Source organism: Enterobacter cloacae complex sp. SHL018 (assembly GCF_049237905.1).
Taxonomy (GTDB): Bacteria; Pseudomonadota; Gammaproteobacteria; order Enterobacterales; family Enterobacteriaceae; genus Enterobacter; species Enterobacter hormaechei_C.
On the sequence record NZ_JBMKJE010000006.1, the window covers coordinates 110,959 to 166,737 of the forward strand.

At 57.2% G+C, this 55,779-nt stretch carries 59 protein-coding genes (2 of these 59 cut by a window edge); 22 read left to right on the forward strand and 37 right to left on the reverse strand.

Annotated elements, in window-relative coordinates; genetic code table 11:
• The 5 genes from glgA to asd all read right to left on the reverse strand — a co-directional run.
• Positions 1–916, reverse strand: the 5' portion of a protein-coding gene (glgA, locus tag ACOTY5_RS19930; RefSeq protein ID WP_017384140.1) for a glycogen synthase GlgA. It extends 518 nt beyond the left edge of the window; the window shows 916 of its 1,434 coding nt (coding positions 1–916); its start codon is at positions 914–916; its stop codon lies beyond the left edge, outside the window.
• Positions 916–2,211 (reverse strand): glucose-1-phosphate adenylyltransferase, encoded by a 1,296-nt coding sequence (gene glgC, locus ACOTY5_RS19935; RefSeq protein ID WP_023295538.1) that lies wholly within the window; start codon positions 2,209–2,211, stop codon positions 916–918. The genes glgA and glgC overlap by 1 nt, the downstream gene beginning before the upstream one ends.
• A 17-nt stretch (positions 2,212–2,228) precedes the next feature.
• On the reverse strand, positions 2,229–4,202 hold the full coding sequence (glgX, locus tag ACOTY5_RS19940) for a glycogen debranching protein GlgX (protein WP_017693854.1): 1,974 nt from the start codon (positions 4,200–4,202) through the stop codon (positions 2,229–2,231).
• The gene (gene glgB / locus ACOTY5_RS19945) at positions 4,199–6,385 is read right to left on the reverse strand and encodes a 1,4-alpha-glucan branching enzyme (protein WP_017693853.1); all 2,187 of its coding nucleotides are present in this window, start codon (positions 6,383–6,385) and stop codon (positions 4,199–4,201) included. The genes glgX and glgB overlap by 4 nt, the downstream gene beginning before the upstream one ends.
• Positions 6,386–6,625: 240 nt before the next feature.
• Complete coding sequence (asd, locus tag ACOTY5_RS19950; RefSeq protein WP_045142187.1) at positions 6,626–7,729, reverse strand: aspartate-semialdehyde dehydrogenase; 1,104 nt, start codon at positions 7,727–7,729, stop codon at positions 6,626–6,628.
• 178 nt (positions 7,730–7,907) lie between these two features.
• Here asd and yhgN point away from each other — a divergent pair, with 178 nt between their 5' ends.
• Positions 7,908–8,501 (forward strand): NAAT family transporter YhgN, encoded by a 594-nt coding sequence (gene yhgN, locus ACOTY5_RS19955; protein WP_003861574.1) that lies wholly within the window; start codon positions 7,908–7,910, stop codon positions 8,499–8,501.
• 365 nt (positions 8,502–8,866) lie between these two features.
• Complete coding sequence (locus ACOTY5_RS19960) at positions 8,867–9,313, forward strand: hypothetical protein (RefSeq protein ID WP_045142186.1); 447 nt, start codon at positions 8,867–8,869, stop codon at positions 9,311–9,313.
• Between the two features lie 153 nt (positions 9,314–9,466).
• Here the strand turns inward: ACOTY5_RS19960 and gntU are convergent, their stop codons facing one another.
• The 5 genes from gntU to ACOTY5_RS19985 all read right to left on the reverse strand — a co-directional run bounded on the left by gntU (position 9,467) and on the right by ACOTY5_RS19985 (position 14,408).
• Positions 9,467–10,807, reverse strand: coding sequence for a gluconate transporter (gene gntU, locus ACOTY5_RS19965; protein WP_017693851.1), 1,341 nt, complete (start codon positions 10,805–10,807; stop codon positions 9,467–9,469).
• A gap of 3 nt (positions 10,808–10,810) precedes the next feature.
• Entirely contained in the window at positions 10,811–11,338 is a 528-nt protein-coding gene (gene gntK, locus ACOTY5_RS19970) for a gluconokinase (RefSeq protein WP_003861569.1), read from the reverse strand.
• A 126-nt stretch (positions 11,339–11,464) separates the two neighbouring features.
• Complete coding sequence (gene gntR, locus ACOTY5_RS19975; RefSeq protein WP_003861567.1) at positions 11,465–12,460, reverse strand: gluconate operon transcriptional repressor GntR; 996 nt, start codon at positions 12,458–12,460, stop codon at positions 11,465–11,467.
• Between the two features lie 91 nt (positions 12,461–12,551).
• On the reverse strand, positions 12,552–13,247 hold the full coding sequence (locus tag ACOTY5_RS19980; protein ID WP_003861565.1) for a pirin family protein: 696 nt from the start codon (positions 13,245–13,247) through the stop codon (positions 12,552–12,554).
• A gap of 123 nt (positions 13,248–13,370) precedes the next feature.
• On the reverse strand, positions 13,371–14,408 hold the full coding sequence (locus ACOTY5_RS19985) for an oxidoreductase (RefSeq protein WP_017693850.1): 1,038 nt from the start codon (positions 14,406–14,408) through the stop codon (positions 13,371–13,373).
• A 311-nt stretch (positions 14,409–14,719) separates the two neighbouring features.
• Between ACOTY5_RS19985 and yhhY the strand changes: the two genes are divergently transcribed.
• On the forward strand, positions 14,720–15,208 hold the full coding sequence (gene yhhY, locus ACOTY5_RS19990) for an N-acetyltransferase (RefSeq protein ID WP_015571463.1): 489 nt from the start codon (positions 14,720–14,722) through the stop codon (positions 15,206–15,208).
• 87 nt (positions 15,209–15,295) lie between these two features.
• Here yhhY and ggt read toward each other — a convergent pair whose 3' ends face one another.
• A complete protein-coding gene (ggt, locus tag ACOTY5_RS19995) occupies positions 15,296–17,041 on the reverse strand; it encodes a gamma-glutamyltransferase (RefSeq protein WP_015571464.1) in 1,746 nt (581 codons plus the stop codon).
• A gap of 122 nt (positions 17,042–17,163) precedes the next feature.
• On the opposite strand from ggt, the gene ACOTY5_RS20000 reads away from it, so the two are divergent.
• Positions 17,164–17,535, forward strand: a complete 372-nt coding sequence (locus ACOTY5_RS20000; RefSeq protein WP_017384131.1) for a DUF2756 family protein — start codon at positions 17,164–17,166, stop codon at positions 17,533–17,535.
• Here the strand turns inward: ACOTY5_RS20000 and ugpQ are convergent.
• From ugpQ to livK, 10 genes are all read right to left on the reverse strand, one after another.
• Positions 17,525–18,265 (reverse strand): glycerophosphodiester phosphodiesterase, encoded by a 741-nt coding sequence (ugpQ, locus tag ACOTY5_RS20005; RefSeq protein ID WP_017693848.1) that lies wholly within the window; start codon positions 18,263–18,265, stop codon positions 17,525–17,527. The genes ACOTY5_RS20000 and ugpQ overlap by 11 nt on opposite strands.
• Complete coding sequence (locus ACOTY5_RS20010) at positions 18,262–19,332, reverse strand: sn-glycerol-3-phosphate import ATP-binding protein UgpC (protein WP_015571467.1); 1,071 nt, start codon at positions 19,330–19,332, stop codon at positions 18,262–18,264. The genes ugpQ and ACOTY5_RS20010 overlap by 4 nt, the downstream gene beginning before the upstream one ends.
• A 1-nt stretch (position 19,333) precedes the next feature.
• Positions 19,334–20,179 (reverse strand): sn-glycerol-3-phosphate ABC transporter permease UgpE, encoded by an 846-nt coding sequence (gene ugpE, locus ACOTY5_RS20015; RefSeq protein WP_015571468.1) that lies wholly within the window; start codon positions 20,177–20,179, stop codon positions 19,334–19,336.
• Positions 20,176–21,063: a sn-glycerol-3-phosphate ABC transporter permease UgpA gene (gene ugpA, locus ACOTY5_RS20020; RefSeq protein ID WP_003861551.1), complete on the reverse strand. Its 888-nt coding sequence runs from the start codon at positions 21,061–21,063 to the stop codon at positions 20,176–20,178. Before ugpA ends, ugpE begins: the two co-directional genes overlap by 4 nt.
• A gap of 102 nt (positions 21,064–21,165) precedes the next feature.
• Entirely contained in the window at positions 21,166–22,482 is a 1,317-nt protein-coding gene (gene ugpB / locus ACOTY5_RS20025; protein WP_017384128.1) for a sn-glycerol-3-phosphate ABC transporter substrate-binding protein UgpB, read from the reverse strand.
• 247 nt (positions 22,483–22,729) lie between these two features.
• On the reverse strand, positions 22,730–23,443 hold the full coding sequence (livF, locus tag ACOTY5_RS20030; RefSeq protein WP_015571469.1) for a high-affinity branched-chain amino acid ABC transporter ATP-binding protein LivF: 714 nt from the start codon (positions 23,441–23,443) through the stop codon (positions 22,730–22,732).
• Position 23,444: 1 nt separating this feature from the next.
• Positions 23,445–24,209, reverse strand: coding sequence for a high-affinity branched-chain amino acid ABC transporter ATP-binding protein LivG (gene livG, locus ACOTY5_RS20035; protein WP_003861544.1), 765 nt, complete (start codon positions 24,207–24,209; stop codon positions 23,445–23,447).
• Positions 24,206–25,483: a high-affinity branched-chain amino acid ABC transporter permease LivM gene (locus ACOTY5_RS20040; protein ID WP_003861542.1), complete on the reverse strand. Its 1,278-nt coding sequence runs from the start codon at positions 25,481–25,483 to the stop codon at positions 24,206–24,208. The genes livG and ACOTY5_RS20040 overlap by 4 nt, the downstream gene beginning before the upstream one ends.
• Complete coding sequence (livH, locus tag ACOTY5_RS20045; RefSeq protein ID WP_003861540.1) at positions 25,480–26,406, reverse strand: high-affinity branched-chain amino acid ABC transporter permease LivH; 927 nt, start codon at positions 26,404–26,406, stop codon at positions 25,480–25,482. The genes ACOTY5_RS20040 and livH overlap by 4 nt, the downstream gene beginning before the upstream one ends.
• Before the next feature lie 46 nt (positions 26,407–26,452).
• Positions 26,453–27,562, reverse strand: a complete 1,110-nt coding sequence (livK, locus tag ACOTY5_RS20050) for a high-affinity branched-chain amino acid ABC transporter substrate-binding protein LivK (RefSeq protein WP_023295547.1) — start codon at positions 27,560–27,562, stop codon at positions 26,453–26,455.
• Positions 27,563–27,986: 424 nt separating this feature from the next.
• On the opposite strand from livK, the gene panM reads away from it, so the two are divergent.
• Entirely contained in the window at positions 27,987–28,370 is a 384-nt protein-coding gene (gene panM, locus ACOTY5_RS20055) for an aspartate 1-decarboxylase autocleavage activator PanM (protein ID WP_015571473.1), read from the forward strand.
• A gap of 162 nt (positions 28,371–28,532) precedes the next feature.
• Here panM and livJ read toward each other — a convergent pair whose 3' ends face one another.
• From livJ to ftsY, 6 genes are all read right to left on the reverse strand, one after another.
• Complete coding sequence (livJ, locus tag ACOTY5_RS20060; protein WP_074132685.1) at positions 28,533–29,633, reverse strand: branched chain amino acid ABC transporter substrate-binding protein LivJ; 1,101 nt, start codon at positions 29,631–29,633, stop codon at positions 28,533–28,535.
• A 197-nt stretch (positions 29,634–29,830) separates the two neighbouring features.
• Positions 29,831–31,096, reverse strand: a complete 1,266-nt coding sequence (locus ACOTY5_RS20065) for a 4-aminobutyrate--2-oxoglutarate transaminase (RefSeq protein ID WP_032655388.1) — start codon at positions 31,094–31,096, stop codon at positions 29,831–29,833.
• Positions 31,097–31,232: 136 nt separating this feature from the next.
• On the reverse strand, positions 31,233–32,090 hold the full coding sequence (gene rpoH, locus ACOTY5_RS20070) for an RNA polymerase sigma factor RpoH (protein ID WP_000159624.1): 858 nt from the start codon (positions 32,088–32,090) through the stop codon (positions 31,233–31,235).
• Positions 32,091–32,340: 250 nt separating this feature from the next.
• Entirely contained in the window at positions 32,341–33,396 is a 1,056-nt protein-coding gene (gene ftsX / locus ACOTY5_RS20075; RefSeq protein WP_017384126.1) for a permease-like cell division protein FtsX, read from the reverse strand.
• Positions 33,389–34,054 carry a cell division ATP-binding protein FtsE gene (gene ftsE, locus ACOTY5_RS20080; RefSeq protein WP_006812284.1) on the reverse strand — a complete coding sequence of 222 codons (666 nt, stop codon included), beginning with the start codon at positions 34,052–34,054 and terminating at the stop codon, positions 33,389–33,391. The genes ftsX and ftsE overlap by 8 nt, the downstream gene beginning before the upstream one ends.
• A 2-nt stretch (positions 34,055–34,056) precedes the next feature.
• On the reverse strand, positions 34,057–35,517 hold the full coding sequence (gene ftsY, locus ACOTY5_RS20085) for a signal recognition particle-docking protein FtsY (RefSeq protein WP_045142184.1): 1,461 nt from the start codon (positions 35,515–35,517) through the stop codon (positions 34,057–34,059).
• Positions 35,518–35,644: 127 nt separating this feature from the next.
• On the opposite strand from ftsY, the gene rsmD reads away from it, so the two are divergent.
• Positions 35,645–36,247 carry a 16S rRNA (guanine(966)-N(2))-methyltransferase gene (gene rsmD / locus ACOTY5_RS20090; protein ID WP_015571477.1) on the forward strand — a complete coding sequence of 201 codons (603 nt, stop codon included), beginning with the start codon at positions 35,645–35,647 and terminating at the stop codon, positions 36,245–36,247.
• On the forward strand, positions 36,231–36,512 hold the full coding sequence (locus ACOTY5_RS20095; protein WP_015571478.1) for a DUF1145 family protein: 282 nt from the start codon (positions 36,231–36,233) through the stop codon (positions 36,510–36,512). Before rsmD ends, ACOTY5_RS20095 begins: the two co-directional genes overlap by 17 nt.
• A 50-nt stretch (positions 36,513–36,562) precedes the next feature.
• Here the strand turns inward: ACOTY5_RS20095 and ACOTY5_RS20100 are convergent, their stop codons facing one another.
• From ACOTY5_RS20100 to ACOTY5_RS20125, 6 genes are all read right to left on the reverse strand, one after another.
• On the reverse strand, positions 36,563–36,985 hold the full coding sequence (locus tag ACOTY5_RS20100) for a DUF1240 domain-containing protein (RefSeq protein ID WP_045142183.1): 423 nt from the start codon (positions 36,983–36,985) through the stop codon (positions 36,563–36,565).
• Between the two features lie 84 nt (positions 36,986–37,069).
• Entirely contained in the window at positions 37,070–37,306 is a 237-nt protein-coding gene (locus ACOTY5_RS20105; protein ID WP_126497466.1) for a hypothetical protein, read from the reverse strand.
• 14 nt (positions 37,307–37,320) lie between these two features.
• Positions 37,321–37,827 (reverse strand): DUF1240 domain-containing protein, encoded by a 507-nt coding sequence (locus tag ACOTY5_RS20110; protein ID WP_045142182.1) that lies wholly within the window; start codon positions 37,825–37,827, stop codon positions 37,321–37,323.
• A gap of 1 nt (position 37,828) precedes the next feature.
• The gene (locus tag ACOTY5_RS20115; protein WP_227789233.1) at positions 37,829–38,710 is read right to left on the reverse strand and encodes a hypothetical protein; all 882 of its coding nucleotides are present in this window, start codon (positions 38,708–38,710) and stop codon (positions 37,829–37,831) included.
• Positions 38,711–38,716: 6 nt separating this feature from the next.
• Positions 38,717–39,196: an Hcp family type VI secretion system effector gene (locus tag ACOTY5_RS20120; protein ID WP_045142180.1), complete on the reverse strand. Its 480-nt coding sequence runs from the start codon at positions 39,194–39,196 to the stop codon at positions 38,717–38,719.
• A 238-nt stretch (positions 39,197–39,434) separates the two neighbouring features.
• A complete protein-coding gene (locus tag ACOTY5_RS20125; protein WP_045142179.1) occupies positions 39,435–39,794 on the reverse strand; it encodes a DUF2500 domain-containing protein in 360 nt (119 codons plus the stop codon).
• A 129-nt stretch (positions 39,795–39,923) separates the two neighbouring features.
• Here ACOTY5_RS20125 and ACOTY5_RS20130 point away from each other — a divergent pair, with 129 nt between their 5' ends.
• Complete coding sequence (locus ACOTY5_RS20130; protein ID WP_003861515.1) at positions 39,924–40,550, forward strand: lysoplasmalogenase; 627 nt, start codon at positions 39,924–39,926, stop codon at positions 40,548–40,550.
• 76 nt (positions 40,551–40,626) lie between these two features.
• Positions 40,627–42,798, forward strand: coding sequence for a Zn(II)/Cd(II)/Pb(II) translocating P-type ATPase ZntA (gene zntA / locus ACOTY5_RS20135; protein WP_045142178.1), 2,172 nt, complete (start codon positions 40,627–40,629; stop codon positions 42,796–42,798).
• A 99-nt stretch (positions 42,799–42,897) separates the two neighbouring features.
• Here the strand turns inward: zntA and ACOTY5_RS20140 are convergent, their stop codons facing one another.
• The 4 genes from ACOTY5_RS20140 to tusA form a co-directional block, all read right to left on the reverse strand.
• Positions 42,898–44,184, reverse strand: a complete 1,287-nt coding sequence (locus ACOTY5_RS20140) for a TRAP transporter large permease (RefSeq protein WP_015571481.1) — start codon at positions 44,182–44,184, stop codon at positions 42,898–42,900.
• Between the two features lie 10 nt (positions 44,185–44,194).
• A complete protein-coding gene (locus tag ACOTY5_RS20145) occupies positions 44,195–44,704 on the reverse strand; it encodes a TRAP transporter small permease (protein WP_045142177.1) in 510 nt (169 codons plus the stop codon).
• Positions 44,705–44,716: 12 nt separating this feature from the next.
• Entirely contained in the window at positions 44,717–45,688 is a 972-nt protein-coding gene (locus ACOTY5_RS20150; RefSeq protein ID WP_015571483.1) for a TRAP transporter substrate-binding protein, read from the reverse strand.
• Positions 45,689–45,921: 233 nt separating this feature from the next.
• Positions 45,922–46,164 (reverse strand): sulfurtransferase TusA, encoded by a 243-nt coding sequence (tusA, locus tag ACOTY5_RS20155; protein ID WP_000130627.1) that lies wholly within the window; start codon positions 46,162–46,164, stop codon positions 45,922–45,924.
• 169 nt (positions 46,165–46,333) lie between these two features.
• Here tusA and ACOTY5_RS20160 point away from each other — a divergent pair, with 169 nt between their 5' ends.
• The 13 genes from ACOTY5_RS20160 to ACOTY5_RS20220 form a co-directional block, all read left to right on the forward strand.
• Positions 46,334–46,999: a 7-cyano-7-deazaguanine/7-aminomethyl-7-deazaguanine transporter gene (locus ACOTY5_RS20160; protein WP_003861274.1), complete on the forward strand. Its 666-nt coding sequence runs from the start codon at positions 46,334–46,336 to the stop codon at positions 46,997–46,999.
• A gap of 72 nt (positions 47,000–47,071) precedes the next feature.
• Entirely contained in the window at positions 47,072–47,629 is a 558-nt protein-coding gene (locus ACOTY5_RS20165; protein WP_003861272.1) for a DcrB family lipoprotein, read from the forward strand.
• A 135-nt stretch (positions 47,630–47,764) separates the two neighbouring features.
• Positions 47,765–48,814: an AI-2E family transporter gene (locus ACOTY5_RS20170; RefSeq protein WP_003861270.1), complete on the forward strand. Its 1,050-nt coding sequence runs from the start codon at positions 47,765–47,767 to the stop codon at positions 48,812–48,814.
• 125 nt (positions 48,815–48,939) lie between these two features.
• Positions 48,940–49,662, forward strand: a complete 723-nt coding sequence (locus ACOTY5_RS20175) for a beta-ketoacyl synthase chain length factor (RefSeq protein WP_039269576.1) — start codon at positions 48,940–48,942, stop codon at positions 49,660–49,662.
• Positions 49,659–50,474, forward strand: coding sequence for a lysophospholipid acyltransferase family protein (locus ACOTY5_RS20180; RefSeq protein WP_017384118.1), 816 nt, complete (start codon positions 49,659–49,661; stop codon positions 50,472–50,474). Before ACOTY5_RS20175 ends, ACOTY5_RS20180 begins: the two co-directional genes overlap by 4 nt.
• Positions 50,455–50,712, forward strand: a complete 258-nt coding sequence (locus tag ACOTY5_RS20185; protein WP_003861263.1) for a phosphopantetheine-binding protein — start codon at positions 50,455–50,457, stop codon at positions 50,710–50,712. The genes ACOTY5_RS20180 and ACOTY5_RS20185 overlap by 20 nt, the downstream gene beginning before the upstream one ends.
• An 11-nt stretch (positions 50,713–50,723) precedes the next feature.
• A complete protein-coding gene (locus ACOTY5_RS20190) occupies positions 50,724–50,975 on the forward strand; it encodes an acyl carrier protein (protein ID WP_003861262.1) in 252 nt (83 codons plus the stop codon).
• Positions 50,947–51,546: a hypothetical protein gene (locus ACOTY5_RS20195; RefSeq protein WP_045142176.1), complete on the forward strand. Its 600-nt coding sequence runs from the start codon at positions 50,947–50,949 to the stop codon at positions 51,544–51,546. The genes ACOTY5_RS20190 and ACOTY5_RS20195 overlap by 29 nt, the downstream gene beginning before the upstream one ends.
• Complete coding sequence (locus tag ACOTY5_RS20200; RefSeq protein WP_045142175.1) at positions 51,539–52,885, forward strand: AMP-binding protein; 1,347 nt, start codon at positions 51,539–51,541, stop codon at positions 52,883–52,885. Before ACOTY5_RS20195 ends, ACOTY5_RS20200 begins: the two co-directional genes overlap by 8 nt.
• Positions 52,872–53,222: a hydroxymyristoyl-ACP dehydratase gene (locus ACOTY5_RS20205; protein WP_017693835.1), complete on the forward strand. Its 351-nt coding sequence runs from the start codon at positions 52,872–52,874 to the stop codon at positions 53,220–53,222. The genes ACOTY5_RS20200 and ACOTY5_RS20205 overlap by 14 nt, the downstream gene beginning before the upstream one ends.
• On the forward strand, positions 53,213–54,904 hold the full coding sequence (locus ACOTY5_RS20210; RefSeq protein ID WP_032655414.1) for a glycosyltransferase family 2 protein: 1,692 nt from the start codon (positions 53,213–53,215) through the stop codon (positions 54,902–54,904). Before ACOTY5_RS20205 ends, ACOTY5_RS20210 begins: the two co-directional genes overlap by 10 nt.
• A gap of 3 nt (positions 54,905–54,907) precedes the next feature.
• Positions 54,908–55,330 (forward strand): acyl-CoA thioesterase, encoded by a 423-nt coding sequence (locus ACOTY5_RS20215; protein WP_006812302.1) that lies wholly within the window; start codon positions 54,908–54,910, stop codon positions 55,328–55,330.
• Positions 55,327–55,779: the 5' portion of an outer membrane lipoprotein carrier protein LolA gene (locus ACOTY5_RS20220; RefSeq protein WP_023295558.1), read on the forward strand. Its footprint extends 153 nt past the window's final position; the window shows 453 of its 606 coding nt (coding positions 1–453); the start codon lies at positions 55,327–55,329; its stop codon lies off the right edge, out of view. Before ACOTY5_RS20215 ends, ACOTY5_RS20220 begins: the two co-directional genes overlap by 4 nt.

Genomic DNA, 55,779 nt, shown 5'->3' on the forward strand with positions numbered 1-55,779 from the left:
CTTTCTGGCTGGTCAGGCGGCTGACCACCGCAAACAGCGGCACCTTGTCGTTGACCTTCAGCCCCATCGCAATCTGTAGCTGGCGCTTGTTCTCCGCTTTGTCCTCCACGGAGTCGCGACCATAGCGCGCCGCCAGCAGGAGGTCCGTTTCCGGATTCCAGATCTGTTCATCCACGCCGTTCAGAATGCCCGACAGGCGACCTTCACGGTGGCGCTGTTGCAGCAGCCCTTCCATACCGTAACCGAACTCCGGCTGGGTAATTTCCCGCGCGTAGGTTGGGCTGACCGCCGTGATGTGGTCGGCGTAGTACAGACCCGCCTTCAGGAACGAAATCTGTCCGTTAAACTCCAGTCCGTGCATGTTAAAGAACGACCATGGCAGATCGATGTCATTCATATGATGCGCGTAATACATGCCCTGATACGCCAGGTTGTGCACCGTAAACACCGATTTGGCCGGGTGCCCCTTAGCCGCCAGATACGCAGGAGCCAGCCCCGCATGCCAGTCATGCGCGTGCACCACGTTCGGACGCCAGAACGGATCCAGTCCGACGGCCATTTCCGCCCCCACCCAGCCGAGCAGGGCAAAGCGCATCACGTTATCGGTATAGGCGTACAGGTTGGTATCGTGATACGGGCTGCCGGGTCGATCGTATAAATGCGGGGCATCAATCAGGTAAATCCCTACGCCATTGTAATGTCCAAACAGCAGGGTGATACGTCCCGCGAAGGTCTCGCGACGGGTAACAACCTTTGCATCGGGAATACCGCGCCGGATATCCGGAAAAGCGGGCAACAACACGCGGGTATCCACCCCTCCGGCGATTTGCGCCGCTGGTAATGCACCAAGAACATCCGCCAGGCCGCCCGTTTTTAACAACGGGAACATCTCAGAACATACGTGTAAAACCTGCATCATCGCTCCTGTTTGATTTGCAGCTTCCGCAACATTTCCCGTGTTACTAACACGATCCCCTCTTCCGAACGGTAGAAACGACGCGCATCTTCTTCCGCGTTTTCCCCAATCACCATCCCTTCGGGAATGATGCAGGCACGATCGATAACGCAGCGACGCAGACGACATGAGCGTCCTACCCAGACATCCGGCAGCAGAACTGCCGAATCGATATTACAGAATGAGTTTATACGCACGCGCGGGAACAGCACGGACTGCACCACCACCGAACCGGAAATAATGCAACCGCCAGAGACCAGCGAGTTGAGCGTCATGCCGTGGCTGCCGGAGCGATCCTGAACGAACTTCGCCGGCGGCAACGATTCCATATGCGTGCGAATCGGCCAGTTCTGGTCGTACATATCCAGCTCAGGCGTGACGGACGCCAGATCGAGGTTGGCTTTCCAGTACGCTTCCAGCGTTCCCACATCGCGCCAGTAAGGCTCCGCATTCGGATCGGACTGCACGCAGGACAGCGGGAAGGGATGCGCATACGCCATGCCAGCTTTGGTGATTTTCGGGATGATGTCTTTACCGAAGTCGTGGCTGGAGTTTTCGTCTTTGTCGTCCTCTTCCAGCAGTTCATAAAGGTAATCGGCATCAAAGACATAGATCCCCATGCTGGCGAGCGATTTGGTGTCGTCGCCCGGCATGGTTGGCGGGTTCGCCGGTTTTTCGACAAAGTCGATAATCTTGTCGTCGCCATCTACATGCATCACGCCAAACGCGGTTGCTTCCGCAACAGGCACCGGCAGACACGCCACGGTGCAGCGCGCCCCTTTTTCGACGTGGTCGATTAGCATGTGGGAGTAATCTTGCTTGTAGATGTGGTCCCCGGCGAGGATAACGATGTATTCCGCGTTGTAGCGACGAATGATGTCGAGGTTCTGGGTCACGGCATCCGCCGTGCCGCGGTACCAGTTCTCCCCATGAACGCGCTGCTGCGCCGGGAGCAGATCGACAAATTCGTTCATCTCTTCGCTGAAGAATGACCAGCCGCGCTGAATGTGCTGCACCAGCGTGTGCGACTGATACTGGGTAATGACGCCAATACGGCGAATGCCTGAGTTCAGGCAGTTGGAAAGTGCAAAATCGATAATACGGAACTTACCACCAAAGTGAACGGCCGGTTTGGCGCGCTTGATGGTCAAATCTTTCAGACGGGTACCACGCCCGCCCGCGAGTATCAGGGCAACTGTTTTTAATGGTAGCTGGCGCGCCAACATTAACGGATCGTTCTTCTCTAATCTAACCATGACTAACTCCTTTTTTATCATCTTTGGAATACGCACACTCCGTGCGCAGGCCCGTGCCAGACAGCCATAACAACCGGATTATCCGCTCCGGCAAAGGGAGGAATGGCTCGCCATTCCCCGTCAGGTAAAACAATCTCTGCGACGTCATCCGTCGCGTTCAGCGTCACCAGCCACGCATCCGAAAGCAGGATTTGCAGACAGGGTATGCCGTGTTGCCACTCTTGCGCGCTTAACGGTTGCGCGTCTTTATTCAGCCAGCGAACGTTTCCGTCGCCCTCTTCCCACCAGCGGTCGGCGGTGAGCGCGGGGATGCGCTGGCGAAGATGGATCAGCGCCGCGGTGAAATGGGTCAGCCCGCTATTCGCTTCTCCCCAGTCGAGCCAGGTCAGGGTGTTGTCCTGGCAATAGGCGTTGTTGTTGCCGTGCTGGCTGTGGCCGTGCTCATCGCCCGCCAGCAGCATCGGCGTGCCCTGCGACAACAAAAGCGTCGTCAGCAGCGCATGAACGCTGGCGCGTCGCCGCTCGATCACATCCAGACTTCCGCCTAACCCTTCTATACCATGGTTGAAGCTATGGTTATTGTTAGTCCCATCGCGATTCTCCTCGCCGTTTGCCTCATTGTGTTTCTGATTGAAACAAACGCAGTCGCGCAGCGTAAAACCGTCGTGTGCCGTCAGCAGGTTAATGGTGGCCGACGGACGTTTGCCGTCACGCTTGAAGAGATCGCTGGAGCCGGCAAAGCGACCGGCAAACTCCCCCAGCGACAGATCGCGCGTCAGCCAGAAGCGGCGGATGGCATCGCGGAAGTGGTCGTTCCACTCGGCAAACAGCGGCGGGAAATTCCCCACCTGATAACCGCCCTCTCCGATGTCCCAGGGCTCCGCGATCAGCTTAACCTTTGAGAGCACCGGGCAGTTTTTGATGGCCTCAAACAGCGGCGCCTGCTGGCTGAACGCCGGGGTGCGCCCCATCACCGGCGCCAGGTCGAAGCGAAAACCGTCCACGTGGAACGTCTCAACCCAGTATTTCAGGCACTCGTACGCGTAATGCGTAACGGCCGGATGACTGAGGTTGAGGGTGTTACCGCACCCGGTCCAGTTCTCGTAATCGCCGTCGTCCCTGATCCAATAATAGCTACGGTTATCGATTCCGCGCTGTGAGAGCGTCGGGCCGTCAAGATCGCTTTCCGCACTGTGGTTCAGCACCACGTCCAGAATGACCTCGATACCCGCCGCGTGAAGCGCCTTCACCGCATCGCGAAACTCATCCCGTGCCTTCTCCGGCTGCACCGCGTAGCGCGGGTCGAGGGCGAACATCGCCAGCGGGTTGTAGCCCCAGTAGTTGCTTAACCCAAGACGCTGTAGCCGCGGCTCGCTGGCGAAATGCGCCACGGGCAACAGCTCCAGCGCGGTGATCCCTAAGTGCTTCAGGTACGCGACCATCGTCGGATGCCCAAGCGCTTTGTAGGTGCCGCGCATCTCTTTAGGGATTGACGGGTGCAGATATGTCAGCCCTTTAACGTGGGCTTCATAAATAACGGTGTTGCCCCACGGCGTGCGCGGCGGGGCATCGTCTTCCCAGTCGTAGAGATCGTGCACCACCACGCTTTTGGGCGCGACGGGCGCGCTGTCGCGGTGGTCAGGTTCGCCGTAGCCAACGTGGAACAGCGAGTCATCTTTAAACTCACCGTCCACGCGGTGCGCGCACGGGTCAATCAGCAGCTTCGCCGGGTTAAACCAGTGCCCCTGAGAGGGCTCCCAGGGGCCGTGTACGCGAAAACCGTAGTGCATCCCCGGCCGTCCTCCGGCCAGGTAGCCATGCCAGGTATCCCCCGTGCGCGCCGGTAAATCGTAACGATGCTCGTTACCTTCCCCGTCAAACACACAGAGTTCCACCCGCTCCGCATGGGCAGAAAAGAGCGTGAAGTTCACCCCCTTTCCGTCAAAACTCGCCCCGAGCGGTTCGGGTTTACCTGCCGAGAGCTGCGTCATTCGCCCTCCCGCACCAGCCAGATGGTGCTCAGCGGCGGCAGCGTCAGGCTCAGGGAGTTCGGACGACCGTGGCTTTCAATCGCATCGCTCTGCACCAGGCCACCGTTACCCGCGTTGCTGCCGTGGTAGTGCATGGAGTCGGTATTGAGAATTTCGCGCCATTTGCCCGGCTGGTTAATGCCGAAGCGATAGTGTTCGCGCGGCACCGGCGTGAAGTTGCTGGCGACAATGATCTCGTTACCCGCCTTGTCGCGGCGCACAAAGACAAACACCGAGCGCTCGTGGTCGTCCACCACCAGCCACTCAAAGCCGTACGGATCGAAGTCCAGCTCGTGCAGCGCTTTGTGGTGGCGATAGGTCAGGTTCAGGTCACGGACCAGACGCTGTACGCCGTGGTGCCAGTTGTCCGCGCCTTCCAGCAGATGCCAGTCAAGGCTGGTATCGTGGTTCCATTCGCGCCCCTGCGCAAATTCGTTGCCCATAAACAGCAGTTTTTTGCCCGGGAAAGCAAACAGCCAGCCGTAGTAAGCGCGCAGGTTGGCAAACTTCTGCCACGCGTCCCCCGGCATGCGGTCGAGAATGGATTTCTTGCCGTGCACCACTTCATCGTGCGACAGCGGCAGCATGAAGTTTTCGGTGTAGTTGTAGAGCAGCCCGAAGGTGAGCTTATCGTGGTGATACTGACGATAAACCGGGTCGAGCTTCATGTAGTCGAGCGTGTCGTGCATCCAGCCGAGGTTCCACTTGTACCAGAAGCCCAGGCCGCCCATTGCCGGTGGACGGGAAACGCCCGGGAAGTCGGTGGACTCTTCCGCCATGGTCACGGCGCCTTCCACCTGCTCGCCGATAATGCGGTTGGTGTTGCGCAGAAACTCAATCGCTTCCAGGTTTTCACGGCCGCCATACTCGTTCGGGATCCACTCCCCCTCTTTGCGGCTGTAGTCGCGGTAGATCATCGACGCCACCGCATCCACGCGCAGGGCATCAATGCCGAAACGTTCGATCCAGTACAGCGCGTTCCCGACCAGGTAGTTCGATACTTCACGGCGACCGTAGTTATAGATCAGCGTATTCCAGTCCTGGTGATAGCCTTCGCGCGGGTCGCTGTGCTCGTACAGCTTTGTGCCGTCGAACTCTGCCAGCGCAAAATCATCCGACGGGAAGTGGCCCGGCACCCAGTCGAGGATCACGTTCAGCCCGGCGGCGTGCGCGGCATCGATGAAATAGCGGAAGTCATCGCGCGTGCCGAAGCGGCGCGTGGGCGCATACAACCCGGTTGGCTGATAGCCCCAGCTGCCGTCAAATGGGTGTTCGTTGATCGGCAGCAGCTCCAGATGGGTAAAGCCCATCCATTTGGCGTACGGCACCAGCTGGTCCGCCAGCTCGCGATAGCTCAGCCAGAAGTTGTTATCGGTGTGGCGACGCCACGAGCCGAGATGCACTTCATAGACGGAGATTGGCGCATCAAAGCGGTTGGCCTGCTTGCGCTCCTCACTCTGGACAACCTTCTCCGGCAGGCCGCAAATCAGCGAGGCGGTATTCGGGCGTAGTTCTGCCTCAAAGGCGTACGGGTCGGATTTAATGCGCAGCTTGCCGTTGGCATCGATCATCTCGAATTTGTAGAGCTGACCGTTGTGCGCGCCGGGGATAAACAGCTCCCAGATGCCGGTTTCCCGGCGCAGACGCATGGGGTGACGACGACCGTCCCAGTAGTTGAACTGCCCGACGACGGAGACGCGCTGGGCGTTTGGCGCCCATACGGCAAAACGCGTGCCGGTGATACCGTCCATGGTATCCGCATGGGCACCCAGCGTTTCGTAGGGGCGTAAATGGGTCCCTTCGGACAGCAGCCAGGCGTCCATCTCTTTTAAGAGCGGGCCGAAGCTATAGGGATCGTCAATGAGGTTTTGCTGACCGTGCCAGATAACGGCAAGCTGATAACGAAAAGGATTTTTACGGCGGGGCATGACGCCCGAGAAGAAGCCACGCGAGTCGAGGCATTCCAGATTACCCACCTTGCGGCCGGTTTTGGGTTCGATAACCCACACTTCTGTTGCATCCGGTAACAGCGCCCGAACTTCCAGTCCGGCCTCTGTACGGTGCATCCCTAGCACAGAAAAGGGGTCGGCAAAGTGACCCGCAATAAGCGCATTAATCACGTCTCTCGAAATACGATCGGACATGGTGTTCATCCTGTTTTTTTATGTCGCCCTTTTTACGCGCTCCGGGACGACTTTTAATGTGACCTAAACGGTGCAGTTAATCCTCTCTGCTCCGCCCTACCCTCAGGTGAGAAATAAATCTTCCTTAAAGCATAGCCAACGTCGTGGGTCCTCCTGATAAAAAATAAGACATCTGCGTTTTACTCCATGTAGTACGCAAAAAAAGGGGGGTGACAATCACCCCCCGTGTTTAACAAATTATTACGCCAGCTGGCGCAGCATGCGGCGCAGCGGCTCGGCTGCACCCCACAGCAGCTGATCGCCAACGGTGAACGCGGAGAGGTACTCCGGCCCCATGTTCAGCTTGCGCAGACGACCAACCGGGGTGGTCAGCGTGCCGGTAACGGCTGCCGGGGTCAGTTCGCGCATGGTGATATCGCGATCGTTTGGCACCACTTTCGCCCACGGGTTGTGTGCGGCCAGCAGCTCTTCCACGGTCGGAATAGACACATCTTTTTTCAGTTTAATGGTAAAGGCCTGGCTGTGGCAGCGCAGCGCGCCGATACGCACGCACAGACCGTCAACCGGAATGGTGTTCGCGGTGCCGAGGATTTTGTTGGTCTCAGCCTGGCCCTTCCACTCTTCGCGGGTCTGGCCGTTATCCAGCTGTTTGTCGATCCACGGGATCAGGCCACCGGCCAGCGGTACGCCAAAGTTATCCACCGGCAGCTCGCCGCTGCGGGTGAGCTGAGTGACTTTACGCTCGATGTCGAGGATGGCGGACGCCGGGTCTGCCAGCTCGGCAGCGACGCTCTGGTGCAGCTGGCCCATCTGGGTCAGCAGCTCGCGCATATGACGCGCGCCGCCGCCGGAGGCCGCCTGGTAGGTCGCCACGGAGACCCACTCCACCAGATCCTGTGCGAACAGGCCGCCGAGGGACATCAGCATCAGGCTGACGGTGCAGTTACCTCCAACAAAGGTTTTCACGCCGTTGTTCAGGCCGTCAGTGATGACGCCCTGGTTAACCGGGTCAAGAATAATGATGGCATCGTCTTTCATGCGAAGCGAAGAGGCCGCATCAATCCAGTAGCCCTGCCAGCCGCTTTCACGCAGCTTCGGATAGATTTCGTTGGTATAATCGCCGCCCTGGCAGGTCACAATAATGTCGAGTGCCTTCAGCGCTTCCAGATCGTAAGCATCCTGCAACGTGCCTGTGGTACCCCCAAAGGACGGTGCAGCCTGGCCGAGCTGGGAAGTGGAGAAGAAGACCGGGCAGATGGCGTCGAAATCGCGCTCTTCAACCATGCGTTGCATGAGTACAGAGCCGACCATACCGCGCCAGCCGATAAAACCAACGTTTTTCATAGCATTTTTTTCCTGCAAGGGGTGTGTGCTGATTGTGCAAGCCAGTATTGAACTGGGATATGCTTCACATTACAAAATGCTGCCAAAGTCGCAAGCGAAATTAATCGATGATTGCCCGGCAATCAGAAAAAGTGCTAATCATCGCAATGACCACAATAAGTATCAGGGATAATTTAAGATGAGTGAAATCATTTCCGCAGCGGTTTTATTGATCCTGATTATGGATCCGCTCGGTAATCTGCCGATCTTCATGTCGGTGCTGAAGCATACCGAGCCGAAGCGCCGCCGGGCGATCATGATCCGCGAGCTGCTCATCGCCCTGCTGGTGATGTTTATCTTCCTGTTCGCCGGTGAAAAAATCCTCGCTTTCCTGAACTTACGCGCCGAAACGGTCTCCATTTCCGGCGGGATCATTTTGTTCCTGATTGCTATTAAGATGATTTTCCCGAGCGCGGAGGGCAGCAGCAGCGGCCTGCCTGCGGGTGAAGAGCCGTTTATCGTGCCGCTGGCAATTCCGCTGGTCGCCGGGCCAACGATTCTGGCGACGCTGATGCTGCTGTCGCATCAGTATCCGAATCAGATGAGCCATCTGGTGATTGCCCTGCTGATCGCCTGGGGCGGGACGTTTATTATCCTGTTGCAGTCGTCGCTGTTCCTGCGCCTGCTGGGTGAGAAAGGGGTAAACGCGCTGGAGCGCCTGATGGGGCTGATTCTGGTGATGATGGCAACGCAGATGTTCCTGGACGGGATCCGGGCGTGGATGAAAGGGTGAAGATGTAAAAAAGCCGGGTGGCGCTTGCGCTTACCCGGCCTACGGGACCTGATGCCTCTACCATCAAAAATATTCATTCGTTTTGCGAGCCGCCTTCCAGAGCCTCTCTTGCCACTCCGCCCCCAACGCAGTATCTTCTTGCCGCGCCTGCAAAATCAGGCGTCAGGGTTGGTCCCCTGTTATCCTCATCCGCGATGAAACTCTTTTTATCGCGCAGTCAGTTACACTTCAATGGTGGGCTGGACGGTGGCGCCGCAAGGCGCGCCGGTAGCTGATGAGGCCGGTAGGACCAACTCCGTTCAGTCCATCACCAGTGAGGTTGGTCCCTCCAAAGATGGTCAACTCAACTCATTAGAGGCTGTCTTATGACTACTCCCCCTAACTTTTCTCACACTTTATTTACTACCCCGTTCGATCACACTACCGATTTCACCGAACTGGCAGACAACTGCGAGCGATTCGTAGACGTGCTGGTTGAATGTGACGATCCAGCACAAAAGATGGCGCTATGCGGACGGCTTTCCGCCTGCCTCGCCCTGCTCCAGCCCACGCTGCTTGAACCTGTTCCGGAATGTCTAAAAGCCAGCCTGACGGTGGATGACCTGCCGCTGGACGTGCCGGTCTTCGAGCCGGAAGTGGATCAGTTAGGACGGTATTGCCAGTTGCTAACGCAAATGCTGTTGGCTCGAACGCTCTCGGCGAGCGATGAAAGAGTCGCAGGAGATTTGTTGCAGGATTTAGTGGGGTTTTACAGTGATACGCTGAAAGCGCCGCGCTGGTTGCGCACAAAGGAAGGCATCGTGCCGCTGTAAAAAAGCCGGGTGGCGCTTGCGCTTACCCGGCCTACGGGACCTGAGGTTTTTGTAGGTCGGGTAAGGCGAAGCCGCCACCCGACAAAATACGCCCTCTGCGGCCTGATGCCCTCACCCCAGCCCTCTCCCACGGGGAGAGGGAGAAAACCGGGATTAGCTCAGCAGCGTAAACGCAATCATCCCGACAACCGCACCCGTCGTGCCGAGGATGGTTTCCATCAGCGTCCAGGTTTTCAGGGTTTGCGCTTCGGTTGCGCCGGTAAATTTACCGAACAGCCAGAAGCCCGCGTCGTTAACGTGAGAAACCACAATCGAGCCACCCGCGATACAGATAGAGAGCGCCGCCATCTGCGCACCGGAGTAGTTCAGCTGTTCAATCACCGGCATTACCAGACCCACGGCGGTTAAGCACGCTACGGTCGCGGAGCCCTGAATGATACGTACCGCCGCGGCCAGCACGAAACAGGTGACTGCAATCGGCAGCCCCATCCCGGTCAGCGCTTCACCCAGCGCCGGGCCAACGCCGGAATCCACCAGCACCTGCTTAAACACGCCGCCCGCCCCGATCACCAGCAGGATAATCCCCGCCGGTTGCAGCGCGGCACCACAGATCTCCATCACGCGGTCTTTCGGCATACCCTGACGCATCGCCAGGCCGTAAATTGCTACCAGACACGCCACCAGGATCGCGGTGAACGGATGACCAATAAATTCGAACCATTCGTAAGCGGTTGACCCCACCGGCACAAAGCGCGCAGCGATGGTTTTCAGGCCCACCAGCACCAGCGGCAGCAGGATCAGCGACAGGCTGAAGCCGAAGGACGGCATTTTGCCCTCGCCCAGGTGCGGCTCGGAGATGTCATCCGGAATGTGCAGCTCAACGTAACGGCTGATGAAGTTGCCCCACAGCGGACCAGCGATAATCATCCCCGGAATTGCCGCGCACAGGCCAATCAGGATCATCCAGCCAAAGTCAGCATGCATCTGGGAGGCCAGCAGCATCGGCGCAGGCCCCGGCAGCAGGAACGCCGCCGCCGCCGCCACGCCCGCAAACAGCGGAATGACCAGCTTCACGAGGTTGGTACCAGTATGCCGCGCCATGGAGAACGCCACGCTAATCAGCAGCACAACGGCCACTTCAAAGAACAGCGGCAGCGCGCAAATCAGACCGGCCAGACCAATCGCGTAGTGCGCACGGCTGTGCCCGAAGGATTTCAGCATCTTGACCGCAATCTGATCGACCGCGCCCGTCTCGTGCAAAATCTTGCCAAACATCGCGCCCAGCGCCACCACAATGGCCAGGAAGCCGAGCGTGCCGCCCATCCCTTTTTCCATCGTCGCCGCGATTTTGTCGAGCGGCATGCCGGAAAAGAGACCGGCACCAATAGAAACCACCATCAAAGCCACAAAGGCGTGCATACGCGCCTTCATCACTAAAAACAGCAGCAGCAATACGGAACCCACTGCTGTCAAAACTAGCGTTAATGTACTCAAAACTTACTGCCTTTTATTAATAACCTCGATGGTGCTGGCAACAACACCTTCCAGCGGCTGATCGATATCAACCACTAAGACATCCTGTTCGTCAGCTCCCGGCTCCTGCAACGCTTCGAACTGCGTTACCAGCATTTGGGTTTTGAAGAAGTGGCCTTTACGCGCCTTCAGGCGGCTTTCAATCACCCCGAAATCACCTTTCAGGTAGATGAAAGAGAGGTTCGGGTTGCCGTCGCGCAGCAGGTCGCGATAGGTTTTTTTCAGTGCGGAACAGACGATCAGGGAGACTTTATTGGTGCGCTGCATCGCGAACGCGGCGTCATTCAGCGCCTGCAACCATGGTTTGCGGTCGTCGTCGTTCAGCGGCTCGCCGGAAGCCATTTTCATGATGTTGCTGCGCGGATGGAGGAAGTCACCATCAAGAAACGCAGCCTGGAGTTGATGCGCCACTTCGCTCGCCACGGCAGATTTACCGCTACCGGACACGCCCATCAGGACGTAAACGTGGTGATCGTGATTAGTCGTGCTCAAAGGGTGTCCCTCAGTCAATTGTTACGGGTAACAGTTATCGGTAACATTGTCCTGCCGGGGCATATGAGAAGCAATATCCAAACGTGCGCGAAGTGAATAAGTGTGAGCTACTTCAAATTTGTCGGATTAAATAGATCCACCCGGTGACAAGGTGAAACCTAAATCTAACATTTTCGGGGTAACTGCCTCACCACGAATGCGCGCCAGCAGGCGTTCTGCGCCAATGCGGCCCATGCGTTCACGCGGGGTCAGGACGCTCGCCAGACGCGGCTCCATCACCTGGCCAATGTCGTGGCCGTGGAAGCCGGCAATCGCCATATCATCCGGGATTTTTAAACCCAGACGCTGGCACTCAAACGCGGCGCCGACCGCAAGGTCATCGTTGGTGCAGAAAATACCGTCCAGTTGCGGATACTCGCGTCGCGCCTGACGCATCAGCTCAATACCCGACGTGTAAGAAGAAGATTGCTCCACCATCACGCTGTACGGGGTTAAACCGGCGTCGAGCATCGCCTGCTCGTATCCCTTCTGTTTGATGATAGTACGTTCATCCAGACGCGCACCCAGATAGGCCACATGGCGATGACCGCGGGCGATGATCGCCGCCGTCATCTGACGCGCCGCTTCAAAGTTATCGAACCCCACGGCGATGTCGAGGCACGGCGACTGGCTGTCCATCAGTTCCACCACCGGAATGCCTGCCACTTCAATCATTTTCAGCGTGCGCGGGGTGTGAGTACGTTCCGTTAAAATCAGGCCGTCGATGTTCCAGGAAAGCATCGATTCAAGACGTTCCTCTTCCAGTTCCGGCTTGTACCCGTAGTGGGCGAGCATGGTCTGATAGCCAAACGCATCGGTGACGCTTTCAATGCCACGCAGCACTTCGGCGAATACCTGGTTGGTTAAGGAAGGAAGCAGGACGCCCACCGCACGGCTGGTCGCATTGGAGAGAATATCGGGCGCGCGGTTGGGGATATAACCCAGTTCATCAAGGGCGGCGGCAATCTTGCCACGCAACGCCACGGAAACCTGTTCCGGGTTACGTAAAAAACGGCTGACCGTCATTTTGGTCACACCGACGCGATCGGCGACATCCTGAAGTACGGGGCGTTTCTTTTTCATCGTCCTGAGAAATCTTGAAGTGAGAGATTTGCTCAGTTTATCACGGACAAAGCTCAACCTTCCCCGTTTAAAGGGAAGGTTGAGAAATTATTTAGACCGGCGGCAGGTCAAACAGCAGAATTTCACTTTCGCTGTCGGCATGCACGGAGAGCGCCTGCTCATCCCAGACTGCCAGGCCATCGGCGGTTGTCGCTTTGGTGCCGTTGATGGACACTTCACCTTTCACCACCTGGATCCACACGCGGCGGTTAGCGGCAATCTGGTGTACAGACTGTTCATCTTTCGCCAGCGCCCAGCGGTACAGCTCCATATCCTGATGCACTTTCAGGGAACCTTCACGCGCATCCGGGGACAGCACCAGCTGTTTGCCCTGTTTCGCGTCGAAGCGGCGCTGCTCGTAGCGTGGCGTGATGCCGGTCTCTTCTGGAATGATCCAGATTTGATACAGGTGCAGTTTTTCCGTTTTGCTCGGGTTGTACTCAGAGTGACGCACCCCGGTACCCGCGCTCATAATCTGGAACTCGCCCGCCGGAACCTGCTCTTTGTTGCCCATGCTGTCCTGGTGCTCAACCGCCCCTTCCAGCACATAGGTCAGGATTTCCATGTCTTTGTGCGGGTGGGTACCGAAGCCCTGGCCTGCATCAATCACGTCGTCGTTAATCACGCGCAGTGCGGAGAAGCCCATAAAGTTCGGGTCGTAGTAGTCGGCAAACGAGAATGAATGCCATGAGTCCAGCCAGCCATGATTCGCGTGACCACGTTCGTTTGCTTTGCGTAAGTAGATCATTGTTTTCACCCTCAGTTCGTTTCGATGGAGTAAGTGTGGACGCAAACGCCCTGGGATCATAGAGGGTGAAAATTGACTCCTCTGTTCAAAAATTTAGAACAAGCGCAGAGGAGCCGTTTTTGCTTATCTGGCGAGGGTTACCGTGGCAGGAGAAGCCTGTTCAAAGGCCCGCTCAAGGATTTCCAGATTGGTCAGAACGTCAGATTCCTTGACATAATTCGGCGCGCCGGTGGTGAGGGTGTCATACAGCGCATCGTAGACGCGTCCATAGTCGCCCGTTTCCGGCTTCAGCTCTTCCCTGACCGCCAGGCCCTCGTCGTTCACGTACTCCAGCACGCCCACGGAATCATCTGCCGCAAAGCCCGGTTCACCCGGCATGATATTGGCCTTCAGGCTGGTCTCCTGTTGGTCAATACCGTACTTGATAAAGGAGCCTTTCTTGCCGTGAACGATAAATTTCGGGTAGTCGATTTTCACCAGATGGCTGGTTTTTACGATGGCTTTCAGGTCGCCGTAGAACAGCTGCGCTTCAAAGGTATCGTCCGGGTTGGCCTTATTGCGCAGGCTGCGGATGTCATACGCCACGTGGTCCGGGCGGCCAAACAAGGAGATGATCTGGTCCATGGTGTGCACACCGAGACCGTAGAAAGATCCGTCCTGCGGCAGTCCGGGCTGGGTTTCCGCCACCGGGCGGTAGTAATCGAAGTGGCTTTCGATTTCCACGATCTCGCCGAGTTTGCCGCTTTCAATTGCCTTTTTTGCCGTCAGGAAGCAGCTGTCAAAGCGACGGTTCTGGTACGGCGTGACGGTCAGCCCTTTGCTTTTCGCCAGCGCGAACAGCTCCTTCGCTTCGGCGATGGTCGGGGTGAACGGCTTTTCCACCAGCACGTTTTTACCTGCTTCCAGCGCGCGTTTCGCGTAGTCAAAGTGGCTGTCGGCGTGGGTACAGACCACCACTAGCTTCACCTGCGGGTCGTTAAGCACCTCATCAAGATCGCTGGTGAAATGAATATGGGAATACTGCGGAGACTGCTCTTCTGGCTTCGCGCGGCGGCGATAGATATGGGCCACGTGCCAGGTCTCTTTTCGGTTAAGAACATACGGAAGGTGGTAACGCGTGGTGCTTTTGCCAAATCCAATAAATGCACAATGTAGTGTCATGGCTCAGTCCTTTTGGAAGGTTACTGAGTTTTACCATAGCGCATGTTTTGCCCTCACCCCAGCCCTCTCCCACAGGGAGAGGGAGAAAAAGGGCAAAAAAAAAGCCAGCGAGAAGCTGGCTAAAGTAATACTGGAAGCAATGTGAGCAATGTCGTGCTTTCAGGTTCCCGTAGGAGGTCTTCCTGAATGCAGAGCAATAATAATCATTCTCATTCGCACTTGTCCAACACTTTTTGCAAAAAATAGCGATTGACTCAACTTTTAAAGTCACTGATGTTGGAGGGGACTTTTAACTGACTGAGGAACAAGGAATGAGTGAAATAGTGATACGCCACGCTGAACCGAAAGATTACGACGCCATTCGTCAGATCCACGCCCAGCCGGAGGTGTACCACAACACGCTACAGGTTCCTCATCCTTCAATGGAAATGTGGCAAATGCGGCTAGGCGAACAGCCGGGCATTAAACAGCTGGTTGCCTGCATTGATGATATCGTGGTCGGCCACCTCACCATTGATGTCGCCCAGCGACCACGCCGCAGCCACGTTGCAGATTTCGGTATCTGCGTTGGCGCGCAGTGGCATAACCGCGGCGTGGCCAGCGCACTGATTCGCACCATGATCGATATGTGCGACAACTGGCTGCGCGTCGACCGCATCGAGTTAACGGTGTTTGTGGATAACGAACCGGCAATCGCGGTGTACAAAAAGCACGGGTTTGAGATTGAAGGCACCGGCAGGCGCTACGCCCTGCGCAACGGCGAGTATGTGGATGCGTATTATATGGCGCGTATGAAGTAGTTTGTTGCCGGGTGGCGGCTTCGCCTTACCCGGCCTACGTTCGTGCCGTTGTAGGCCCGGTAAGCGCAGCGCCACCGGGCAAAAAAATCAATACCCCGCCGTTAAATCATCCACCGAACGCGGGTCCGATGCGCCAAATAGCGCCCCGTCCGGCCCGACCATAATGCTCTGGGTGCTGCCCATCGCCTCCTTCACCGCCACCTTCTGCCCGCGCTGCTCAAGCAGCTTGAGGGTGTCCGGGCTAAAGCCCTTCTCCACGCGCAGCTCGTCCGGCAGCCACTGGTGGTGGAAACGCGGCGCATTGGTCGCTTCGGCGACGTTCATCCCAAAGTCGATACTGTTCACCACCATTTGCAGCACGGTTGTGATAATCCGGCTCCCGCCAGGGCTGCCGGTCACCAGCCAGGTTTTGCCGTCTTTCACCACGATGGTGGGCGACATGGACGACAGCGGGCGCTTCTTCGGCCCGACCGCATTCGCATCGCCGCCGACCAGGCCGTAGACGTTCGGCACGCCCGGTTTGGCAGAGAAGTCATCCATCTCGTTGTTCAGCAAAATACCGCTGTTGCCCGCCACAATCCCGGTGCCGAAAGTGGTGTTAAGCGTGTACGTCACCGCCACCGCGTTACCGTCTTTATCCACCACCGAGAAGTGGGTGGTCTGGTTACTTTCATACGGCGCCAGCTTGCCCGGGCGGATCTCGCTCGACGGCTTAGCCTTATTGATGTCGATCTCGTCGGCAATCGATTTGGCATAGGCTTTGTTGGTCAGCGCCTGCCACGGCACCTTCACGAAGTCCGGATCGCCAAGGTATTCCGAGCGGTCAGCGTAGGCGCGCTTCTCCGCCTCCGCCATCACCTGCATGGCATCGGCACTACCGAAGCCGAACTTGTGCATATCGAAGTTTTCCAGAATATTGAGGATCTGCACGATGTGAATGCCCCCGGAGGACGGCGGCGGCATGGAGAAGACCTCGTAGCCGCGATAGGTGCCGCTGATCGGCTCGCGCTCCACCGCCTTATATTCCGCCAGATCCGCTTTGGTGATCAGCCCGCCGTTCTTCTGCATCTCATCGGCAATCTGATCGGCAATCGGCCCCTTATAGAAGGCGTCCGGACCGTTTTCGGCAATCAGTTCGAGACTTTTTGCGAGGTCCTTCTGCACCAGCTTATCGCCCTTTTTCAGCGGCTCGCCGTCTTTCCAGAAGATAGCCTTGCTGTTCTCATGATTGGGAATAACTTCGCTGCCGTAGGTTTTGAGGTCGTCCGCCAGCGCGTCGTTGACGACGAAGCCGTCGCGCGCCAGCTTGATGGCTGGCTGCACCACTTTATTCAGCGGCAGCGTGCCGTATTTTTCCAGCGCCAGCGAGAAGCCCGCAACGGTGCCCGGCGTGCCGGAGGCAAGGTGCGAGGTCAGAGACTTTTTACTGTCCGGATTGCCCTGATCGTCGAGGAACATATCGCGGGAGGCCTGGTTCGGCGCCATCTCACGGAAGTCGATGGCCGTGGTTTTACCGTCTTTGGTGCGCAGCATCATAAACCCGCCGCCGCCCAGGTTCCCCGCCTGTGGATGCGTCACCGCCAGCGCATATCCCACCGCGACCGCCGCATCCACCGCGTTACCGCCCTGTTTAAGAATATCGACGCCCACCTGCGTTGCCAGCGCGTCAACCGAGGCCACCATGCCGTGCGTCGCCCGTACGGGGTGAAAAACATCCTCCTCCACGCCGTAAGAGACCGGAGGAGCGGCGGGCGGGTTGGCCGCCACGGTAAATGTGCCGCCTGCCATCAGCGCAGCGATGGCGACCCAGCGCAAAAAGGTTGGTTTCATCATTATTGTTCTCCAGGTGAAGGGGCCCATATTCCCCGCTTAAGCCTGGTTCACAACTCTTAAAAAATCATCGTTATGCCGGAATCAGGGTAAACTTAAGAGAAGCCTCAAAGGAGGAGATAACCATGAAACGATTACTGATCCTGACCGCGCTGCTTCCGTTCGCCGCGCTCGCACAGCCAATCAACACCCTGAACAACCCGAACCAGCCGGGCTACGTCATTCCGAGCCAGCAGCGTATGCAGACGGAGATGATGAGCCAGCAACAGCAGCAGAAAGGGATGCTCAATCAGCAGTTAAAAACGCAGACCCAGGTGCAGCAGCAGCACCTGCAAAACCAGATGAATACCAACACCCAGCGCGTGCAGCAGGGCCAGATGCGGGAGCAGCCGCTGCCAAACTCAAACGGTGGGATGTTAGGGGGCGGGGTGTCGCAAAGCAGCGGTCAGCAGCATATGCTGCCGACCCAGCAGAACGGCAGTATGCTTAATAAATAAAGTTCGGCCCAATCTGGTCAATCGCATCGGTACAGATGCTGTCCACGCCCCAGCGCAGCAGCTCGGCTGCACGCTGGGGTTTATTGACGGTATACACCAGGATATGCAGACCGGCCTCCTTCAACAGCGTCACGCGCACTTCATCCAGCAGCTTATGGTTGAGGTGGATCGACACGCAGCCTAAGAAGGTCGTCAGCGCGCGCCAGTCTTCTCGCCACTCATCCAGCAGCAGCCCGCGCGGCAACTCCGGTACGGCAGCCTGTGCGGCTTCCAGCGCGTCGATGTCAAAGGACGACAACAGCGGCGGGGTCATCCCTTCCCACAGCTCGCGCGCGGCGAGGGCAATCACTTTACCCGTCAGCGGCCCGGTGCCGGTGGTTGGTTTGATTTCGATGTTGGCCATCATGCCGTGTTGACGACAGCGGTCCGCCACTTCCGCCAGCAGCGGCAGCGGTTCGCCTTTAAATTCGCCGCTGTACCAGCTACCGGCATCCACCTTCAGCAGGTCACGCCACGGCAGTTCGCCCGCCACGCCCCAGCCGTTGCTGGTGCGTTCGAGATTATCGTCGTGCAGCAGGAAAATTTCGCCGTCCTTCGACAGCTTCGCGTCGAACTCGATCATCGTGTGGCCGTAGCGCGCGCCAACGTCAATTGCCGCCAGGGTGTTTTCCGGCGCCAGTTTACCGCCGCCACGGTGGGCGACGATGTGGGGGTAAGGCCAGTTGCTCATACTCGTTGTCCTGTTTCACCGTCAAATAAGTGCAGGTGATTTTCCGGCATATGCAGCCACAGCGTGCTGCCTGCCTTCGGGCGCTCCTGATGCGGCAGGCGCACCACCAGCTTTTGCTCGCCCCAGCGCCCGTGCGCCAGGTTGTCTGCGCCCAGCATCTCCAGCGTATCCATCACCAGCGGCACGCCGCCGTCCGCCTGAGACGTCAAACCAATATGCTCCGGGCGGATACCGAGAGTCATCTTACGCCCGGCGTAGCCACGATAGTACCAGTTGATCGGCAACGCCATCCCGCTTTCCAGCTCGAAGTGGGTTCCCGCCGTATTGATCCGCCCGTCCAGCAGGTTCATCGCCGGGCTGCCGATAAAGCTCGCCACAAAACGGCTGGCCGGTTTTTCGTAGACCTCCACCGGGGTGCCAATCTGCTCGGCGATGCCTTTGTTCATCACCATCACGCGCTGGGCGAGGGTCATGGCTTCAACCTGATCGTGAGTCACATAGAGGGACGTGGTTTTCAGGCGGCGATGCAGCTGCTGTAGCTCAAGGCGCATCTGCACGCGCAGTTTGGCGTCGAGGTTTGACAGCGGTTCGTCGAACAGGAATACCGCCGGGTCGCGCACGATGGCGCGCCCCATCGCCACGCGCTGACGCTGGCCGCCGGAGAGCTCGCGCGGGCGGCGCTTAAGCAGGCCGTCCAGCTCCAGAATGCGCGCGGCCTCTTTTACGCGCTCGTCGATATGACCTTTGCCCATACCGCGAATTTTCAGCCCCCAGGCCATGTTCTCTTCCACGCTCATGTGCGGATAGAGGGCGTAGTTCTGGAACACCATCGCGATACCGCGATCTTTGGGTTCCATCTCGGTGACGCGCTGGCGGTCAATCCAGATATCCCCGGACGTTACGCGCTCCAGCCCCGCCACCATACGCAGCAGGGTGGATTTTCCGCAGCCGGACGGGCCGACCATCACGATAAATTCCCCGTCCGCCACGTCGAGCGTCAGCGGCTGAATGACCTGGGTTTTACCGTCCCAGCTTTTGGTTACTGCCTGTAATTTTAAACCTGCCATCTTATTTCTCGCTATCGACCAGGCCGCGGACAAACGCGCGCTGCATGGCTAAAACAATGACTACGGGTGGGATAAGGGTGAGCAGCATCGCCGCCATCACCTGGTTCCAGAGGGTGGTGCCTTCGCCGGTGGCGATCATGCCTTTGATGCCTGCCACGGCGGTGCCGAGGTTGACGTCCTGAACGATCAGCAACGGCCACAGGTACTGGTTCCAGCCGTAGATAAAGGTGATCACAAACAGCGCCGCGAGGTTGGTTTTCGACAGCGGCAGCACGATGTCGCGGAAGAAGCGCATCGGCGAGGCCCCGTCGATGCGCGCGGCTTCAATCAGCTCGTCCGGCAGGGTCATAAAGAACTGGCGGAACAGGAAGGTGGCGGTCGCCGAGGCCATCAGCGGCAGGGTTAAGCCCGCGTAGCTATCGAGCATCTTCAGGTTGGCGATCACCTCCACCGTCGGGAAGATACGCACCTCTACCGGCAACATCAGGGTGATGAAAATCATCCAGAAAAACAGGTTACGCAGCGGAAAGCGGAACCAGACGATGGCGAACGCCGAAAGCATTGACACCGTAATTTTGCCAACGGTGATGCCAAACGCCATGATGAAGCTGTTGAGCATCATCAGCCAGAACGGCGCGCTGTTAGCCCCCACGCCCTGCGTCCAGATGGTCTTCATGTTTTCGAAAAGATGCCCGCCTGGGATCAGCGTCATCGGCGTGTCGAACACCGCTTTGGTGTCCAGCGTGGCGGCGACGAAGGCCACGTACAGTGGGAACAGGATGACGATAATCCCTAAAATCAGCATGGTATGGCTGAAAATCGTCAGCCCACGACGGTTCTCAATCATTGGTAGCGCACCTTACTTTCGACATAGCGGAACTGCACCACCGTGAGGATGATGACGAGGAACATCAGCACCACCGACTGCGCGGCAGAAGCGGAGAGATCCAACCCCGCAAAGCCTTCGCGGTAGATCTTGTAGATCAGCGTGGTGGTCGCCTGCACCGGACCGCCTGCGGTCGCCGCGTCGATCACCGGGAAGGTATCGAAGAAGGCGTACACGAGGTTAACCACCAGCAGGAAGAAACTCACCGGGGCGATCAGCGGCAGCGACAGGCGGAAGAAGCGGCGCACCGGCCCTGCGCCGTCGATGGCGGCGGCCTCCACCAGCGAACGCGGGATAGACTGTAGCGCGGCAAAGAAAAACAGGAAGTTATAGCTGATCTGCTTCCACACCGAGGCGAACACCACCAGGAACATCGCCTGACCGCTATTCTGAGCGTGGTTCCAGTCGTAGCCAAACTCGCCCAGGAAGTGGGTAATCAGCCCGCGCCCTGGGTTAAACAGGAAGATCCACAGCACGGCGGCCACGGCAGGAGCCACGGCGTAGGGCAGCAGCATCAGGGTCTGATACAGACGGCTGCCGCGCACCACGTAATCCACCAGCGCGGCGAAAAACAGCGACGCGACAAGACCGCTCACGGTGACCAGCGCACTGAATTTGATCGTCGTCCAGAAGGAGTCCAGGTAGTAGCTGTCGTGGAACAGCGCGGTAAAGTTGTCCAGCCCGACAAACTGGCTGGAAAGCCCGAACGGATCCACGCTTTGTACCGAGTACCACAGCGCTTCGCCCGCAGGCCAGATAAAGAAGATAACGGTGATGACCAGCTGCGGTGCGACCAACAGGTACGGCAGCCAGCGGGAACGGAACACCGGACGGGATGAGGACATTGAGATTAGGTTCCTGAACATTGCCGGGTGGCGGCTACGCCTTACCCGGCCTACATGGGGCACGTCGTAGGCCCGGTAAGCGCAGCGCCACCGGGCATTTTTTTACGATTTGGTCGACTGCTCAAAGCGGCGCAGCAGCTGATTTCCGCGCTCTACCGCAGAGTCCAGCGCCTGCTGTGGGGTTTTCTTACCGGTCCACACGCTTTCCAGCTCTTCATCGACGATGGTGCGGATCTGCGGCATGTTGCCCAGACGCAGGCCTTTGGTGAACGGCAACGGCGGCTTGTTCAGCATCTGGCGCGTCGCGATGTCCGCCCCTGGGTTTTTGCTATAGAAGCCCTGCTCGCGGGTCAGGTCGTACGCGGCTTTGGTGATCGGCAGATAGCCGGTCTTCTGGTGCCACTCGGCGGCGTTTTCCGGCTTCGCCAGGAAGTCGAGGAACTCGGCCACGCCTTTGTAGGTGCCGTTGTCTTTACCCTGCATCACCCACAGGCTCGCCCCGCCGATGATGGCGTTTTGCGGCGCGCCTTTAACGTCAGCGTCGTACGGCATCATGCCCACGCCGTAGTTGAATTTGGCATAGTGACGTATATCCGCCAGCGAGCCGGACGAGGCGGTAGTAATGGCACAGTCGCCGTTGTAGAACTTCTCGGTGGATTCGTCTTTACGCCCGAAGTAGCTGAAGTCGCCCTTCTTGTTGAGTGCTTCCAGCAGCGCGATGTGCTTCACCTGCTCCGGCTTGTTGAACTCCAGCACCGCGTCGGTACCGTCGAAGCCGTTATTTTGGGTGGCAACCGGCAGGCCGTGCCAGGCGCTGAAGTTTTCAATCTGGATCCAGCCCTGCCAGCCGCTGGCGTAGCCGCACTTCATCCCCGCCGCTTTCAGCTTCGCGGTGTACTCCGCCAGATCCTGCCAGGTTTTTGGCGGCTGCTCCGGATCTAAACCGGCTTTTTTGAAGGCGTCTTTGTTGTAATACAGCACCGGCGTGGAGCTGTTAAACGGCTGGGACAGCAGATGGCCGGTTCTGGAATCGGTGTAGTAACCCGCTACGGTCGGTACGAACTGGGATTCGTCAAAGTTAATGCCCGCCTCTTTGAACACCTCGTACACCGGCTTGATGGCTTTGGAGGCCATCATTGTCGCGGTGCCCACTTCATAAACCTGTAACAGCGCAGGCGCGTTACCGGTACGGAAGGCGGCGATGCCCGCGCTCAGGCTCTGCTCGTAGTTGCCTTTGTACACCGGCACAATTTTGTAATCCGGGTGGGTGTCGTTGAAACGCTGCGCCAGGGAGTCAACCTCTTTACCCAACTCCCCTTCCATGGAATGCCAGAACGGAATGGTGGTCACAGCCATTGCGTTCGTCGCAAAAGCCAGACCCAGTGCCAGACCCAAAGCTGTGTGTCGTAACGATGTCATTGTCATCTCTCTTATTGTGCCGGATGCGCGATATCACGCGTTTTATGCTCGCGAGGTAACATGACATGCTCGAATGACAGAAAAATAACTGTTTGTTTACAGATAAGTGACAGCCAGGCGTCAGGGGGATGATGGTTGTGTGAAGGGGTGTAGTGGTTAAAAAAGCCGGGTGGCGGCTACGCCTTACCCGGCCTGGTCGATCCCTGTAGGCCCGGTAAGCGCAGCGCCACCGGGCAACACAGACGGCTTAGCCGCCCAGGTACGCGCTCCGCACCGCCTCGTTCGCCAGCAGCGCGTCACCGGTATCGGAGAGCACCACGCGCCCGTTCTCCAGCACGTAGCCACGGTCGGCGAGCTTCAGCGCCTGGTTGGCGTTCTGCTCGACGAGGAAGATGGTCATCCCCTCTTTGCGCAACTGCTCGATGGTGTCGAAGATCTGCTGGATAATGATCGGCGCAAGACCAAGCGACGGCTCGTCCAGCAGCAGCAGGCGCGGCTGGCTCATCAGCGCGCGGCCAATCGCCAGCATCTGCTGCTCGCCGCCGGACATAGTGCCCGCTCGCTGAATACGACGCTCCCACAGGCGCGGGAAGAGTTCGTACACCCACTTGATGCGGGTCTGGAATTCATCCCGATGGGCGAAGAAACCGCCCATCGCCAGGTTCTCTTCCACCGTCATGCGGGAGAATACGCGGCGCCCTTCCGGGACAATCGCCACCGCTTCACGCATGATCTTAGCCGTCTGCCAGTCGGTAATATCTTTGCCGTCAAACACAATCCGCCCGCTGGTGGCGCGCGGGTCGCCGCACAGGGTGCCGAGCAGCGTGGTTTTACCCGCGCCGTTGGCGCCAATCAGGGTGACGATTTCGCCCTGATTGATGTGCAGGCTGACGTCGTGCAGCGCCTGGATCTTGCCGTAGTGCGCGTTGACCTTGTCGAACGTTAACATCGCTTTTTCCATCTTATGCCTCACCAAGGTATGCGCGGATCACGTCCGGGTTGTTGCGGATCTCTTCCGGCGTGCCGTTTGCCAGCGGCGTGCCCTGGTTTACCACGTAGATACGGTCCGAAATGCCCATCACCAGCTTCATGTCATGCTCAATCAGCAGGATGGTGGTGTCGTGATGGTCGCGCAGCTCGGCAATCAGCTCGTCCAGCTCTTTGGTCTCTTTCGGATTGAGACCTGCCGCTGGTTCGTCGAGCATCAGGATCTCCGGCTGGGTCACCATACAGCGCACGATCTCAAGGCGACGCTGATCCCCGTAAGCGAGGTTGCTCGCCTGACGGTTAGCGTGCTGGAGCAGGCCGATACGGTCGAGCCAGGTCGCGGCGCGGTCGAGCGCCTCCTCCTGCGTGCGGCGAAAGGCCGGGGTTTTCAGCAGGCCGGAGAACAGCCCGGTTTTCAGCTGCTGATGCTGTGCCACCAGCAGGTTCTCAATCACCGTCATCTCGCGGAACAGACGCACGTGCTGGAAGGTACGCACCACGCCCATGCGGGCAATCTGCTGGCCCGGCAGCCCTTCAAGGTGCTGGTCGCGCAGCATGATGGTGCCGCCCGTCGGCTTGTAGAAGCCGGTCAAACAGTTAAAGACCGTGGTTTTTCCCGCGCCGTTCGGGCCAATCAGGGAGACAATCTCTTTCTTGTGCAGATCCAGATTCACATTGTTGACCGCCAGCAGGCCGCCAAAACGCATCATCAGGCCGTTAACGGATAATAAAGGCTTCATGCCTGCTCTCCTTTCGCCTGTGTGCGTTTCAGCTTCAGCTGTGGACGGGTCATCGGCAGCAGACCCTGCGGACGCCAGATCATCATCAGCACCATCAAACCACCCAGCATTAACATGCTGTATTCGTTAAAGTCGCGCATCAGCTCGCGGGAGACCACCAGCAGGATAGCCGCGAGGATCACGGCGAACTGCGAGCCCATTCCACCGAGCACCACAATCGCCAGCACAAAGGCGGATTCGGCAAAGGTGAACGATTCAGGGCTGACGAAGCCCTGACGTGCGGCAAACAGCGTCCCGGCGAAACCGGCAAACGCGGCGCTGATGGTAAATGCGGTCAGCTTGATGCGGGTCGGGTTCAGGCCCAGGGAGCGGCAGGCGATCTCATCTTCGCGCAGCGCTTCCCACGCGCGGCCCAGCGGCATGCGCAGCAGACGGTTGATCACGAACAGGGTAATCACCACCAGCAGCAGCGCCACCAGATAGAGCCAGATCACGCGGTCGGACGGATCGTACTTGATGCCAAAGAAATTGCTGAAGGTATCCCAGCCGCCTTCACGGGCGGTACGGCTGAACTCCAGGCCGAAGAAGGTCGGTTTCGGGATCTGGCTGATGCCGTTCGGACCGCCGGTCACTTCGGTATTGTTGAGCAGCAGAATACGGACGATTTCGCCGAAGCCTAAGGTCACAATCGCCAGATAGTCACCGCGCAGGCGCAGCACCGGGAAGCCGAGCAGGAAGCCCGCCGCGGCAGAGACCAGCCCCGCCAGCGGCAGACAGGTCCAGAAGCCGAGGCCGTAATAGTGGTTCAGCAGCGCGAAGGTGTAAGCGCCGATGGCGTAGAACCCGCCGTAGCCCAGCACCAGCAGGCCAGACAGCCCCACCACCACGTTCAGACCGAGCCCCAGAATCACGTAGATCATGGTCAGGGTGGCAATATCCACCGTCCCGCGCGAGACCATAAACGGCCACGCTACGGCAGCCACCAGCAGCGCCACCAGGAACAGCTTCTGTTTCACCGTTGTACCGTCGATCGCCGGCAGGACGAATTTCGGCCCGGAGACGTTTTTCAGCGTCTTCTGGAACAGCGGACGCAACAGCTGGAACAAGAACACCACCGCGGTGCCGATAAACACCCACTGCCAGCGGATGTCGGGAGCGGTATCCACCACCAGCTTCGTGCCGTCCAGTCCTAACTGGACGCCCATAAAGACGCCCGCCAGGACGAAGAACATGGCGGCAGAGAGCAGCGCCATCGCAAAATGCATCGGTTTCATACTTTCTCTACCTCCGGACGGCCCAGAATACCGGTAGGCATGACCAGCAGCACCAGAATCAGCAGGGCAAACGACACCACATCTTTATATTCGGTGCTCAGGTACGCCGAGGAGAGCGCTTCGGCCACGCCCAGGATCAGGCCGCCGATCATCGCGCCCGGAATGCTGCCGATGCCGCCCAGTACCGCCGCGGTGAAGGCTTTCATCCCGGCCATAAAGCCGATGTACGGGTTGATTACGCCGTAGAACTGGCCGAGCAACACGCCAGCCACCGCCGCCATCGCTGCGCCGATCACGAAGGTCAGGGCAATCACGCGGTCGGTGTTAATCCCGAGCAGGCTCGCCATCTTCAGATCTTCCGCGCAGGCGCGGCAGGCGCGTCCCATGCGGGAGTAGCGGATGAACAGGGTCAGGGCCAGCATGGCAATAAAGGTCACAACCCAGATCACCAGCTGCATGGTGGTGACAGAGGCAGAGAAGTTTTCGCTGGCCCCCACAATCCACTGGCCGTTAAACAGGCTTGGCAGCGCCACGTCGCGTGAACCTTCGGTCAGGCTGACGTAGTTTTGCAGGAAAATGGACATACCGATGGCGGAGATTAGCGCGATCAGGCGTTTGGAGCTGCGCACCGGCCGGTAGGCCACCCGTTCAATACTCCAGCCGTAGGCGCTGGCGATCACAATCGCGCCGACAAACCCGGCGGCCACCAGCAGCCAGCTGCTGTCGATGCCCATCATCATCAGCGCGGCGATAATCATAAAGGAGACGTAGCTACCGATCATGTACACCTCGCCGTGGGCGAAGTTGATCATGCCGATAATGCCGTAAACCATCGTGTAGCCGATGGCGATCAGCGCGTAGGTGCTTCCCAGCGTGACGCCGTTAAACATCTGCTGCAAGAAGTAGAGAAACTGCTCGGACATAAGAAAACCTTTTTATACCCGCCCGGTGAGCCGGGCGGTGGGATGATTATTTGGCGACCGAGGAAGACCCGTCGGCGTGCCACTTAAAGACACCAAACTCAAATCCCTTCAGATCGCCTTTCTCATCCCAGTTCAGCGGCCCAATCACGGTGTTCGCCCCGTGTGCTTTTAAATCTTTCACCAGATCCAGCGGCTCTTTACTGCCGGTACGGTCCAGCGCGGTGGCCAGAGACTGCACGGCCGCGTAGGTGATCCAGACGTACGGACCGCTCGGATCTTTCTTCTGCGCCTTGAGCGCATCCACGATAGCCTTATTCGCCGGATCCTGGTCATAGCGTTTTGGCATCGTCACCAGCATGCCTTCGGCAGAATCGCCCGCGATGTTGGACAGGGAGGCATTACCGACGCCCTCTGGCCCCATAAACTGGGTTTTCAGGCCGGTGGCGCGCGCCTGGCGCAGCATCTGCCCCATTTCCGGGTAGTAGCCGCCGTAGTAAACGAAGTCGATATTCTCTTTTTGCAGGCGGGCGATCAGCGCGGAGAAGTCTTTCTCACCAGCGGTAATGCCGTCGAAGAAGACGATGTTTGCGCCGCCTTTTTTCAGGCCATCCTGCACGGAACGCGCCAGGCCTTCGCCGTACTGCTGCTTATCATGGATGATGGCGATACGCTGCGGCTTAACGGTTTCAAGGATGTATTTGGCGGCGGTTGGCCCCTGAGAGGAGTCCAGACCGGCGGTACGCATGATGTGCTGGTAGCCGCGCTGGGTCAGTTCCGGGTTGGTGGCACCCGGGGTGATCATCAGAATGCCTTCGTCTTCGTAGATATCAGACGCTGGCTGCGTGGAGGAGGAACACAGGTGCCCGATGACGTACTGGATACCGTCGTTAACGATTTTGTTGGCGACCGCGACGGCCTGTTTTGGATCGCAGGCGTCGTCATACTCCACGCCTACCAGCTTGTCGCCTTTGATGCCGCCTTTGGCGTTGATATCTTTGATGGCCTGACGCGCGCCGTTGAACTCCATGTCACCCCACTGGGCAACAGGGCCGGACATCGCCCCCACTACCGCAACTTTAATGTCGTCTGCCATAGCGGCATGCGAGATCGACAGTGCGACCATCCCCGCGATTAACGTCTTCGCGTTCCTTTTCATCTCTGAATCCCCATTCGTGATGTCATGTTTATATTTTGTTTTATTATGGTTAAAAAGCATTCTGTACTTTTTATGAACAACGCTATTTTTACCAGTGCCTTTAATGGTTTAGCGCAGTTTTTTGTCAAAAACCAGACTAAAATCTCTATTTTTCAGGCGATTAAGCAAAGATAATATTCTGAAATCAGGCGGAGATAAACAAATAAAAGCGCGGTTTGCAGCATAAAATAACGGTACAAAGCGCCGAATAAATCACTGCCCTTCAGGTTAAAATTCTGCTTATTTTTCGATCCATGTGTTTTCAAACTGCCCATCGCGCTGCCAAAAAACTAATCACCTGGTAAATGGGAAGAAAAAGAGAAAGCGCCTGAGCAAATAAATTGAGTACACTGGCCCTACTCTTTTTGATTTGGACAAGCAGCTAATGAAACTGACTATCGTGCGTCTGGTGACCTTTAGCGACCAGGATCGTATCGACCTGGGCAAGATCTGGCCGGAATATTCCCCTTCATCGCTGGCCGTCGATGAAAACCACCGCATCTATGCCGCGCGTTTTAATGAACGTCTGCTGGCCGCCGTCCGCGTAACGCTGAGCGGCACGGAAGGGGCGCTGGACTCCCTGCGCGTGCGCGACGTGACCCGTCGTCGCGGGGTCGGGCAGTATTTAATTGAAGAGGTGATCCGCGAAAACCCGAGCGTAACCTCCTGGTGGATGGCCGACGTGGGCGTAGAGGATCGCGGCGTGATGGCGGCGTTTATGCAGGCGTTAGGGTTTACGGCGCAGGCGAACGGGTGGGAGAAGCGCTAAAAGAAAGCCGGGTGGCGGCTGCGAGGTGCTCATAGTAGGCCCGGTAAGCGAAGCGCCACCGGGCAAAAGAGGGCTGAGCGGGCTGATGCCCTCACCCCGGCCCTCTCCCACGGGGAGAGGGAGAAAACATTAAAAAAGGCAACTTGCGTTGCCTTTTTGCGTTTATTTTGCGTCAGTCGCCGTGCCGTTGGCATGCCAGTCAAACACGCCGAACTCGAAGCCCTTCAAATCGCCCTTCTCATCCCAGGACAGCGGCCCCATCACGGTTTCCACCGAGTTCGCTTTCAGCCAGGTGGCAATCTCCGCCGGATCGGCTGACTGGTTCAGGCCCGCTTGCAGAGACTGCAACGCTGCGTAGGTGGTCCAGACGAACGCACCACTTGGATCCTGTTTCTTCGCCTTGATGGCATCGACAACAGGTTTGTTCGCAGGCACCTGGTCGTAGTTCTTCGGTTTGGTCACCAGCAGCCCTTCAGCGGATTCACCCGCGATATTAGACAGGGAAACGTTCGCGACACCTTCTGGCCCCATGAACTGCGTCTTCAGACCCGCCGCACGCGCCTGGCGCAGGATCTGCCCCATTTCCGGGTGGTAGCCGCCGTAGTAAACGAAATCGATATTTTCTTTCTTCAGACGCGCGACCAGGGTCGAGAAGTCTTTCTCACCGGCGGTGATACCGTCAAAGAACACCACGTTGGCGTTCGCTTTTTTCAGGTTATCCTGCACCGCACGGGCCAGGCCTTCGCCGTACTGCTGTTTGTCATGAACAATCGCGATGCGCTGCGGCTTCACTTTTTCCACGATGTATTTCGCGGCGGTTGGCCCCTGATCGGAGTCCAGACCGGTGGTACGCAGGATCAGCTTATAGCCGCGCGCGGTCAGCTCTGGCGCCGTCGCGGCCGGCGTGATCATCAGAATGCCTTCGTCTTCGTAGATGTCAGACGCGGGCTGGGTGGAAGAGGAGCACAGGTGACCGATAACGTATTTGATCCCGTCGTTTACCACTTTGTTCGCCACCGCGACCGCCTGTTTCGGGTCACAGGCATCGTCATATTTTACGATTTGCAGCTTTTCGCCCTTGATGCCGCCCTTAGCATTAATGTCTGCAACCGCCTGTTCCGCGCCGGTAAATTCCTGGTCGCCGTACTGTGCTACCGGACCGGACATCGCGCCCACCACAGCCACTCTAATATCGGCCTGGGCCATAGTGCTGAATGCCAACGCGATACATCCTGCCAGTAACGCTTTACCCTTCATGTTCATCCTGAGATTCCCCATTATTATGGTTATAACGATTGTTGTGATGTTGTCGTGTAGCGCTTTATTTCAGTTATAGGCGTGCTGTTCGCGCTTTTTCAGCATACTCTGCTAAAACATACCCCATTTTTATGATTTTGGAATAGCTAATTTGAAATGAAAATATGATAAGCCCAACTGTCATTTCAGCCGGGCTTTTGGCTTTATCGTGTCAGCGAGGCGGAAATAATATCCAGCGCTTTACGGAACTGCACTTCGGGGATGGTGAGCGGGTAGAGGAAGCGAATAACGTTGCCGTAAACGCCGCAGCTCAAAAGCAGCAGCCCTTCGTTCAACGCGCGCTCCTGAACCTGACGGGTAAATTCGGGCGACGGCTGTCCGGTTTGCGGATCGGTAAATTCTACCGCCACCATCGAGCCCTGCCCACGGATATCGGCGATATACGGACAGCCATCCTTCGCTTTATTCAGCACCTCGACTAGATGATGCCCTAGATGCGCCGCGCGGGTGCAGAGATCGTCCTCGTCAATCACATCCAGCACCGCATGGGCCGCCGCAATCGCCAGCGGGTTACCCGCGTAGGTTCCGCCCAGCCCGCCCGGGGCGGGCGCATCCATCACCTCCGCCCGGCCAGAGACGGCAGAGAGCGGCATCCCGCCCGCCAGGCTTTTCGCCATGGTGATCAGATCGGGCTTCACGCAGTGGTTTTCCATGGAGAACAGCTTGCCGGTACGGGCGAAGCCGGTTTGCACTTCGTCGGCAATCAGTAAAATCCCGTGGGTATCACACAGGGCACGCAGCGCCTGCATAAAATCAGCGGGCGCGACGTTGAACCCGCCCTCGCCCTGAACCGGTTCAATAATGATTGCCGCCACCTGATCGGGCGCGATATCGGCTTTGAAGATGCGCTCCAGGCTTTTTAGCGCTTCGGCGGTACTAACCCCGTGCAGGCTGTTGGGGAATTGCGCGTGGTACACCGAGCCGGGGAACGGGCCGAAGCCGAGCTTATAGGGCGCCACTTTGCCGGTCATCGCCATGGTCATAAAGGTACGGCCGTGGAACGCGCCGCCGAAGGTGATAAGGCCGGGACGTCTGGTGTACGCGCGGGCGATTTTCACCGCGTTTTCGACCGCTTCCGCCCCCGTTGAGAAGAAGGCGGTTTTGGCTGGCCCCTCTATGGGTACGCGCTGGTTGATGCGCTCGGCAAGCGCCACATAACCTTCATAGGGGACGATTTGATAAGCGGTATGGGTAAAGGCGTGAAGCTGTTTTTCGATGGCGGCGATAACTTTAGGATGGCGATGCCCGGTATTCAGCACGGCGATCCCGGCGGCAAAATCAATATACTCGTTACCTTCCACGTCCCACACCGTGGCGTTTTCGGCTTTATCGGCATAGAAGTTACACATGACGCCGATACCGCGCGGCGTCGCCTGTAAACGCCGGTCGTTCAGTTCGTTATTTTTCACCCTGTCACCCTCTGAAAGTCGCCTGCTTAGCGCATCAGTAAGTGTTTGCCAGGGGGAAGAAATTCGCCAGAGCGGGCGCTAAAAAAACAAAACCCCCGAATTTGCATTCGAGGGTTCTCGGTGTACTTCGCGGAAATTACGCTTCGATAGCGGCGCGAAGTTTTTTCATGGCGTTTTTCTCAAGCTGACGCACACGTTCAGCGGAGACGCCGTAGCGGTCGGCCAGTTCCTGCAACGTGGACTTGTTATCTTCGTCCAGCCAGCGGGCACGAATAATATCCTGGCTACGCTCGTCGAGGCCTTCCATCGCGAAGGTCAGCTTGTTCGCCGCCTGGTCTTCCCAGTTATCCTCTTCAATGCCGTCAGCAAAGTTAGAGGTTTTATCCTGTAGATACAGAACCGGGGCCATCGGCTGGCTGTCGGACGCGTCATCGTCGGCAGACATATCAAACGTCATGTCCTGCGCGGCCATACGGGATTCCATCTCGCGGACGTCTTTGCTGGAAACGCCCAGCTCGCGCGCCACCATTTCCACTTCATCCTGATTGAACCAGCCCAGACGCTGCTTGGTTTTACGCAGGTTGAAGAACAGTTTGCGCTGCGCTTTCGTCGTGGCGACTTTCACAATACGCCAGTTACGCAGGACGTATTCGTGAATTTCCGCTTTGATCCAGTGCACGGCGAAGGAGACGAGTCGCACACCCACTTCCGGGTTAAAGCGACGTACCGCCTTCATCAGGCCAATGTTACCTTCCTGAATCAGGTCCGCCTGCGGCAGGCCGTAGCCCGCATAATTACGAGCAACGTGAACAACAAAGCGCAGGTGAGACAGGATCAGCGTTTTAGCTGCTTCCAGATCGCCCTGGTAATGCAGCTTTTCAGCAAGCTCCTTTTCTTCCTCAGCCGTTAACATCGGCCAGGTGTTCGCAGCCCGGATGTAAGATTCCAGGTTACCAACAGGGGCTAAAGCTAAAGTTTGCATTTCTTTGGTCATTCATTCCTCTCAATGTTTCTTCTGGTCCAGGTTGTCCCCGTCAGGCAACAACCATGCCAAAGCGTTTGAGCAACGAGATTAGCATTCACTCTTTTATCAGACAGTGATTTTATCCACAAGTTCCAGGTGCAACAGTGAATAAATTACGCACAAAATGTGACATGAAGATGATTACAGGGGAAGTGACAACAGGGACGCTTTCCCTGCAAGCGAACATCTCGGTGCAGGGAAAGATTATATCACGCTTTTATTAGTCGGGAGTAAAGTGGCGTAAATGTTGAACCGTTGCCAGCCATGCCGCCACCCAGCCGATCATGGAGCACACCAGCAGCAACAGCAGGCACTCATCGAACCCTAAGCCACTGATATCAAACTTAGTTCCGAAAACCTGCGCCACTTCAGTCACGGCAGACGACAGCCGCATCACCAAAATTTCTGACAATATCAATGAAAGAAATGCACCAGAAAAACCTAATAACGCGCCGCCGTAAAGGAACGGGCGGAGGATGAAACCATCCGTTGCGCCAATCAGTTTCTGCACGTTGATGGTATCGCGACGGGCGAAGATGCTCAGGCGCACGCTATTACCGATGACGAGGAACACCGCCGCCACCATCAGCACGCCGATCATCGCCGACACGCGTCCTACCAGCCCGGTCAGGGCGGCAAGACGGGCAAACCAGCTGTCGTCCATGCGCACTTCATCAATCCCGTTAATGCGGGTAATGCGGTCGCGCAGGGTGTTGAGCGAATCCGTGCCCTGGAAATCGAGTTTCGGGATCACCACCGCCACCGCGGGCAGCGGGTTCTCTTCAAGCATATCCAGCGCGCCGCCGAATCCGGACCAGTTGCGGAACTCACCCAGCGCTTCATCGCGGGAAAGATAGTTCACCTTCTCCACGCCCTGCTCGGCCTGAATCTGCCCCACCACCTGAGCCGCCGCGTTATCGTCGAGGGCTTTATCCAGATAAACGGTGATCTGCGGCGACGGATAGTACTGGGACGCCGCCTGGTTTACGTTTTTGTAAACCATGTAGCAGACGCTGGGCAGCGTCAGGGAGATGGCAATCACCATCACCGTCAGGAACGTCGCCAGCGGTTTGCTTTTCAGATCCTGCAACGCGCCCTGGAAGGCGTACCGCACCTGCTCGTTAAAGACGTTGGTTTTGCGGGAGTTCGGTTTCGGTGCCGCTTTGGCACGCTTAGGCGCATTGCGATTGCCGTCCCCGCCGCCCTGAGGCTTGCGGAAACGGTCAAACCGGTTGCTGAACTGCCGAATCTGGTTCATTGCATCACGCTTATTCACCGTGGCCTCCGTGCAAATGCCCGTCGCTCAGGGTCAGCATGCGGTACGAACGGCGGGAGATCAGCCCCATGTCGTGCGTCGCCATCAGTACCGTGACCCCCACGCGGTTAAATTCCTCAAACAGACGCAGGATCCCTTCAGAGAGGGCATCGTCCAGGTTACCGGTCGGTTCATCCGCCAGCAAAACGGCAGGCTTGTTCACTACCGCGCGGGCGATACCCACGCGCTGCTGCTCACCGCCGGAGAGCTGGATCGGGAAGTTCTTCGCTTTGTCCAGCAGCCCGACCTTATCCAGCGCCGCCGAAACGCGACGGCGGATATCATCGTAACTGGCGCCAGCAATAATCAGCGGGATCGCGACGTTATCGAAAACCGTGCGATCCATCAGCAGATGGTGATCCTGGAAAATCATGCCAATCTGACGACGCAGGAACGGCACTTCACGGTTCTTAAGACGGCTAATTTCATGGCCGCTGAACCAGATTTTCCCGGCGCTTGGCCGCTCGATCCCACAGATCAGCTTGAGCAGGGTACTTTTCCCCGCGCCGGAATGGCCGGTCAGGAATGCCATCTCGCCTGGCTGGAGGTGGAATGTCACCCCCTGTAGCGCTTGTCTCCCGCCGAGATAGGCCTTGCTGACGTGTTCAAAGCGAATCATTGTTAGTCCTCTCGGGCAAATAGTGCCTCAATAAAGTCGTCCGCTTTAAACGGACGTAAATCCTCAATACGCTCGCCCACACCGATGTAACGGATAGGAATGCCGAACTGGTCGGCCACGGAGAAGATCACCCCGCCTTTCGCGGTCCCGTCCAGCTTGGTCAGCGTGATCCCGGTCAGTCCTACCGCTTCATGGAACAGCTTCGCCTGGCTAATGGCGTTCTGCCCGGTGCTGGCGTCGATAGTCAGCATAATTTCATGCGGTGCATCTTCGTCCAGCTTCTTCATGACGCGAACGATTTTCTTCAGTTCTTCCATCAGGTGCGATTTGTTCTGCAAACGCCCTGCGGTATCCGCAATCAACACGTCCACGTTACGCGACTTCGCCGCCTGGATAGCATCGAAAATCACGGAGGCGGAATCCGCGCCGGTGTGCTGGGCAATGACCGGGATATTGTTGCGCTGGCCCCACACCTGGAGCTGTTCCACCGCTGCCGCACGGAAGGTATCACCCGCCGCCAGCATCACCGATTTGCCCTGCTGCTCGAACTGGCGCGCCAGCTTGCCGATGGTGGTGGTTTTACCCACGCCGTTGACGCCAACCATCAGAATAACAAAGGGCATTTTGCCTTCAATATTAAGCGGTTCGTCAACTTTTGCGAGAATTTCACCCATCTCGTCTTTCAGCAGGCCGTACAGCGCCTCGGCGTCACGCAGTTGCTTGCGGCTCGCCCCTTCGGTCAGGTTAGTGATGATCTTCCGGGTGGTTTCCACACCCACGTCCGCAATCAGCAGTTGCTCTTCCAGCTCCTCAAACAGATCGTCGTCGATCTTCTTGCCGCGGAACAGACTGATAAATCCGGAACCTAAGTTTTCTTTGGTTTTGAGCAGGCTGCGTTTCAGGCGCGCGAAGAAACCTTCTTTGGTCGGTTTTTCCTGCTCCTGAACGATCTCTTCTTCGGCCTGCGCTTCCACCGGCACGACGATGACCGCTTCTTCAGCCGCTTCCGCCGCCAGCGCCTGGGCTTCCAGCTCTTCGTCGGTCAGCTCTGGCTCAAGGGCCGCTTCTTCTTCCACCGCCTCAACAATTTCAACGGTTTCCGCTTCGGCCTGCCACTCTTCGGCAGAAACCTCTTCAGCTTTCACCTCTTCCGGCAGCGGCAGCTCTTCGTGTTCGATAGTGGCCTGCGGCGCTTCGTTAAGGGTTTCAACGATAACCGGCTCTGGTTTTTCGCTCTCCTGAACCTGTTCAGTAACCTCAACCACCTCTTCGGCAAAGGATTCAATCTCTTCTTTGCTGTGGGCTGGCTCTTCCGCTTCGACAACCGCAGCGGTTTCGACAGGCGTTTCAGGCTGTGACGGCTCTTCTACAACCTGCTGTTCTTCGGTTTTCTGTTCTGTTTCTTGCTCTTTTTCACCGAAACCCAACCAGGAAAAGAAGCCACGTTTTTTTTGTTTTGCCATCTGCGACTACACTCCTCGCGGCGCTATATACAGGGAAGCTAAAAAAATGATGAAATAGTCTAACACTTTACTTAATTGACATCACCGCCCGCAATCGCAGGGCAATGGTTAACAGAGCTTTCCTGAGATGAAGAAACCCACCCGCGCCCCGGCCGGTCAAATTCGCATTATCGGCGGTCAGTGGCGAGGCCGGAAATTACCGGTGCCGGACAGCCCCGGTTTACGCCCCACCACGGACCGCGTTCGCGAGACGCTGTTTAACTGGCTCGCCCCGTCTATGGTAGACGCCAACTGCCTGGACTGCTTCGCCGGAAGCGGTGCATTGGGGCTGGAAGCGCTGTCGCGTTATGCCGCCAGCGCCACGCTGCTGGAGATGGAGCGCGGCGTCGCGCAGACGTTGCAGCAAAATCTGGCTACGCTGAAGGCAACCAACGCGAAAGTGGTGAATACCAACACGCTGAGCTTCCTCGCCCAACAGGGGACGCCGTTCAACGTGGTGTTTGTTGACCCGCCGTTCCGTAAAGGGCTGCTGGAAGAGACATTATCGTTGCTGGAAAAAAATGGCTGGCTGGCAGACGACGCGCTGATTTACGTTGAAAGCGAAGTGGAAAATGGCCTGCCGCCCGTTCCCGTTCACTGGGATCTGCACCGCGAGAAGGTCGCCGGCCAGGTGGCTTATCGTCTGTATCACCGTCAGGCACAAGGAGGATCCGATGCCAGTACTGATTAACGTAGGGCGCGTACTGATGCTGGGCGTCTGGGCATTTTTGATTTTGAATCTGGTGCACCCGTTCCCGCGCCCGCTGAATATCTTTATTAACGTGGCGCTGATTTTTACCGCGTTCATGCATGCCTTGCAGATGGTAATGCTGAAAAACGGTCTGCCGAAAGATGGCCCACCGATGACCGGCTGGCAGCAGCTGCGGGTGTTTATTTTCGGCGTGTTTGAGCTGCTGGTGTGGATGAAGAAGTTTAAGGCGCAGGTGAAGAAGTAAAGTGCGCTTTTGCCCGGTGGCGCGCAGCGAGCCGGGCCTACGAAACACCATCACTGTGACGATACACCGTCCAGCTGATCATTCAATTTTTGGATATCTCTGGCTCTTGTTTTAAGCAGGTATTTCACCTGCGTGCAAATCTCTTCCGTTTTGGTGTAATACGTTCCCGAAAAGGGCCCTGGACGTTCACATAAGACATAGTTGGTTCCCAGGGGATAAAATATGACGATAAACGAGAGTAGCATGCCAATAATGAATACTACACCGAAATAGTGATAAGCAAGGGTTATTCCTTTCGCCAGGAGCTTGGGAGCCTGAAGGTTTTTCGTAAAAAACACAAATACAAACACAAATGCAAAATAACAAAGAGCAGGAATGAATAGCATGCCAATAAAGGAGCCCCAAAAATAATAAACAATGCTTCTTGATTCAACCAAATCAATGACATCAGGCATACTCGTATAGTAAGCCAACCATATAAACCCACAATAGAAAGTAATAACCAGAAATAAAAAACATCTTTTTTTATGTTATCAAAACTAATTTTAACGCCCATATCAGTAATTCCCATGGGAAAATGAATTTCCATATACCGAGTTTCGAGCGTTCCATGCTGCGATTTTTTGCTGCCCTTGCAGCGCATAAGCAATAATTACACCTAATGCAACCACACAGACTATTTGTCTCCAAACCGGAACAGCTGCACTCGCTATAAATGGTGATATAGCCAACGAGGAAATACTCCAAACCAATCTCGAAACAAAAATACCCACAATCCCTTTCGCCACATCCATCGTCACATTCCCCCTCACTGCGTCGATACGCCGTCCAGCTGGTCATTCAGTTTTTTGATATCTCTGGCTCTTGTTTTAAGCAAGTATTTTACCTGCGTGCAAATCTCTTCCGTTCTGGTGTAATACGTTCCCGAAAAGGGCCCAGGACGTTCACATAAGACATAGTTGGTTCCCAGGGGATAAAATATGACAATAAACGAGAGAATGTTGCCAATAACAAATCCTGCACCGATAACGTGAAAACCGACGATAATGCCTTTGGCGAAGAAGCTGGGTGGCTCCATGTTTTTCGTAAAAGTCATATAGACAATAACCAAAACGAAACAACAAGCAACCGGGAAAACAAACAACATAATAAAAGAACCCCAAAAAAAATAAATAATGCTTCTGGATTCAATGATATCGGTTATATCTGGTACGCTAGCCCAATAAAAACCCCAAGCAAAAATACCAAAAAAGAAGATACAGAAAAATAAAAAGCACCTTCTTTTAATTTTATTAAGATTAATGTTAACGCTCATATCAGTAATTCTCCCAGTAAAATGAACTACCATTTACTGAGTTTCGAGCGTTCCACTCTGCGATTTTTTGCTGCTCTTTCATACCCTTTTTTATACAATCTATAAGTTTGTTTGATAAATCATACTGTTTGTCCAGCCCATTGAGCGCATTGGCAATAGCTATACCTATTACAACCACACAGACTATTTGCCCCCAAACCGGAACAGCTACACTCGCTATAAATGGTGATATAGCCAACGAGATCCCTTCCCCAACCAATCTCGAAACAAAAACCCCCACAATAACTTTCGCCACATCCATCGTCACATTCCCCAGGAATGCGGCGACGTCATGGTCAGATTTGAAGATCAACTCAACCAACCGCCAGCATGCGGAAAACCAGATGCAGAATCGGGCTCCTGACATAATGCCGTTTTGAAACCCGACGCTACCAATGCCAACCTCAAGCACTTTGGGATGATTAATCCGGTAACGGGTTCCGTTAAGAATGCGTCGCAGAGAAGGGTAGCCCGTAATCTTCACATACATTTTTCCCTGATAAGCATACTGCGTTGCTTTGATCCCAAGACCTTTTAAAGTGAAAACAATCTTTCCGGCCTGCTGATAAGAAAATAGCTTCGACAGATTCTTAGTCGCAGAAACCGTCTCTTTGATGTTACCGGCATAGGTAGTAGAAAAGCCAACAGGCTGACTACCTAACAAATCGTCAATCACACCCTGCGCCTCGTCAGGCGTGAGCAGCATAATGTGGTTGGCATTGTTGCCCAGGCTATTTTTCAGCTGCTTGATTTCATTTTCGAAACGCAAATTACGCTGCCAGTTATTTCCTCTGAGAATATCTTCACGATGATCCCCTATCCAGTCATTATAACCTTCCATCATGGGTCCTTAAAAAATTCGCTCATCCCAGATACTGTAGGCGCTGGTTCCAGCAAAACGATGCTCCCAGGCAATAGATTCGTATGACAATTCGATCATTTCTTCTGGCTGACCCGCACTGTCATCAATGGTATGCGGCACCTGTAGATGGAAGCTGGATATTCTGGCATTAATCAGTTTTAGTGAGTAATAGCATTCGTTTAAACCAGTCTGACTGGTGCGATAAAAGCTAAATTCACAGCTTAGCGTTTCATTGTCAGTAATGGCTTTCCCCAACAACGGCGAGGATTTATCCACAGGTTTAATAAACGTCAAACACTGATGATTTACATTTTGCGCCCGACTCATTCCATGATTAATTGCCATGACCATAATCTGATCTCGATGGGCAGGCTGTGATTTATTCCCTATTGAATCTATCGAAGCACATCCAGCAGAAATCATTCCCTGCGATTGTCCCTTCAACGTCAACCACATTGTATTCGCCATCTAAATACCTTATCCATTTGAATTATAAATTTATATATTCATACAATAACAATGATAAGATCATATTAAGAAATGCTGGGTAAGATAGTGATGCAAACGATATTTTAAGTCACTAATGGGAATATAAAACAGAATATTTTTTATAAAACATAAACCACAATTATATTTACTCCACGCTATATATATCTATTGAATTTACGATCGGCACTGGTAAGAAGACTCAGCGCCGATCAACAGATTACTGCTCCGCCATGAACCCTTCAAACCGCGACCCTTTGTAACTCAGCGTGCCTTTCTCCCCCACCGTCAGCTGGTGGTACTGCTGCGCCTCCAGGCGGAAGGTCATCTCCAGCCCGCCGGTTTCCGGCTTAAAGCTCGCTTCATAGCGCATCGTTGTGCCCGCTGGCGTCACCTGCTGCTGGCGGGAGCGGCGGTCGTTAAGCGGCTTCTCACGCTTGTTCGTCACCACCACGCGCTTTTGCATCAGCGGCGCGGCGTCATTGTCGGCCTTCTCACGGCGCTGCTGCACGAAGCGAAACGAGGCGGCAATGACGATAATCGCCACCACGATAATGAAAAACAGCGGCATCTTGCTCATTGAAAAATCCCATCAGATTATGCGGAATTCAGGATACCTCGCCTGCCCCGGCATTGCCAAACGCCCGCTCGCGTCACTACACTGGATCAGGAACTGATCATTCAGCCTCAACAGTTACAGGGAGTTAATATGCTTTGGTCATTTATCGCTGTCTGTTTTTCCGCATGGCTTTACGTCGATGCGTCTTACCGTGGCCCAGCCTGGCAGCGCTGGTTGTTTAAACCCGTCACGCTATTACTCCTGCTGTTGCTTGCCTGGCAGGCCCCGATGTTTAACGCCGTTAGCTATCTTGTCCTCGCGGGGCTGTGTGCTTCCCTGATTGGCGATGCCTTAACCCTGCTGCCGCGCCAGCGCCTGCTGTACGCCGTGGGGGCATTCTTCCTGTCGCATCTGCTCTATACCATCTACTTTGCCAGCCAGATGACGCTCTCCTTCTTCTGGCCGCTGCCGCTGGTGCTGCTGGTGATTGGCGCTCTGCTGATCGCGGTGATCTGGTCGCGTCTGGAAGAGATGCGTCTCCCGGTCTGTACGTTTATCGCCATGACGCTGGTGATGGTGTGGCTGGCGGGCGAGCTGTGGTTCTTCCGTCCGACCGCTCCGGCAATGTCTGCGTTCTTCGGTGCCGCACTGTTGCTGTTGGGTAATATCGTCTGGCTGGGCAGCCACTATCGCCGCCGCTTCCGTGCGGATAATGCGATTTCCGCCGCCTGTTACTTTGCCGGACACTTCCTGATTGTGCGTTCGCTGTATATCTAAATAACGCTTGACTCTGGAGTCGACTCCAGAGTGTATGCTGCGGTTAATGAGAAAATTATCATTACCGGAGACTGCCATGTCGACTCCAGAAACACCTAAAAAAGTTCCCCAATTCTCGGCACTTAAGCTCAGCCCGGTTCCGCCAAAAGAGGACTGCTGCTGCGAGGGCGCGTGCGAAACCCGGACCGAAGCGCTGCCTGAAAACGGCAATCACTACAGCTGGGTGGTCAACGGCATGGACTGCGCGGCCTGCGCCCGCAAAGTGGAAAATGCAGTGAAGCAGGTGCCGGGTGTGAACCACGTTCAGGTGCTGTTCGCTACCGAAAAGCTGCTGGTCAGCGCCGAAAACGACGTCAGCAGACAGGTTGAAGCCGCCGTCAGCAAAGCGGGTTATACCCTGCGCAGCGAAACGGCGCCCGCAGAAAAAACGTCCCCGCTAAAAGAAAATCTGCCGCTCATTACCCTCATCATCATGATGGCCCTGAGCTGGGGGCTGGAGCAAATCAACCACCCGTTCGGCAACCTGGCGTTTATCGCCACCACGCTGGTTGGCCTGTTCCCGATTGCGCGTCAGGCGCTGCGTCTGATGAGAAGCGGCAGCTGGTTTGCCATCGAAACGCTGATGAGCGTGGCGGCTATCGGGGCGCTGTTTATTGGCGCGACGGCGGAAGCGGCGATGGTGCTGCTGCTGTTCTTAATTGGCGAACGCCTTGAGGGCTGGGCGGCGAGCCGGGCGCGTAAAGGGGTGAGCGCGCTGATGGCGCTGAAGCCGGAAACCGCCACGCGGGTTATTCATGGTCAGCGTGAAACGGTCGCCATCAATACCCTGCGCCCGGGCGACGTGATTGAAGTGCCCGCAGGCGGACGTCTGCCAGCCGATGGGACCCTCATTACCGCCACCGCGAGCTTTGACGAAAGCGCCCTGACCGGGGAATCCATCCCGGTAGCGCGCGCGGCAGGTGAAAAGGTGCCTGCGGGCGCCACCAGCGTCGACCGACTGGTGCTGCTGACGGTCCTTTCCGAACCGGGCGACAGCGCCATCGACCGCATCCTCAGGCTGATAGAAGAAGCCGAGGAGCGCCGCGCGCCGGTAGAACGCTTTATCGATCGCTTCAGCCGGATTTACACCCCCGCCATCATGCTGGTGGCGCTGCTGGTCACCGTCGTCCCGCCGCTGTTCTTCGGCGCGCCGTGGGAGGGCTGGATTTACAAAGGGCTGACGCTGCTGCTGATCGGCTGTCCGTGTGCGCTGGTGATCTCCACCCCGGCGGCGATTACCTCAGGGCTGGCGGCGGCGGCACGTCGCGGGGCGCTGATTAAGGGCGGCGCGGCGCTGGAACAGCTGAGCCAGGTTCAGCACATCGCCTTCGATAAAACCGGCACGCTGACCGTCGGCAAGCCGCAGGTGACCGGCGTGTATCCGCAGGACATCAGTGAAGACGAGTTGCTTATACTGGCCGCCGCCGTTGAACAGGGCTCCACCCACCCTCTGGCGCAGGCGATTGTGCGTGAAGCGAAGGGGCGCGGGCTGAACATCCCTCCGGCAACGGCCCAGCGAGCGCTGGTCGGGTCGGGGATTGAGGCTGTGGTCGAAGGCAAAAAAGTGTTGATCGCCGCGGCAGGCGCGTTCCCGAATCCACAGGTTGAGACATTAGAGCAGGCCGGGCAGACGGTCGTTGCCGTGATGCAGGACGGTGTACCGATGGGCATGCTGGCGCTGCGCGACACCCTGCGTGACGATGCGAAAGACGCCGTCGACGCGCTGCACAGGCTGGGGGTACAGGGCGTGATCCTGACCGGTGATAACCCGCGTGCGGCGGCGGCGATTGCCGGCGAGCTGGGGCTGGAGTTTAAGGCCGGATTGTTGCCTGCGGATAAAGTCAGCGCGGTAACCGAGCTGAACGGTCATGCCCCGCTGGCGATGGTCGGGGACGGGATAAACGACGCCCCGGCAATGAAGGCTTCCACCATCGGCATTGCGATGGGCAGCGGCACCGACGTGGCGCTGGAGACCGCCGACGCGGCGCTGACGCACAACCGCCTGACCGGGCTGGCGCAGATGATAGATCTTGCGCGGGCGACGCGGGCCAATATTCGGCAGAACATCGGCATTGCGCTGGGTCTGAAGGGGATTTTCCTGGTCACCACGCTGCTCGGTATGACCGGACTGTGGCTGGCGGTACTGGCGGATACGGGGGCGACGGTGCTGGTGACGGCGAACGCGTTGCGGCTGTTGCGCCGTCGGTAAAAATGCCCGGTGGCGGCTACGCCTTACCGGGCCTACAACATCTCCGAACCGTAACCGTAGGCCGGGTAAGGCGTAGCCGCCACCCGGCATAAAACGGCGTCACTGCATCCCTAGCACCCCCGGCAACCACAATGATATCGCCGGGATGTATGTCACCATCCCCAGCACTACCAGCAACATACCGTAAAACGGCAGCATCGCCCGCACCACGTGCTCGATCTTCTGCTTACTTACCGCGCTCGCCACGAACAGCACCGACCCGACCGGCGGCGTGATCAGCCCAATCCCCAGGTTCACCATCATGATCATTCCGAAATGCACCGGATCGATCCCCAGCGAGTTGGTCACCGGCAGCAGTACCGGGGTCAGGATCAGGATGATCGGCGCCATGTCCATTAGCGTGCCAATCAGCAGCAGCATGATGTTGAGGTACATGAGGATCACGTATTTGTTATCGGACAGCGACGTGAAGAATTCGGTGATGCGCATCGGCAGCTGCATGTAGGTCATTACCGCGCCAAACGCCGCGGCAAAGCCAATCAAAATCATCACGATGGTGACGGTTTTCACCGTGCGGCACATCAGCTTCGGCAGTTCATTCCACTTGTAATCGCGGTAGATGAACATGGTGACGAAGAACGCCCACAGGCAGGCCACAGCGGCAGATTCGGTCGCCGTGAATATCCCGGACAAGATCCCGCCGAGGATAATCACCACCGTCATCAGCCCCCACAGAGCATCGAGCATGATTTTCAGCGCCTGCCTGAACGGGATTTTGTCCCCCTTCGGATAGCCGCGCTTGCGGGCGAAGCACAGGCAGAGCACCATCAGGCTCACGCCCAGCAGCAGGCCCGGCAGCACGCCCGCGATAAACAGCGTGGCGATGGAAACCGTTCCCCCTGCCGCCAGGGAGTAAATCACCGAGTTGTGGCTGGGCGGGATCAGGATCGCCTGCACCGACCCGCTGGCCGTCACCGCCGCCGCGTATTCGCGCGGATAGCCCTTCTTCTCCATCTCCGGGATCATCACGCTGCCGATAGACGCCGTATCCGCCACCGACGAGCCGGAAATCGCGCCGAAGAACGTTGATGCCACGATGTTCACCAGCGACAGCCCGCCGCGAATAAAGCCGACAAAAACGTACGCGAAGTTGACCAGCCGTCGGGCAATGCCCCCTTCCGCCATGATCGCCCCGGCAAGAATGAAGAACGGGATCGCCAGCAAGGTAAATTTATTCACCCCGCTGGTGATCTGGATCATCAGCGCCTCCAGCGGCAGATCGATCCACAACGCCCCCGCCACGGCGCTTAACCCGACGGCGAAAGCCACCGGCATCCCCAGCGCCAGCAAAATGGCGAGGGTGAATAACAAAACAAACGCATCCATTGTTCACCCCTTAACTGTGATTGCCGATCAGCACGACCGGACGGTTTTCCTGCGAGCCAAACAGCAGGCGTTCAAGCACAAACAGGATCAAAATGGCCGACCCGACAGGTAGCGGCAGATAGCTTTCGCCGGAGGTCAGAAGCGGAAACTCCGCCACCGGCTGCTCCCACAGCTCGACGGACAGCCAGTAGCTGTACCAGCACATCAGGCCTGAAATCATCAGCATCAGCAGATCCACCATCCGCGCGCACACTCTTTGCAGCGACGCGGGCAGGCGGTCGGTGAGCATGTTGACCGCAATATGCGACCCGGCGCGGTAGCTCACCGCCGCGCCGATAAAGGTAAACGTCACCATGCAGATAATGGCGATCGGCTCCGGCCAGGATTCGCCGCGATTAAGCACGTAGCGTGAAAAAATGCCGATGGGGATGACAATCGTCATCACCAACAGCGAAATACCTGCCACCGCCATGGCGAACAGGTACAGACGGTCCATCCACTTCAGGTAGAGTTCGGACATACGTACTCCGGTTTACTGGACGTCAGCGATGGCTTTCATCAGATCCTGATGCTTATCGCCATACTGCGCGCGCACCGGCTCTGTCGCCTTGATAAACACCGTTTTATCGATGTCGTGGAACTGCACCCCGCCGGCCTTCATTTTCGCCAGCGCCTGGTCGTTATACGCATTCCACAGCTTGCGCTGCTCGAACTGCGCTTCGCGGGCCAGCACCAGGATCTTTTGCTGTTCGTCAGCGCTGAGCTTGTCCCATTTCACTTTGGAATAGAGCAGCATTTCCGGGGTGATGAAGTGGCCGCTCAGCGTGTAGTTTTTGGCGACCGGCATATAGTTGTGGGCGATAAAGGTTGGCGGGTTGTTCTCCGCGCCGTCGATCACCCCGGTCTGCATGCCGCTGTAAACCTCGCTGACGCCCATCGCCACCGAGTTCGCCCCCATCGCTTTCAGCGTGGCCAGCGCCACCGGGCTGCCCTGCACGCGGATTTTCTTCCCTTTCAGATCGTCCGGTTTGACGATCGGCTCTTTGGTGATCAGGTTACGGGTGCCGGAATCCATCCAGCCAAGAAAGACCAGACGCGATTTCGGGTTGGCGGTGAGTTTGTCGCCAATCTGCTTGCCGATATCCCCGTCGATCACCTTGTGCATGTGGTCTTCATCGCGGAATACGTAGGGCAGCGTAAACACTTCGATATCCGGCAGAATGGCAGCCACCGGCGCCATGGAGACGCGGATCATGTCGATCGCCCCCATCTGCGCCTGCTCAATCATCTGCTTTTCATCCCCCAGCACGCCGCCGGGGAAGACCTTAATCTCCAGCTTGCCATCGGTTTGTTGTTTGAGTTTTTCACCCATGTGCTGAACCGCCACCACGTTCGGGTAGCCTTCGGGATGCACATCGGCGGCTTTGATGGTCTGGGCAGAAACGGTGCAGGCAAAAGCAGACAGGCACAGCGCGGCCAGTAACGGCTTGAGGGTCGTTTTCATTAAGTCAACTCCAGGGTAGCGAGATAAGCGTTAAAACGGTGTTTTAGTTTTTGACGCTTAAAAATTAGACTACGGCTGGAAAAGGGAGGGTGAAGCGCCTCACAAAAGCGCGAAATTTTGAAACGATGGTTCGAAATTGTGATGAGTACTTGTCGGGTGGCGGCTGCGCCTTACCCGACCTACTACACCCGTAGGCCCGTGCAAGCGAAGCGCCGCCGCGCATCAGGCCGCACTTACCCCTTACGAATCAAATACCGGTACGGCAAGGTCTCGGTTTGCTGCGCCACCAGTTCATGTTCCATAAAGGTACAAAAGCCGGGGATATCGCGGGTGGTAGCCGGATCATCGGCGACGATCAGCAGCGTTTCGCCACTCTGCATGTTACGGACGGTTTTACGCACCATCATTACCGGCTCCGGGCAACGGAGGCCCTGAGCATCAAGCGTGTGGTCTGGGCTGGAAAACAGGTCGGTCATTTTCTTCTCGTTCAGGTAAAAACGGCTGTAGTTTACGCCCCGCTATCGCCAATGCAAACCAGGTTAACGATTGCGTGAAAATTAGCCATTGCAAAGTGTCGTCAAAGCAGTATCATGCGGCGGCTTTATTGGGTTCCCTCACCCCAAATATTAATCAAAAAGGTACAATATGAACTCCTTTACACAATCGCAGCGCGTCAAGGCGTTGTTCTGGCTTTCGCTATTTCATCTGCTGGTGATCATCTCCAGTAACTATCTGGTACAGCTCCCCATCTCCATTTTTGGTTTCCATACCACCTGGGGCGCGTTCAGTTTCCCGTTTATTTTCCTCGCGACGGATTTAACCGTGCGTATTTTTGGCGCACCGCTGGCGCGGCGGATTATTTTTGCGGTGATGATCCCGGCACTGTTTGTCTCCTACGCCATCTCCTCGCTGTTTTACATGGGCAGCTGGCAGGGCTTCGAAGCGCTGACGCACTTCAACCTGTTCGTCGCGCGTATTGCCACCGCCAGCTTTATGGCTTATGCCCTGGGGCAGATCCTCGATGTCCACGTGTTTAACCGCCTGCGTCAAAACCATCGCTGGTGGATGGCACCAACGGCCTCCACGCTGTTCGGTAACGTGAGCGATACGCTGGCCTTCTTCTTCATCGCCTTCTGGCGCAGCCCGGACGCCTTCATGGCAGAACACTGGATGGAAATCGCTCTGGTGGACTACGCCTTTAAGGTGCTTATCAGCCTGGTTTTCTTCCTGCCGATGTACGGCGTGCTGTTGAATATGCTGCTGAAAAGGCTGGCAGATAAATCTGAAATCTCCGCATTGCAGGCAGGTTAAGGGTTCGCTTTATCAGTTGTGATAAGATGAACGAATGAGCCGTTATGGCCGTTTATCGAAAGGAAGAAGTCAATGCGCAATCTGGTTAAATATGTCGGGATTGGCCTGCTGGTTGTTGGCCTTGCAGCCTGTGATAACAGCGACACCAAAACGCCTGCTCAGGGCGCGTCAGCAGAAAGCAACGCCACCGGTCAGCCGGTGAGCCTGATGGATGGCAAACTCAGTTTCTCTCTGCCTGCGGACATGACCGACCAGAGCGGTAAGCTGGGTACCCAGGCGAACAATATGCACGTCTATTCCGATGCCACCGGCCAAAAAGCGGTGATTGTGATCGTCGGTGACGATACCAGCGAAGATCTTGGCGTGCTGGCCAAACGCCTGGAAGATCAGCAGCGCAGCCGCGACCCGCAGCTTCAGGTGGTCACCAACAAGTCTGTTGAACTGAAAGGCCACACGCTGCAACAGCTGGACAGCATCATCTCTGCCAAAGGCCAGACCGCCTACTCCTCCGTGGTGCTCGGCAAGGTGGACAATAAACTGCTGACCATGCAGATCACCCTGCCGGCAGACAATCAGCAGAAAGCGCAGACCGCCGCTGAAAACATCATTAACACCCTCGTGATCCAGTAATCGTTCACCAGGATGCCGTGGCCTCCGTCGCTTGCGCCGGGGGCCATTTTTTTGCCACGACTTTCAGACTAACACGCCAGACGAAGCCCATCCGGCGCACTACAATTAACAAGCCCCCCGGAAAAAGGAATTCTTATGACTGCCAGCCCGCCCGACAAAGCCGGACTTCATATTTTATTAAAACTTGCCTGCCTGGTGGTTATCCTTGCGGGTATCCACGCGGCGGCGGATATCATTGTTCAGCTTCTGCTGGCGCTGTTTTTCGCCATTGTGCTCAACCCGCTGGTGACATGGTTTTTACGCCGGGGCATCAGCCGCCCGGTCGCGATTACCATTGTGGTGATGGTGATGCTGGTTGTCCTGACGGCGCTGTTCGGCGTGCTCGCCGCCTCGCTGAGCGAATTTTCCACCATGCTGCCGCAGTACAATAAAGAGCTGACGCGCAAGCTGGTCGATCTTCAGCGCATGTTGCCGTTCGTGAATCTGCATATCTCACCGGAACGGATGCTGCGTCGGATGGATTCCGAGAAGGTGATGACCTACGCCACCACGTTGATGACCGGGCTTTCCGGGGCAATGGCCAGCATTCTGCTGCTGGTGATGACGGTGGTGTTTATGCTGTTCGAAGTGCGCCACGTGCCGTATAAACTGCGTTTTGCCCTGAACAATCCTCAGATCCACATTGCCGGCTTGCACCGCGCGCTGAAGGGCGTATCCAAATATCTGGCGCTGAAAACGCTGTTAAGCCTGTGGACCGGCGTGATCGTCTGGCTGGGGCTGGTACTGCTGGACGTGCAGTTCGCGCTGATGTGGGGCGTGCTGGCCTTTTTACTAAACTACGTACCCAATATCGGCGCGGTGCTTTCCGCCGTTCCGCCGATGATCCAGGCGTTCCTGTTTAACGGTTTTTATGAGTGCATGCTGGTAGGGGCGCTGTTCCTTGTCGTGCATATGGTGCTGGGTAACATTCTCGAGCCGCGCATGATGGGCCATCGTCTGGGCATGTCGACGATGGTGGTGTTTTTATCGTTACTGATCTGGGGATGGCTGCTGGGTCCGGTGGGCATGCTGCTCTCCGTGCCGCTCACCAGCGTCTGTAAAATCTGGATGGAAACCACGAAAGGAGGCAGTAAACTCGCCATTCTTCTGGGTCCGGGTCGGCCAAAAAGCCGTTTGCCGGGATAACCGGGTGGAAAGGGTCAAAAGTGACGTTTATTCGCCAGCGCGACGACAACATTGTACGATGTGCGCAGCAAATCGCGCTGGCGAAGAAAAAGTCACAGAAACAGGTTTATCGCGGACGCGCGTAGATGAAATTTACACTTACCCTTATCGACTGGCAGGCAAGAGCGCCAGGACTCAGCGATGCCGACGAATGGCAGGCATGGTCACGCCGGTCTGACGGCATCGATCCCGCTGCACCGCTGGCGAAACTGACCGATCTGCCGATGATGACCGCCCGCCGCCTGAATTCAGGCAGCAGGCTGGCCGTCGATCTTGGCCTGATGATGCTGCGCAAACACCGCATCGATGCCGTCGTCTACAGTAGCCGTCATGGGGAGCTGGAGCGCAATTTCCGTATTCTCCAGACCCTGGCGGCAGAACAGCCCGTTTCCCCCACCGATTTTGCCATGTCGGTACACAACTCGGCGGTCGGCAATCTCACTATCGCCGCGCGTCAGCCTGTTGTCTCTTCGTCGGTTTCCGCCGGTATGGATACCTTCCAGCAGAGCTTGTGCGACGTGCTGAGCCTGCTGCATGCGGGCTACTCCCGCGTGTTGCTGGTGGATTTCGACGGTCTGCTGCCTGATTTTTATCACGCCGGGCTGCCACCGCAGATGCCCGTCTGGCCCTACGCGCTGGCGCTGGTGATTGAGGCGGGAAATACGCTCAGCTGTGAAACGCACGTCAACCGCACGCCTGAAGAGCCCGCGCTGCCGCAAAGCCTCCAGTTCCTGCGCCATTACCTGCGGGACGAGCGCCAGTTTACCCTGCCGGGCGAGCGCCTGCTGTGGCAATGGACGCGCCAATGAGAGGGTTACGTTCCCGCCTCGATCGGGTATGGCGGATGCTGATGACCGGATTGTGTTTCGTCCTGTTCGGCCTCGGCGGGCTGACGCTGTCGCTGGTGTGGTTTAACCTGCTGCTGATTTTCCAGCGCGACCGCACTCAACGTCGCCGCCTGGCACGCCGCACTATTTCTGCCAGTTTTCGCCTGTTCCTCGCGGTGGTACGCGGTGCAGGGGTACTGGATTACCGTTTCAACAACCTGGACGTTCTGCGCGCCGAGCGGGGCTGTCTGGTGATTGCGAATCATCCCTCGCTGCTGGACTACGTTCTGCTGGCGTCGGTGATGAACGAAACCGACTGTCTGGTGAAAAGCGCGTTGCTGCGTAACCCGTTCGTCAGCGGCGTGATCCGCGCGGCTGACTATCTGATTAACAGCGAAGCCGACACGCTGCTTGCCGCAAGCCAGCTGCGTCTGGCCCAGGGCGACACCCTGCTTATCTTCCCTGAAGGCACCCGCACCCGGGTGGGGGAAGCCATGACCCTGCAACGTGGGGCGGCGAATATCGCCGTTCGCTGCAACAGCGCCGTGCGCGTGGTGGTGATCCACTGTAGCGAACGGATGCTTGATAAACAGAGCAGCTGGTATAACGTGCCCCCCAACAAACCTGTTTTCACCGTGGATGTTCGCGAACGCATCAACATTCATGATTTTTATGATGCGAGTCAGCACGAACCCGCGCTGGCAGCAAGGCAGTTAAACCGGCATATGCAGCATCAGTTAACAACCGGTCTTCAATCTTTGTCAGGAACGAAAGATGCAAGCGCTCTATCTTGAAATTAAGAATCTCATTATCTCTACGCTGAATCTGGAAGAACTTACCCCAGAGGATATTGATACAGACGCCGCGCTCTTTGGCGACGGCCTCGGTCTGGACTCAATCGACGCCCTTGAGCTGGGTCTGGCGGTAAAAAATCAGTACGGCGTAGTGCTTTCTGCCGAAAGTGACGAGATGCGTCAGCACTTCTATTCCGTTGCCACGCTCGCGGCTTTTATCCATCAACAACGCGCCTGAGAATGACCGCTATGACAGAACAACAAACGATTTATCAGGAAGTCTCTGCGCTTCTTATTACGCTGTTTGAAATCGCCCCAGAGGATATTACCCCTGAGGCACGTCTTTACGAGGATCTGGATCTCGACAGCATTGATGCCGTCGATATGGTGGTGCACCTGCAAAAGAAAACGGGCCATAAAATCAAGCCCGAAACCTTCAAAGCGGTGCGCACGGTGCAGGACGTCGTGGACGTTGTGGAACAGCTTCAGCGCGACGCGTAACGTGCGTTCGGTTCCAGTTCTTCCCGCCCTGACGGGGCTGATGCTGCTGGCATGGCCGTTTTTGATCGGCTTCGGGCTGGCGAATAATAGCCTGCACGGGATACTGCCCGTGATGGCGCTGGTGCTGCTGTTGCGCGTCTGCCAGGCCCGTCGGCAGGGCGGCCCCCTGCGTTATCTGTTCGTGAGCGTGGCGCTGGCTGGCATAGCGCTTTGCGCGGCGAGCTACGTCCTGCACGCGCACCAGTGGGTGCTGTTATATCCAGTGGTGGTGAATCTGGTGATGCTGGTGGTGTTTGGCGGTTCGCTGTGGACGGCAATGCCTGTCGTCGAACGGCTGGCGCGCCTGCGTGAACCGGCTCTCTCCCCCGTCGGGGTACGTTACACGCGCCGGGTTACCCAGGTCTGGTGCGGCTTTTTTATTATCAACGGGGCGATCGCGCTGTTTACCGTATTACACGCCGATATCCGTCTGTGGACGCTGTGGAACGGGATGATTGCCTATCTCCTGATGGGCACGCTGATGGCTGGCGAGTGGCTGGTGCGACAACGGGTGATGAAAAACGATGCTTAACCCTCTTCCGCTTAGCCAGTGGCTCAGTGCACCCCGCCCTAATGACACCCCTGTCGCCTGGCAGGACGACCGCCTCTGGACGCTTGGCGATCTGCGCCACGACGTGACCCAGCTGGTCGACACCCTGCGTAGTGAAGATGGCGAGCGCTGGGCGCTGTGCATCGAAAACGGCTATCTGTTTATTGTCGCGCTGCTGGCGACGCTGCATGCGGGTAAAACGCCGGTTCTCCCCGGGCACAGCCGGGCGGCGCAGCTTAACGAACAGCGGGCGCTGTTCAGCGGCGTCCTGAGCGACACCACGCTCGATTTTCAGGGGCGACAGCTGCGGGTGGCTTCCGCGCAGCGGGCAGGCCATCCCTTTTCACCGCTGCCTGCCATCGGTGAGATGCGCACGATCGAGCTTTACACCTCCGGCTCGACCGGCACGCCGCAGCGGGTAAGTAAGCCGGTGGTCAGCCTTGATCGTGAGGCTCGTCTGCTGGCGGCGCATTTTGGCGAGCGTCTGGCGGGCTGTCACGTCGTGGCTTCCGTGGTGCTGCACCACCTGTATGGCCTGACGTTTCGTGTCGTCTTACCCATGGCGCTCGGCCTGCCGCTGCATGCCAGCCTGCTCAACTATGCCGAGCAACTCTCTGCCCTTCCCGACGATAAACGCTACCTTTTCATCAGCAGTCCGGCGTTTCTCAAGCGGCTGGACGCGTCGCTGACGCCGCCCCCCGTTAACCTGCTCGTCTCCGCCGGCGGCGCGCTGCCCTGGCAGGAGGTCGCCGCGGTTCAGGCCTGGCTCAACGTCTGGCCGGATGAAATATACGGCAGCACGGAAACGGGCGTAATGGCCTGGCGCTACCGTCAGGAGGAAAGCACGCGCTGGCAGCCTTTTCCCGGCGTGACGTTTCACGGCGATCGCGTGATATCGCCGCTGATCCCCGAGGCGGAGGGGGTCCTGCTGGATGATATCCTGCACTTCACGGCTGACGGGCAGTTCAGCCTCGTCGGGCGTCATGGTCGGGTGGTCAAAATTGAGGATAAACGCATTTCGCTCGATGACATTGAGCGCCGCCTGCTGGCGCTGGACGGCATCCGCGAGGCCGCCGCGCTGACGGTGACGCGCGGCGGGCGTCAGGGCATTGGCGTATTGCTGGTGCTGAATGAAGCGGTGCGTCAGCAACACGAACAGAGCAAAACAGCGCAGGAGCTCGCCTGGCGACGCGCCCTTCGCTCCTGGCTTGAACCGGTTGCCGTACCGCGCTACTGGCGGATCGTTGATGAAATCCCGGTCAACAGCATGAACAAGCGCGTGACTGCGCAGCTACAGGAGTTGTTTCATGAAGATCCCTGAAATCGGGCGCCTCCAGCCCGATCCACAGCATCTGGAGATAACCTTTTATCTTGATCCTGACCTGCTCTGGTTTAAGGGACATTTCGCCGTACAGCCGCTGCTGCCGGGCGTGGCGCAGCTCGACTGGGTGATGCATTACGCCGCCGCGCTGGCGTCGGGCTACCGTTTTCACAGTATTCAGAACGTGAAGTTCGCCGCCCCGCTGTTGCCGGAGAACACGGTCACGCTGCTCCTTGCCTGGCAGCCTGAACGCCAGTTGCTGACCTTTAGCTACCAGCGCCATGCGGGTAACGAGCGCCACACCGCCAGCAGCGGGAAGATTCGCTTATGTCAGTAACCTTCCGTCCCTGCGTGCTGATCCCCTGCTACAACCACGGGGCGATGATGGCTTCGGTGCTGGCGCGCCTGGCGCCTTTCGATCTGCCCTGTCTGGTGGTGGACGACGGCAGCGATGAGACCACGCGCCGCACGCTTGAAGCGCTGGCGGCGGATCGTCCGCAGGTCACGCTACTGCGGCTGGCCGAAAACAGCGGCAAAGGCGCGGCGGTGATGCAGGGGCTGAAAGCCTGCGCCGATCGCGGCTTCACCCACGCCGTTCAGGTGGACGCTGACGGCCAGCACGCTATCGAGGACATCCCCAAACTGCTGGCGCTGGCCGGACGTCATCCCGATGCGCTCATTTCCGGGCAGCCCGTTTACGATGACTCGATCCCCCGTTCGCGCCTGTACGGGCGCTGGATAACGCACGTCTGGGTCTGGATTGAAACCCTCTCCCTGCAACTGAAAGACAGCATGTGCGGGTTTCGCGTTTACCCGATAGCCCCGGTTCTGCGCCTTGCAGCAACCACGCCGCTCGGCAGGCGGATGGATTTTGATACCGAAGTGATGGTGCGCCTCTACTGGCAGGGCAACACCAGCTATTTTCTGCCCACCCGCGTAACCTATCCGCCGGACGGGGTATCCCATTTCGATGCCCTGAAAGACAACGTGCGCATCTCGTTGATGCATACCCGTCTGTTTCTCGGCATGTTGCCGCGCATTCCTTCCCTGCTGATGCGTCGCCGCTCGCAGCACTGGGCGCAGCAGCAGGAGGTGAAAGGATTATGGGGCATGCGCCTGATGCTGCGCGTCTGGCAGCTGCTGGGGCGAAAGGCGTTTACCGCCCTGCTGTGGCCGGTTACCGCCGTCTACTGGCTGACCGCCCGCTCTGCGCGTCAGGCGTCGCAGCAGTGGCTGGCGCGGGTTAAAACGGTGATGGCACAGCGGCAAATGCCGCCCCTCGCGCGGCTAAACAGTTTTTCCCACTTCCTGCGCTTCGGTCATGCCATGCTGAATAAAGTGGCCAGCTGGCGCGGCGAAATGAAACTCCATCGCGATCTGGTCTTTGCGCCAGGCGCGCAGGAGGCGCTGGGGCTCGACGATCCTCAGGGCAAACTGCTGCTCGCGTCGCATCTTGGCGATGTGGAAGCCTGCCGGGCGCTGGCCCAGCGCGAAGGGGCGAAAACCATTAACGCACTGGTCTTCAGCGACAACGCCAGACGTTTTAAGCAGGTGATGGAGGAGATGGCGCCGCAGGCGGGCATTCACCTGATGCCGGTCACCGACATTGGCCCGGAGACTGCCATCCTCATTAAAGAGAAGCTGGATCGCGGCGAATGGGTGGCGATCGTGGGCGATCGCATCGCCGTCACCCCTCAGCGCGGCGGTAGCTGGCGGGTGATATGGAGCGAATTTATGGGCCAGCCCGCGCCGTTCCCGCAGGGGCCGTTTATCCTGGCGTCCATTTTGCGCTGCCCGGTGGTGCTGATTTTTGCCCTCTGTCAGCAGGGAAAGCTGACCCTGCACTGCGAGCCGTTTGCCGACCCGCTGCTGCTGCCGCGCGGCGAACGCCAGCAGGCGCTACAGCAGACCGTCGACCGCTATGCGCAGCGGCTGGAGCATTACGCGCTCTTGTCGCCGCTCGACTGGTTTAATTTTTTCGATTTCTGGCAGCTGCCAGAGGTCAACGAGAAGGAGTAAAGGGTGCTGACCGATCCCCGCTTTACGGCTGAAGTTGAAATCACCGTTCCGTTCCACGATGTCGATATGATGGGCGTGGTGTGGCACGGCAACTACTTCCGCTACTTTGAGATTGCCCGCGAAGCGCTGCTCAACCAGTTTGATTACGGCTATCGCCAGATGAAAGCGTCCGGCTACGTCTGGCCGGTGGTGGATACCCGGGTGAAATACCGCGACGCGGTGACCTTCGAGCAGCGCATTCGCGTCCGCGCCCACATTGAAGAGGTTGAAAACCGTCTGCGCATCGCCTATCAAATCTTCGACGCGCAAACCGGGAAACGCACCACCACCGGCTACACCATTCAGGTGGCGGTGGAAGAAGCAAGCCGGGAGATGTGCTTTGTCAGCCCGGCCATTCTGTTCGAACGCATGGGGATCGCGCCATGAAATGGATAACGCTACTCGCGCTGCTGGTAAGCCCGCTGGTGAACGCGATCACGCTGGATGAACTGCAACAGCGGTTTGCGGAGCAACCAGTGGTACGCGCACACTTCGAACAGATCCGCACGATCAAGGATATGCCTCAGCCCCTGCGCTCGCAGGGGGAGATGCTGATCGCCCGTGACAATGGCCTGCTGTGGGATCAAAAAGCGCCGTTCCCGATGACGCTACTGCTGGATGACAAACGGATGGTGCAGATCGTCAACGGTCAGTCGCCGCAGACCATTACCGCCGACACTAACCCGCAGATGTTCCAGTTCAACCATCTGCTGCGGGCGCTGTTCCAGGCCGACCGCAAGGTGCTGGAAGAGAACTTCCGCGTCGATTTCAAAGACCTGGGCGAAGGCCGCTGGTCGCTGGTGCTGACGCCCGTCACCACGCCGCTGGACAAGATT

Excerpts from the sequence above, each read along its gene's own strand:
- ACOTY5_RS20160 (WP_003861274.1), top strand. The coding sequence starts at position 46,334 with ATGAACTCCTTTACACAATCGCAGCGCGTCAAGGCGTTGTTCTGGCTT.
- yhgN (WP_003861574.1), top strand. The coding sequence starts at position 7,908 with ATGAGTGAAATCATTTCCGCAGCGGTTTTATTGATCCTGATTATGGAT.
- ugpB (WP_017384128.1), bottom strand. The coding sequence starts at position 22,482 with ATGACATCGTTACGACACACAGCTTTGGGTCTGGCACTGGGTCTGGCT.
- zntA (WP_045142178.1), top strand. The coding sequence starts at position 40,627 with ATGTCGACTCCAGAAACACCTAAAAAAGTTCCCCAATTCTCGGCACTT.
- ftsE (WP_006812284.1), bottom strand. The coding sequence starts at position 34,054 with ATGATTCGCTTTGAACACGTCAGCAAGGCCTATCTCGGCGGGAGACAA.
- livK (WP_023295547.1), bottom strand. The coding sequence starts at position 27,562 with ATGAAAAGGAACGCGAAGACGTTAATCGCGGGGATGGTCGCACTGTCG.
- ACOTY5_RS20115 (WP_227789233.1), bottom strand. The coding sequence starts at position 38,710 with ATGATGGAAGGTTATAATGACTGGATAGGGGATCATCGTGAAGATATT.
- ACOTY5_RS20200 (WP_045142175.1), top strand. The coding sequence starts at position 51,539 with ATGCTTAACCCTCTTCCGCTTAGCCAGTGGCTCAGTGCACCCCGCCCT.
- ACOTY5_RS20040 (WP_003861542.1), bottom strand. The coding sequence starts at position 25,483 with ATGAAACCGATGCATTTTGCGATGGCGCTGCTCTCTGCCGCCATGTTC.
- tusA (WP_000130627.1), bottom strand. The coding sequence starts at position 46,164 with ATGACCGACCTGTTTTCCAGCCCAGACCACACGCTTGATGCTCAGGGC.
- ACOTY5_RS20120 (WP_045142180.1), bottom strand. The coding sequence starts at position 39,196 with ATGGCGAATACAATGTGGTTGACGTTGAAGGGACAATCGCAGGGAATG.
- ACOTY5_RS19960 (WP_045142186.1), top strand. The coding sequence starts at position 8,867 with ATGACTACTCCCCCTAACTTTTCTCACACTTTATTTACTACCCCGTTC.
- ugpA (WP_003861551.1), bottom strand. The coding sequence starts at position 21,063 with ATGTCCTCATCCCGTCCGGTGTTCCGTTCCCGCTGGCTGCCGTACCTG.
- ugpE (WP_015571468.1), bottom strand. The coding sequence starts at position 20,179 with ATGATTGAGAACCGTCGTGGGCTGACGATTTTCAGCCATACCATGCTG.
- ACOTY5_RS20185 (WP_003861263.1), top strand. The coding sequence starts at position 50,455 with ATGCAAGCGCTCTATCTTGAAATTAAGAATCTCATTATCTCTACGCTG.
- asd (WP_045142187.1), bottom strand. The coding sequence starts at position 7,729 with ATGAAAAACGTTGGTTTTATCGGCTGGCGCGGTATGGTCGGCTCTGTA.
- ACOTY5_RS20170 (WP_003861270.1), top strand. The coding sequence starts at position 47,765 with ATGACTGCCAGCCCGCCCGACAAAGCCGGACTTCATATTTTATTAAAA.
- livF (WP_015571469.1), bottom strand. The coding sequence starts at position 23,443 with ATGGAAAAAGCGATGTTAACGTTCGACAAGGTCAACGCGCACTACGGC.
- ACOTY5_RS20165 (WP_003861272.1), top strand. The coding sequence starts at position 47,072 with ATGCGCAATCTGGTTAAATATGTCGGGATTGGCCTGCTGGTTGTTGGC.
- ACOTY5_RS20000 (WP_017384131.1), top strand. The coding sequence starts at position 17,164 with ATGAAACGATTACTGATCCTGACCGCGCTGCTTCCGTTCGCCGCGCTC.
- ACOTY5_RS20210 (WP_032655414.1), top strand. The coding sequence starts at position 53,213 with ATGTCAGTAACCTTCCGTCCCTGCGTGCTGATCCCCTGCTACAACCAC.
- ACOTY5_RS20150 (WP_015571483.1), bottom strand. The coding sequence starts at position 45,688 with ATGAAAACGACCCTCAAGCCGTTACTGGCCGCGCTGTGCCTGTCTGCT.
- ACOTY5_RS20175 (WP_039269576.1), top strand. The coding sequence starts at position 48,940 with ATGAAATTTACACTTACCCTTATCGACTGGCAGGCAAGAGCGCCAGGA.
- ACOTY5_RS20190 (WP_003861262.1), top strand. The coding sequence starts at position 50,724 with ATGACAGAACAACAAACGATTTATCAGGAAGTCTCTGCGCTTCTTATT.
- panM (WP_015571473.1), top strand. The coding sequence starts at position 27,987 with ATGAAACTGACTATCGTGCGTCTGGTGACCTTTAGCGACCAGGATCGT.
- livJ (WP_074132685.1), bottom strand. The coding sequence starts at position 29,633 with ATGAACATGAAGGGTAAAGCGTTACTGGCAGGATGTATCGCGTTGGCA.
- ACOTY5_RS20125 (WP_045142179.1), bottom strand. The coding sequence starts at position 39,794 with ATGAGCAAGATGCCGCTGTTTTTCATTATCGTGGTGGCGATTATCGTC.
- ACOTY5_RS20130 (WP_003861515.1), top strand. The coding sequence starts at position 39,924 with ATGCTTTGGTCATTTATCGCTGTCTGTTTTTCCGCATGGCTTTACGTC.
- ACOTY5_RS20180 (WP_017384118.1), top strand. The coding sequence starts at position 49,659 with ATGAGAGGGTTACGTTCCCGCCTCGATCGGGTATGGCGGATGCTGATG.
- ACOTY5_RS20110 (WP_045142182.1), bottom strand. The coding sequence starts at position 37,827 with ATGAGCGTTAACATTAATCTTAATAAAATTAAAAGAAGGTGCTTTTTA.
- ftsY (WP_045142184.1), bottom strand. The coding sequence starts at position 35,517 with ATGGCAAAACAAAAAAAACGTGGCTTCTTTTCCTGGTTGGGTTTCGGT.
- ACOTY5_RS20145 (WP_045142177.1), bottom strand. The coding sequence starts at position 44,704 with ATGTCCGAACTCTACCTGAAGTGGATGGACCGTCTGTACCTGTTCGCC.
- ugpQ (WP_017693848.1), bottom strand. The coding sequence starts at position 18,265 with ATGAGCAACTGGCCTTACCCCCACATCGTCGCCCACCGTGGCGGCGGT.
- ggt (WP_015571464.1), bottom strand. The coding sequence starts at position 17,041 with ATGATGAAACCAACCTTTTTGCGCTGGGTCGCCATCGCTGCGCTGATG.
- ACOTY5_RS19980 (WP_003861565.1), bottom strand. The coding sequence starts at position 13,247 with ATGATCTACTTACGCAAAGCAAACGAACGTGGTCACGCGAATCATGGC.
- rsmD (WP_015571477.1), top strand. The coding sequence starts at position 35,645 with ATGAAGAAACCCACCCGCGCCCCGGCCGGTCAAATTCGCATTATCGGC.
- ACOTY5_RS20095 (WP_015571478.1), top strand. The coding sequence starts at position 36,231 with ATGCCAGTACTGATTAACGTAGGGCGCGTACTGATGCTGGGCGTCTGG.
- livH (WP_003861540.1), bottom strand. The coding sequence starts at position 26,406 with ATGTCCGAGCAGTTTCTCTACTTCTTGCAGCAGATGTTTAACGGCGTC.
- ACOTY5_RS19985 (WP_017693850.1), bottom strand. The coding sequence starts at position 14,408 with ATGACACTACATTGTGCATTTATTGGATTTGGCAAAAGCACCACGCGT.
- rpoH (WP_000159624.1), bottom strand. The coding sequence starts at position 32,090 with ATGACCAAAGAAATGCAAACTTTAGCTTTAGCCCCTGTTGGTAACCTG.
- ACOTY5_RS20010 (WP_015571467.1), bottom strand. The coding sequence starts at position 19,332 with ATGGCAGGTTTAAAATTACAGGCAGTAACCAAAAGCTGGGACGGTAAA.
- yhhY (WP_015571463.1), top strand. The coding sequence starts at position 14,720 with ATGAGTGAAATAGTGATACGCCACGCTGAACCGAAAGATTACGACGCC.
- ACOTY5_RS20205 (WP_017693835.1), top strand. The coding sequence starts at position 52,872 with ATGAAGATCCCTGAAATCGGGCGCCTCCAGCCCGATCCACAGCATCTG.
- ACOTY5_RS20140 (WP_015571481.1), bottom strand. The coding sequence starts at position 44,184 with ATGGATGCGTTTGTTTTGTTATTCACCCTCGCCATTTTGCTGGCGCTG.
- glgC (WP_023295538.1), bottom strand. The coding sequence starts at position 2,211 with ATGGTTAGATTAGAGAAGAACGATCCGTTAATGTTGGCGCGCCAGCTA.
- glgB (WP_017693853.1), bottom strand. The coding sequence starts at position 6,385 with ATGTCCGATCGTATTTCGAGAGACGTGATTAATGCGCTTATTGCGGGT.
- ACOTY5_RS20105 (WP_126497466.1), bottom strand. The coding sequence starts at position 37,306 with ATGGATGTGGCGAAAGGGATTGTGGGTATTTTTGTTTCGAGATTGGTT.
- livG (WP_003861544.1), bottom strand. The coding sequence starts at position 24,209 with ATGAAGCCTTTATTATCCGTTAACGGCCTGATGATGCGTTTTGGCGGC.
- glgX (WP_017693854.1), bottom strand. The coding sequence starts at position 4,202 with ATGACGCAGCTCTCGGCAGGTAAACCCGAACCGCTCGGGGCGAGTTTT.
- gntR (WP_003861567.1), bottom strand. The coding sequence starts at position 12,460 with ATGAAAAAGAAACGCCCCGTACTTCAGGATGTCGCCGATCGCGTCGGT.